Origin of the sequence: Stenotrophomonas sp. AN71 (assembly GCF_050435725.1) — a bacterium.
Taxonomy (GTDB): Bacteria; Pseudomonadota; Gammaproteobacteria; order Xanthomonadales; family Xanthomonadaceae; genus Stenotrophomonas.
In genome coordinates, this window is sequence record NZ_JBNDKU010000003.1 from 285379 (window position 1) to 343049 (window position 57671).

The window sequence follows — 57671 nt, forward strand, 5'->3', positions numbered from 1 at the left end:
CAACGAGAACGTGGAACTGCCGGCCGGCCGCATCGAGTCGACCGACCGCGATTTCACCCTGCGCGTGGAGCGCAACTACATCAAGCCCGAAGACTTCGCGACCATCCCGCTGGGCAAGGGCCGCGACGGCTACGTGGTACGCATGGGCGATGTGGCGAAGATCGAGCTGGCCTCGGCCGAACGCCGCGCCTACTACCGCAGCAACGGCGAGCCCGGCATCGGCCTGGGCATCGTCAAGACCTCCACCGCCAATTCGCTGGACGTGGCGCGCACCGCGCGTGCCGAGGCGGAGCGTGTTGCGCTGTCGTTGCCCAAGGGCACGCAGATCTTTGTTGCTTTCGACAACACCACCTTCATCGAAGCCGCCGTGGACCGCGTCTACGCCACGCTGGTGGAAGCGATGATCCTGGTGCTGGCAGTGATCTGGCTGTTCCTCGGCAGCTTCCGTGCCGCATTGATTCCGGCGGTGACCGTGCCGGTGTGCCTGGTGGCCGCGTTCATTGCACTGTATGCGTTCGACTTCTCGATCAACCTGCTGACCCTGCTTGCCCTGGTGCTGTGCATCGGGCTGGTGGTGGACGATGCGATCGTGGTGGTGGAAAACGTGCAGCGCCGCATCGATCTGGGCGAGCCGCCGCTGGTGGCGTCCAAACGCGGCACCGCACAGGTCGCCTTCGCGGTGATCGCCACCACCGCCGTGCTGGTGGCGGTATTCCTGCCGGTTGGTTTCCTGGAAGGCAACACCGGCCGCCTGTTCCGCGAACTGGCCGTGGCGCTGGCCGCAGCGGTGGCCTTGTCGGCGTTCGTGGCGCTGACGCTGACGCCGATGATGGCCTCCAAGCTGCTCAAGCCGCATACCGGGCAGGCGCCGCGTGGCCTGCATGGCTTCATCAACCGCAACCTGGAACGCCTCGCCTCGGGCTACGGCCGCGTGCTTGACCATCATGTCGACCGCACCTGGATCTACCTGCTGGTGATGGTGGCGGCGCTGGCGGCCAGCTGGGGCCTGCTCAAGCTGCTGCCGTCGGAGCTGGCGCCGGCCGAAGACCGTGGTTCGTTCCAGATCATGATCGACGGCCCGGAAGGCGCCGGCTACGACTACACCGTGCAGCAGGTGCAGCAGGTCGAGGCGCTGCTGGCGCCGCACGTGGGCGCGGACAAGACCATCGCCCGCGCCAACCCGCGCGTGCCCGGCGGCTTCGGTGCCAGCGAGGAAATGCATACCGGCCGCGTCAGCATCTTCCTGCAGCCGTGGCGGCAGCGCAGCGAGGCCACCCCGGATGTGGCCAACGCACTGCAGAAGGAACTGGACACCATCCGCGGCGTGCGCGTGCGTACCCAGGTCGGCGGCGGTCTGGTGCGCAGCGGCGGCCAGCCGTTCCAGATCGTGCTGGGTGGCCCGGAGTACGCGGAGATCGCCCAGTGGCGCGACCGCATCCTGCTGCGCATGGCCGATAACCCCGGCCTGGTCGGCCCGGATTCGGACTACAAGGAAACCCGGCCGCAGATGCGGGTGAACATCGACCGCCAGCGTGCGGCCGACCTTGGCGTGCCGGTCACCGCGATCGGTTCGGCGCTGGAAACCATGATGGGCTCGCGCCGCGTCACCACCTTCGTCGACAACGGTGAGGAGTACGACGTGCTGGTGCAGGCCGGCCGCGATGGACGCGCCAGCCCAACCGATCTGGCCGCGATCCGCGTGCGCGCGACCTCCGGTGAACTGGTGCCGCTGTCCAACCTGGTCACGTTGAGCGAAGTGGCCGAGGCCGGCACCCTGAACCGCTTCAACCGCCTGCGTTCGATCACCATCAGCGCCGGCCTGGCGCCGGGCTATCCGCTGGGCGAGGCCATCGCCTGGGCACAGAACGCGGCCCGCGAGGAGCTGCCGCAGTACGCGCAGGTGAACTGGAAGGGCGAATCGCGCGAGTACCAGAGTGCCGGCGGTGCGGTGCTGCTGACCTTCGCCATGGCCCTGCTGGTGGTGTATCTGGTGCTGGCCGCGCAGTTCGAGAGCTTCATCCACCCGCTCACCATCATGCTGACCGTGCCGCTGGGCGTGCTCGGTGCGCTGGTCGGTTTGTGGGTGAGTGGTGGCACGGTGAACCTGTTCAGCCAGATCGGCATCGTCATGCTGGTCGGCCTGGCAGCCAAGAACGGCATCCTCATCGTCGAATTCGCCAACCAGCTGCGCGATGATGGGCGTACGGTGCGCGAGGCCATCATCGAATCGGCGATGGTGCGCCTGCGCCCGATCCTGATGACCTCGATCGCCACCGTGGTCGGTGCGATCCCGCTGGTGGCGGCCGGTGGCCCCGGTTCGGCCAGCCGTGGCACCATCGGCATCGTGATCATCTTCGGCGTGACCCTCTCGACGTTCCTGTCGCTGTTCGTGGTGCCGGCGTTCTACGCGCGGCTGGCGCCGTACACGCGTTCGCCGGAAGCAGTGAAGCGCGAACTGGAGAAGCAGGAAGCGGAGTCGCCCTCGGTCGGTGGCCATGCCTGACCGGCATGCCGATGGGGTCGGATCGGGGGTCGGATCCCTTTCCCAACGGGAAAGGGCTCTGACCACAGTCCTCGACGGCCATGGCTTCCGACTGCGCCCATGGCACCCCGACGATCTCGAATCGCTGCTGCACCACGCCAACGACCCCGACGTGTCACGCGGCCTGCGCGACCGCTTCCCATACCCGTACACGCGTGCCGATGGCGAGGCCTTCCTGGCCGGTCGGGTGTTGACCCCGGGCACGCTGGCGCTGGCCATCGAGATCGACGGCCACGCCTGTGGCAGCGTCGGTGCCCAGCAGGGCAGCGCCGAGCGCGCGCATATGGCTGAACTGGGCTACTGGTTGGGCCAGGCTTACTGGGGCCAGGGCCTGATGACCCGCGTGGTCGGCCTGTTCGCACCGTGGGTGATGGACGAGCTGCGCCTGTTCAGGCTGCAGGCCGGGGTGGTCGACTTCAACTTCGGCTCGGCCCGGGTGCTGGAAAAGAACGGCTTCCAGGAAGAGGGCGTGGACCGCTGTGCGGTCTACAAGCGCGGGGTGCTGCACGACCTGCGCCGCTTCGCCCGGGTCCGTACCCAGCGGCCTTGAACGCCGCCGGGCATGACCCGGCGCCACCCGCGGCGGAGACGGTAGCGCTGGGCCACGCCCGGCGGATTCCTTCTGGCGCTATCGCAGCGACCTTCGATCAGGGAGAATCGGACAGGTCCCCTCCAGCCGACGGGACGTCCTCACAACCCGCCGACTGGAGAGAGCGCGCGTGGAAGCTACCGTACATTTCATCAACAGCATCATCTGGAGCAAGGCACTGATCTTCATGTGCCTGGCCGCCGGCCTGTTCTTCAGCCTGCGCACACGCTTCATGCAGATCCGTGGTTTCGTCGAGATGTGCCGCCTGACCGTGTCCGGTGAGAAATCCGACGCCGGCGTGTCCTCGTTCCAGGCCTTGGCCATGTCCATGGCCGGCCGCATGGGTATCGGCAACATCGCCGGCGTGGCCACCGCCATCGCCTTCGGCGGTCCCGGCGCGATCTTCTGGATGTGGGTGATGGGCTTCCTCGGCGCATCCACCTCGTATGTTGAATGCACCCTGGCGCAGATCTACAAGACCAAGGACGCCGAAGGCCGTTACCGTGGCGGCCCGGCGTACTACATCGAAAAGGCGATGGGCCTGAAGTGGTATGCCTTGGCTTTCGCCTTCGCCACGATCATCGCCGCCGGCTTCCTGATGCCGGGCGTGCAGGCTAATGCCATCGCCGACAGCGTCATCAACGCCTGCCGCGGTACCGCGCTGTGCGGCCCGCTGGATGGCCAGGCCTTCGGCATGGACCAGGTGCAGGCGCTGAAGCTGGGCATCGGCATCGTGGTGGCACTGCTGCTGGGCGTGGTGATCTTCGGCGGCGTCAAGCGCATCGCCAACTTCGCGGAAGTGGTGGTGCCGTTCATGGCGGCCGGTTTCATCCTGATGGCCATCGTCATCATGATCATCAACTACGACCGCGTGCCGGAGATGTTCGGCATCATCTTCAAGAGCGCCTTCGGTACCCACGCCGCGTTCGGCGCGATGATGGGCCTGGCGGTGGAGTGGGGCATCAAGCGCGGCATCTATGCCAACGAAGCCGGCCAGGGTTCGGGCCCGCACGCGGCGGCCGCCTCGGAAGTCTCGCATCCGGCCAAGCAGGGTTACGTGCAGGCCTTCGCCATCTACTTCGACACCATGATGGTGTGCACCGCCACCGCGTTCCTGATCCTGGCCAGCGGCACCTACAACGTGTATTCGCCGGTGCCGGGTGGCGCGCCGATCTTCCAGGGCCTGGCCGGTATTCCCGAAGGCGCCGGCTACGCCCAGGCCGGTGTGGAAGCCGTGCTGCCGGGCTGGGGTTCGGCGTTCGTGTCCATCGCCATCTTCTTCTTCGCCTTCACCACCATCATGGCGTACTACTACATGGCCGAGACCAACCTCAGCTATGTGAACCACAACAAGAAGCGCCCGCTGACCGTGCTGGTCCTGCGCCTGGGCATCATCGCCATGGTGGTGTTCGGCGCGTTCCACAATGCGACCCTGGCCTGGGCGCTGGGTGACATCGGCGTGGGCCTGATGGCCTGGCTGAACATCATCGCCATCCTCATCATCCAGAAGCCGGCGATGCTGGCCCTGCGTGATTACGAACGACAGAAGAAGCTCGGCCTCGATCCGATCTTCGACCCCGATGCCCTGGGCATCAAGAACGCCGATTTCTGGCGTCAACGCAAGCTGGAGTTGTCCCGTAGTGAATGATCCCTGGAAGAATGCCCGCCGCCCGTCGTCGCGACCGCCGCGGGCCACCCCGCTGCCACCGCGTGAGGGCGGCACCCCGCCGCCGCCGGGGCGTGGCAACGACGAGCTGCGCCTGTATGGCTGGAACGCCGTGCAGGCCCTGTTCGACAAGCGTCCGCAGGCGCTGCGCAAGCTGTACCTGGTGGATGCGCTGATTCCGCGCATGCAGCCGGTGCTGAAGTGGTGCGTGGCCAACCGCGTGGGCTATCGCGTGGTGGAGGAGGGCGACCTCAACAAGCTGGCCGCCACGACCCATCACGAAGGCCTGGTGGCCGACGTGCTGCGCGCGCCGGTCGTGCCGCTGGCGCAGTGGCTGGCGGATCTGGGAGAGGGGCCGGCACTGGCGTTGTGGCTGGACGGTGTCGGTAACCCGCACAACTTCGGCGCGATCCTGCGTTCGGCCGCGCACTTCGGTGTCAAGGCGCTGCTGCTGCCGGCCGGCAGCACGCTGGCGCTGTCCGGTGCTGCTGCCCGCGTGGCCGAAGGTGGGGCAGAGTCGGTGCCGCTGGTGCAGCTGCCGGACACCGCACAGGCGATGGCGCAGCTGCGCGAGGCCGGCTTCGGCCTTGCCGCGACCCTGGTCGAGGGCGGTGATGACGTATTCCGCGCGTCGCTGCCGGCACGTCTGGTCTATGTGATGGGCGCCGAAGGTGAGGGCATGGACCGCAGCCTGGCCGCGCAGTGCGACCTGCAGGTCTCCATTCCCGGCAGCGGCGCGGTGGAGAGCCTGAACGTGGCCTCGGCCACCGCCGTGCTGCTGGCGCAGTGGGCCAGCCGCCGCAGCTGATGCAGTGACCGGGATCGGATCCCTCGCCTCAGGCGAGGGCTCTGACCCCATTTTGGGCTGGCAAATGCGTCAAGCACGCATGATGTTTTGAAAGTTTCCTTATTGGTCAGCCGTTCCCGGCGACGCAGGGTGGAATTCCATCCCATGGTGTCCAGGAGTGGCTGTCATGCATCATCCTCGCCGTACCCCCGTCGCATTGCTGGTGCTGGCCAGCGTCCTTGCCAGCGCCCACGCAGCGGCTGACGAACGCAGCCTGGAAGGCGTCAACTTCACCGGCCCGCTGATCACCCCCAATCCGGCGGGGCTGCCGCAGGGCCACTGGTACATCGAACCGTATCTGGTGCGGGTCGACAGCCGCGATCACTTCGACAACGACGGCCATCGCCGCCGCAGCGGGCAGCGCAGCGGTGCGTGGGCAACGGTGGTGCCGATCATCTACGGTTTCAGCGACCGGGTGATGGGGCAGGTCAATCTCAGCGCATCGCGGGCAGAATCAGGTAGCGAGCGCAGCAGCGGCTTCCGCGCCGGCGACACCACGGCGCGCTTGCAGTACCTGCTGCAGGCGCCCAGTGCAGATGGCATCCGCCCGGCGATCTCGGTGGCACTGGTGCAGCGCTTCAGTACCGGCAGCCACGATCGCATCACGGGTAATGCGCTGGATGCCCAGGGCGACGGCGTGCAGCGCACCGCCGCCGCGCTGGGCGTGCAGCAGGTGGTGTGGCTGGGCAATGATCGGCCGCTGCGCTGGCGTGCCCAGCTCAGTGCCGGGCCGGCGCCTTCGCGCACGGCCATTTCCGGGGCCAGCGTGTATGGCACCGATGACAGCTTCCAGGGACACATCGCGCGCGGCTCGGTGCTGGGCCTGTCGGTGGGCGCCGAATACAGCTTCAATTCGCGCTGGGTCGGGGTGATGGAAGTCGCCGCCAGCCGCGAAACCGGCCAACGCCTGAGTGGATTCGCACGCAACGCCAGCGGTGCCATCGAGCGCATCGACGAACATCGCCCGGCCAGCCGCAGCGTGACCCTGGCGCCAGCGGTGGAGTACCACTTCAGCCCGTCACTGGGGCTGATCGCCGGCGTGGAATTCACCGTGGCCGGGCGCAACACCGGCCGCATCATCAGCCCCCAGGTCGCCCTGGGCATGTTCTTCTGAGGGGCGGCCGATGACTATCGAATCCATCGTCAATGCAATTCTCGGCGTTGTCTGGAGTCCGTACCTGGTGGTGTTGTGCCTGCTCACCGGCCTGTACTTCAGCGTGCGTACGCGTTTCATCCAGCTGCGCGCGCTGCCGGACATGCTGCGCCTGATGTTCCATCACGAGCGCTCCGATGCCGGTGTCTCGCCGTTCCAGGCGTTGTCGCTGTCGCTGTCCAGCCGGGTCGGTGTCGGCAACATCGCCGGTGTCGCCATGGCCATCGCCTTTGGCGGCCCGGGCGCGGTGTTCTGGATGTGGATCGTGGCTTTCCTGGGCGCGTCCAGTGCCTTCATCGAATCCACGCTGGCGCAGATCTACAAGGACCGCGATGCGAAGGGCCAGTATCGCGGCGGTCCGGCGTACTACATTGAAAAAGGCCTGGGCCAGCGCTGGTATGCGGTGCTGTTCGCGGTGGTCACGGTGATGGCGGGCGCAATGCTGGCCGGTACCCAGTCCAACGCGATCACCAGTGCGGTGAACGAAGCCTGGGACGTACCGGTGATGACCACCACGGCGGTGCTGCTGGTGGTGCTGGGCGCCATCCTGGTCGGTGGCGTGCGTCGCATCGCACGTGTTGCGGAATGGGTGGTGCCACTGATGGCCGTGGCCTACCTGCTGGTGGCCGCGTTGGTGATGGTACTCAATGCAGAAAAGGTGCCCGAGGTGATCATGCTGGTGCTGCGCAGCGCGTTTGGCGTTGACGCGGCATTTGGCGCGATGATCGGCACCGCCATCCAGTGGGGCGTGCGCCGCGGCGTGTTGTCCAACGAAGCCGGCATGGGCAGTGGTGCGCATCCGGCGGCCGCGGCCGAGGTCTCGCATCCGGTCAAGCAGGGCCTGGTGCAGTCGTTCTCGGTCTACATCGATACGCTGGTGGTGTGCAGTGCCACCGCGTTCCTGATCCTGTCCACCGGCTTGTACAACGTTTACGACCCGGCCGTGAACGGGATTCCGGACGAGGCGCGCCTGCTGCTGGGCAACCTGCCGGGTGTCGAAGCCGGGCCCCGGTTCGTGCAGCACGCGGTGGAATCCGCGCTCCCGGGCTTCGGCCGATCATTCGTGGCGCTGGCGATCCTGCCCTTCGCGTTTACCACCATCCTGGCGCTGTACTACATGGCCGAAACCAACGTCAGCTATCTGTGCCGTGATCGTCCGTCGTGGTGGGTGATGGGTGGGTTCCAGCTGCTGTTCCTGGCGGCGACCGGCTACTCGGCGCTGAACAGTGCGACGGTGGCGTGGTCACTGGGCGATATCGGGGTGGGCATGATGAGCTGGTTGAACATCATCGCCATCCTGCTGCTGCAGAAGCCTGCGTTGGTGGCACTGCGCGACTATGAAGCGCAGCGCAGGAAGCAGCGCGATCCGCTGTTCAATCCGCAGCAACTGGGGCTGCGCAACACCCGCACCTGGGAGGGATAGCTGGATCGGGGTCAGATCCCTCGCCAACGGCGAGGGCGCTGCCCCCACGTTCCTGCTTGGTGGGTGCGAACCTTGGTTCGCACCGCGCTTCCCGCTGCGCTCGCCGGGCATGGCCCGGCGCTACCGCATCATTCGTTCGGCGGCGTGGTCGCCTTGGCTTCGCTGCCGAAGCTGCCATCGGCCTCCGCCGCCAGATACGCGAACACGGTGTACGCCGCCACGTTCTGCGCCAGCGCCTTCGGGTCGATCTTGTCGAGCGTATCGTCGGCGGTGTGGTGCAGGTGGAAGTAGTCCGAGCCATCCTGCGCCAGCCACGCCCATGCGCCACCCTTGGCGGCCAGCGGGCCGACGTCCGGGCCCGGGCCACCCTTGTCGGCCTGGTACTCGATGCCCAGCGGCTTCATCACTTCGGCAATCTGCTTCGTCGCCTCGCGCGAACCTTCCGGGTTCGGCGAACCGGTGTTGAAGGCATAGATGCGGCCGGCGCCGAAATCGCTCTCGGCGGCCAGCTGGTGCAGGGCCACGTCCTTGCCATGTGCTTCGGCGTAGGCCTTGCCGCCGTACAGGCCCTGCTCCTCGTTGGCGAAGGCGATCACGCGGATGGTGCGCTTCGGTGCCTGCTTGAGCTGGCCGATCAGGTGGCCGGCGGCCATGGTGATGCCCACGCCCGCGCCGTCATCGACTGCGCCGGTGCCCAGGTCCCACGAATCCAGATGGCCACCGATCACCACCACTTCCTTCGGCAGGCTGCGGCCGGTGATCTCGCCGATCACATTGTACGAGGTCGCCGTGCCGTCCCAACCGCAATCCAGCGCCACCTTCACCGTGGTGCTGCCTCGCGCCAGCAGGCGGGCCAGCTGGTCGGCATCGGGCACCGACAATGCCGCCGACGGCACCGGGGTCAAGCCTTCGTCGAAGCGGGTGATGCCGGTGTGCGGCACGCGGTGCGAGTCGGTACCGGCCGAGCGCATCAGGAAGCCGACCGCGCCCTTGCGGATCGCCTCGGACGGGCCCTTGCTGCGGATCGCACCGCCACGGCCGTAGTCACGGCCATCGCGGAACGGCAGCATCTGGTAATCGACGAAGGCGATCTTGCCCTTCAGCGAGCCGGTCGGCGCGGCCTGCAGTGCGGCCAGGTCGGCGAAGCGCACCACTTCTGCTTCCACGGTGCCACCTGGGCTGCCGCCCAGTGCGGTGATCTGCAGCGGCTGCGGGTTCTTGCCGGTCACGGCGGCGTGTTCGCTGCGGCGCTCCCACTTCGGGAACGTGACCGGTTCCTTCCAGACCTTGTCGAAGCCGAGCGCCTTGAACTTGGCTTCGGCCCAGGCCACGGCACGGACGTCGGCTTCGCTGCCGGCGATGCGCGGGCCGATCTCGGTGGTCAGCGATTCAACCACCTTCCAGCCGGTGTCATCGGCCAGCGCCTGGTCGCGCAGCTGCGCGGCGGCGGCCAGCGAGGCGGGGGGCAGGGTGGTGGTGCGCGGCGCTGCGAAGGCCGGAGCGGCCAGCAGGGCGAGGGAGGATGCGATGGCAAGGACGCGGCGACGCATGGGCAACTCCGGAAGGGACCAAGCCTTGGAGCTTAACAGTCGTTCAGGCCCGCGCATGGGCGGGAGGTCATGGCTGGCGCGAACGCTGTTTTCCGCCATGTCCGGCAAAGCGAAAGCCCCGCCGGGGCGGGGCTTTCGTGCAATAGCGGTAGTGCCGGCCGCTGGCCGGCTCCCCGCAGGTTCCGATGTTGCCGGCCAGCGGCCGGCACTACCGGTCGACGGCCTTATTTCTTCAGGCTGTCGCGGATCTCGCGCAGCAGCACTACTTCTTCGGCCGGTGCGGCCGGTGCGGCTTCCTGCTTGCGCGACAGGCGGTTGATCGCCTTGACCACCAGGAAGATGGCAAAGGCCACGATCACGAACTGGATCAGCGTATTGATGAAGTCACCGTAGCCGATCACCACGGCCGGGATCTCCTTGCCATCGGCACCGATGCTGGCCGGAGACAGCGTCCAGGCCAACTGCGAGAAATCCACCTTGCCGATCAGCATGCCCAGCGGCGGCATGATGATCTTCTCCACCAGCGCAGTGACGATCTTGCCGAAGGCAGCGCCGATCACCACGCCGACGGCGAGGTCGATGACGTTGCCGCGCATCGCGAATTCCTTGAACTCGGTGAGCATTCCCATTGTTGTTTTTCTCCGGTGGGGGAAGTGGACAGCGCGCAGGGTAGCGCAGGTGATGTCAGCCGGCGATCACGCCGTGGCGCTCGGCCACGTTCTCCAGGCGGGCACTGAAGCGGTCGCCGGGCTTCAATGCGGCCACGCCGGACGGGGTGCCCATGAATACCAGGTCCCCGGCACGCAGCTGCCACAGCTTGGACAGCTCATGCAGGATCTCCGGTACGTTCCAGATCATCTGGTCCAGCAGCGCCTGCTGGCGCACCTCGCCGTTGACCTCCAGTGACAGATTCAACGCGGCCAGGTCGCCCACTTCGGCAGCGTGGACGATCTCGCTGATCGGCGCGGAGGCATCAAAGCCCTTGGCCGCATCCCACGGATGGCCCTTGTCCTTGGCAGCGGCCTGAAGGTCGCGGCGGGTCAGGTCCAGGCCGACGGCGTAGCCGTAGACCAGTGCATCGGCGTCGGCCACGGCAAGCTCACCGGCGGGCGCATCGCGGCCGATCGCCACCACCAGTTCCACCTCGTGGTGCAGGTTGGCAGTCGCCGGCGGGTAGGGGATGGCGTCGTCATGGCCGACCACGATCGCATCGGCCGGCTTGCTGAAGAACATCGGGCGGCCACGGTCATCGGCCGCCGGCACCGCCGCGCCCATTTCGCGGGCGTGGTCGGCGAAGTTGCGGCCGACGCAGTAGATGCGGTGCACAGGGAAACTGCCGCCGCCGACCACCGGCACACGCGGCAGGGCTACGGCAGGGATCACATCGGAGACATCGGACATGCGGGCATCCAGGAAGGGCGTGCCCGCAGTCTAGAACGCATGGCGCCCGCCGTCAGCGGGCGCGGAGGGCGTCGGTCAGCGCGAGGCCGGCAGCACCGGCTTGCGCACCACGCGGTACTCACCCTCCACCACGGTCGGGTCGACCGGGCGGGCCGTGCCCGGCTTGCGCGAGGCCAGCAGCTTCCACGCCAGGCCGACCAGGATCATCGCCGCGCCAACGAACACACCGATGAACACCATCGCGGCCAGGATTGCCAGGCCGAGCAGGCCCACGGCAACGCGCACCAGCGGATGACGCGGCTTGCGCGGCGCGAACAGGGTGCGGAACTGGGTGAAGGCGGATGCGCGATTGAACATGGCGGCTCGATAGGCTGGGATCAGCGAAACCAGAGTATCGGGACGTGCCACTGTCATTGAGTGAAAAACTCGTTAAATATAGCCTGTGCTTATTACGGATCAATGACTTGTGTTCATGTCGCAGCCAGTCACCTGAGCAGGCATGCGACAATTCCCGTTTGCCGTCCGAGCCTTCGCCATGACTACCGCTGCTGCCCTGATCGCCCTTGAAGCCATTGCCGATGGCGCGTTTGCCGAGGTCGAAGCGGTGGTCGATGGCGATGCCGAGTCGCTGGTGCTGTACCGCGATGGCGCGCAGGTGCGGGCGTTCCTGAACATCTGCCCGCACGCCGGCCGCCGCCTGGACTGGGCGCCGGGCCAGTTCCTCAAGAGCCGTGAAGGCCATCTGGTGTGCGCCGCGCATGGCGCCTCGTTCGCGTTGGACAGCGGCGACTGCATCGCCGGCCCGTGCAAGGGCGACCGCCTGCGCGTGGTGCCGGTGGATGTGCGTGATGGGCAGGTCTATCTGGCCTGAGGTAACCGGTGTGCGAACCAAGGTTCGCACCCACAGGATCAATGGATATCCAGAGATCCATCCACGCATGGCGTGGATCTACCGTGTCGACCAAGGTCGACACCCACCAGAGAAGGATGCCGTTCTGGCAGATCGCAGAAATCTGTCGAAGGCGGGGTGGGTCCGGTTGCGGGGGTGTGAGCGGCATGGATGCCGCGATCAAGCCCCCATGGATGGGTTCACGGTGTCCCCCGCAACCGGACCCACTCCGCCATCCCACGGAATGCACGCTGTTGCTGTTGCTTCGGCTTCTGCGGGTGCAGGGCGCAGCCCTGCCAACACCCCCCAACCTCAGAACATCAGGTTGATCATCAACACCACCACCAGCGTGTAGATCAGCGACAACGGGCCGCCGACCCGCCACATCTCGCGCGGGGTGTAATTGGCCGGGCCGGTGATCATCGAGATCACCGGGTTGGAGGCCGTCATCAGGTTGTTGGACGCCGACAGCGCCACGATCAGCGCGAATGCGGTCGGGTTGCCACCCGCCGCCAGCGCCAGGTTCACCGCAATCGGCACCATCACGATGGTCGCACCCACGTGGCTGATCACCAGCGAGAACGCGGTTGTCAGCAGCGCCAGCGCCACCTCCAGCACCCATAGCGGAATGCCGGTCGGCAGCTTGTCGATCGTGTGCCCGGCCACCCACGCCGCTGCGCCGCTGGAGTCCATCGCCCAACCGAGCGGAATCAGCCCGGCCATCATGAACACGGTCTTCCAGTTGATCGAGGCATAGGCCTCGTCCATGCGCAGCACGCCGGTCAACAGCATGCCGGCCACGCCGGTCATCAGGGTCAGCGCCACCGGCAGCTTGCTGGTCAGCGCGATCAGGATGGTCAGGGCGAAGATCGCCATGGCGATCTTGAACTTGTGCGGGCGCTGCTCGCCGGTCGGGTAGTCGGTGACCACCACGAAGTCGCGGCTGCGTGCGGCCTGCGCCAGGTCGGTCCAGATGCTGTGGAACACCAGCATGTCGCCGGCGCGCAGCTGCACGTCGCGTACATCCTCACGGATCACCTGCTTGTCGCGGTTGATCGCCAGCAGGCTGATGCCGCGTTCCTTGCGCAGGCGCAGGTCGGCCGCGCTCTTGCCGATCACGTTCGAGGTGGGCGGTACCACGGCCTCGGAAATGCCGGCGCGGCTGGGATTGAACAGGTCGCCCAGGTGCTTCAGGCGCGAGGACATGCGCAGGAACTGGTTCTGCGCGAAGTCGCTGATCTGCTCGCGCGGGCCCATCGCGCCGAGCACGCTGCCGACCCAGATGCGCATTTCCGCCGGCGGCGCCAGGCGGGTGTCGTTGCCGGTCTTCAGCGCCAGCAGCAGCGGCGCATCGTGCAGGTTCTCGGCCTCGCCCAGGGTCATGCCGACCAGCGGGCTTTCGGCGCTGACCACCAGCTCGAACACATCGCCCTCGATGCCGTAGGTCTTGGCGAAGTAGCTTTCGGTGCGCGCCGGGGTGACACCGTCGTTGACCAGGGTCTCTTCCTCGATCAGCTTGCGGTCGCCGTAGTAGCGGAAGTACAGCAGCGAGGCGACCAGCAGCGCCAGGCCGATCGGCAGCGGCGCGAACATGCGCAGCGGCTCGATGGTGGCCAGGCCGGAGGGCAGGTTGTTGTTGGCCGAGGCCAGCAGATCGTTCAGCAGGATCAGCGGCGAGTTGCCGACCATGGTCAGCGCGCCGCCCATCACGATCGCCGCCGAGATCGGCAGCAGCAGGCGCTGCATCGTCAGGCCCGTGCGCGCCGCCAGTCGCGAGGCGACCGGCAGGTACAACGCCATCACCGACGGGTTCTGCATGAAGGACGAATTCAGGCCGGCGATGGCCGTGGTCATCATCAGCAGCCGCTGTTCGACGCCATGCCCGCGCCGCAGCAGCCAGGCCGCCAGCCGGTTCAGCGCCCCGGTGCGGTCCAGGCCCGCGCCGAGGATGGTGGTGGCGATGATGCTCATCACCGCGTTACCGGAGAAGCCGCCGAAGATTTCTTCCGGCGCGATCAGGCCGGTGACGCCGAGTACCACCAGCACCACCAGCGCGACCACGTCGGCGCGGATGCGCTCGAACAGGAACATCGCCATCGTGAAGCCGACCAGCCCAAGCACGAGCTTCATGTCAGTGGTCAGCGTCAGCGCGGTATCCATGTGGGGCGCAGCGTCCTCAGGTGATGATCAGGTGCGGTCGTACAACAGGTCCCAGACGCCGTGGCCGAGCTTCTGGCCGCGGGTCTCGAAGTGGGTCTGCGGGCGCCAGTCAGGGCGTGGCACGCTGCCCCGCGGGCCGGCGCGATTGACCAGGCCGGCGGTGGCGTCGAGAACGTCCCACATCTGCTCGGCGTAGTCCTCCCAGTCGGTGGCACAGTGCAGGCGGCCACCCGGACGCAGCTTGCGCACCAGCAGCTCGGCGAAGGCCGGCTGCAGCAGGCGGCGCTTGTTGTGGCGCTTCTTGTGCCACGGGTCCGGGAAGTAGATGCGCACTTCATCGAGCGCGCCGTCGGCGATCTCGTTCTGCAGCACTTCCACCGCATCGTGGTGGTACAGGCGCACGTGATCGGCGTTGTCCTCGGCCAGTGCGTTCAGCAGGCGGCCCACGCCCGGGGCGTGCACCTCGATGCCGATGTAATCGCGCGACGGGTCGTGCTGGGCGGCGAAGCGCAGCGCAGTACCGTTGCCGAAGCCGATTTCCAGCACCTTGTGCGCCGGGCGGCCGAAGGTGGCGTCCAGGTCACGCGGCTGGCCGTTGTAGTCGATGCCGAAGCGCGGCCAGCGTTCGTCGAACGCGCGCTGCTGGGCGGGAGTGAAACGGCCCTGGCGCAGCACGAAGCTGCGTACTTCACGGCGGCCTTCGCTGACGGTGAAGGGCTTGGGCGGGGCCTTGGAACCGGCGCTGTCGAAAGGATTGGTCATCAGCCGATCAACCCATCCACCGGGGAGGAAGCGCTGGCGTAGCGCTTGCGCGGAATGCGTCCGGCCAGGAAGGCCTCGCGGCCGGCCTCGACCGCCTTGCGCATGGCGCTGGCCATCAGCACCGGGCTACGTGCACCGGCGATGGCGGTGTTCATCAGCACACCGTCGCAGCCCAGCTCCATCGCGATCGCCGCGTCCGACGCGGTGCCCACGCCGGCATCGACGATGATCGGCACCTTGGCGTCTTCGATGATCTGCAGCAGGTTGTACTTGTTCTGGATGCCCAGGCCCGAGCCGATCGGCGCGGCCAGCGGCATCACCGCAGCGCAGCCGATCTCTTCCAGGCGCTTGGCCAGGATCGGGTCGTCGGAGGTGTAGACCATCACCTCGAAGCCGTCCTTGACCAGCTGTTCGGCGGCCTTGAGGGTCTGCACCACGTCCGGGTACAGCGACTTCTGGTCGCCCAGCACTTCGAGCTTGGTCAGGTTGTGACCGTCCAGCAGTTCGCGGGCAAGGCGGCAGGTGCGCACCGCATCTTCGGCGGTATAGCAGCCGGCGGTGTTGGGCAGGATGGTGAAGCGCTCCGGCGGCAGCACGTCCAGCAGGTTCGGTTCGCCCGGGTTCTGCCCGATGTTGGTGCGGCGGATGGCCACGGTGACGATCTGGGCGCCAGCGGCCTCGGTGGCCAGGCGGGTTTCTTCCAGGTCCTTGAACTTGCCGGTGCCGGTGAGCAGCCGCGAGCCATAGGTCTTGCCGGCGATCACCAGCGAATCGGGGGAGACATGAACGTTCATGGCGCGATTATCGCTTATCCGCCTGAAGATGGGGTCATGCAAGGCGGCGCTGTCCGCAGTAGGGTGAGGGTAGTGCCGGCCGCTGGCGGGCAGATGCAAAGCGCCGGACAGCGGCGGACTGCCGGCCAGCGGCCGGCACTACCTGGGCAGGCCTCAACCGCCGCCCAGCGCGTGCACGATCTCCACCACATCGCCCTCGGCCAGGACATGTTCGCCATGGCGGCTGCGGCTGACGATCTCGCCGTTGACTTCCACCGCCACGCGGCGCTGCAGCAGCTGCTCGGCCTCCAGCAGGTCGTGGAGGGTCGCCGAAGCGGGCAGGGTGCGGGGTTCGCCGTTGAGCTGGATGTCCATCCAGGCATTGTCGCCGATCGTCGCAATTGCCGTAAGAACTGCTGCAATCCGTCCAGGACGCGACCGCCGGCACACTGCGGGGATCACCGCCGGGCGACAATTCATGCGGCGGCGCAGCGTGAGCAATTGGCGGTGCGGTGAAACCATTCACCGTGCGCCGGCGTACGTCCGCCGGGTCCTCAACGATTTCCCCACTGGAGTTTCTTACATGTTGCTCAGCAAACGCCCGATCCGCTCCCTGATGGCGGCCGCGATCGCGCTGGCCGCGCTTCCGGCCATGGCAGGCGAATCCCCGTATTCCAAGGCCGTTTTCTTCGGCGACAGCCTGACCGATGCCGGCTACTTCCGCCCGCTGCTGCCGGCCGGCGTGCAGCCGGTCACCGGCCAGTTCACCACCAACCCGGGCTGGGTGTGGTCGCAGCAGGTCGCCAACTACTACGGTGTCAACGGCGCTGCCAACGGCAACGGCCAGAACGGTGACAACTACGCCGCCGGCGGCGCCCGCGTGGGCGTCGATGTGGCCAGCGCGATGGGTACCATCCCGTCGCTGAAGACCCAGGCCGCACGCTACCTGGCCGCCAACGGCGGCAAGGCCGACGCCAATGTGCTGTACACGGTGTGGGGCGGCGCCAATGACCTGTTCGCCGCCGCCGCTGCACCAGCGCAGGCGCAGGCCATCATCGGCGCGGCGGTCACCGACCAGATCGCCCTGGTGGGTGCGCTGAAGCAGGCCGGTGCCGAATACGTGCTGGTGCCGAACCTGCCCAACGTCGGCCTGACCCCGTCCTTCCGCGGCCCGAACGCCGCCACCGCCACCGCGCTGTCGGCCGGCTACAACAAGGCGCTCTACGGCGGCCTGAAGCAGGCCGGCATCGAGTTCATTCCGCTCGATACCTTCACCGTGCTGGGCGAAGTGGCCGCCAACCCGGGCATGTACGGCTTCACCAACGTCACCAGCACCGGCTGCAAGATCGATCCGGCCAATTCGACGCAGAGCATCCTGACCTGCAACCCGACCAGCTATGTCAGCCCGGATGCGGCCAATACCTACCTGTTCGCCGATGGCGTGCACCCGACCACCGCCGGCCATCTGCTGCTGGGCCAGTACGCGGTGTCGGTGCTCGAAGCGCCGCGCCTGCAGCAGGTACTGAGCCACTCGGCACAGACCATCGGCCGTTCGCGCGCCGACCAGGTCAGCATGCACCTGGGCGGTCGCCCGGCTGACGGCCTGTCGTGGTGGGGCGGCGTGCGCGGTGATATGCAGCGCTACGACCATGCCGACCTTTACGACGGCCTGGCACCGGCCGGCCTGTTCGGTATCGACTGGGCGCGCGACGGCATGGTGTTCGGCGGCTTCGCCGGCTTCGGTCGCCTCAACGCCGACTTCGGCAACAGCCGTGGCGACTTCACCCAGAAGGACACCACCGCCGGTCTGTTCGCCGGCTGGTACAGCGATCGCATCTGGGTGAACGGCCAGGTCAGCTACACCTGGTTGTCGTACGACGTGAACCGCAAGGTCCAGCTGGGCCCGGCCACCCGCGAGCACGGTGGTTCGCCGGACGGCAGCAACCTGACCGCCGCGCTGAACGCCGGTTACGAGTTCGGCACCGAAGGCGGCTTCCGCCACGGTCCGATCGCTTCGGTGATCTGGCAGAAGGTGAAGATCGACGGCTACACCGAAAGCGCCGCCGCCGGCACCCTGGCCACCGCGCTGGGCTATGACCGCCAGAACGTCGATTCCACCGTCGGCCGCCTCGGCTGGCAGGCGCGCTTCGATGGCGGCACCGTCAAGCCGTATGCCCAGGTGACCTACGATCACGAGTTCGAGGACACCAAGCAGGCCAGCGCCTGGCTGCAGACCCTGCCGGAACTGGGCAGCTACCGCGTGCCGGGCCTGAAGTTCGACAAGAACTACGCCACCGTCGTGCTGGGCGCCCGTACCGAACTGTTCGGCCTGCAGAGCAACGTCGGCGTGAGCGCGTCGACGGGCCAGAAGCGTGCGCAGGACGCGACGCTGTTCGCCAACTTCAGCGGTACGTTCTAAGCGGCAACTCCAGACGGGGTCGGATCCCTTTCCGCATGGAAAGGGCTCTGACCCCGCTCTGATGCAGCGGCCACCATTGCGCAACACCGGCCCCACCGCATAGACTTTCATCCGCAATGCGGGTGTAGCTCAATGGTAGAGCTGTAGCTTCCCAAGCTACTGACGAGGGTTCGATTCCCTTCACCCGCTCCACTCACGCCCCGGGCGTGGATCGAAGGCCGCCCTGGAGCGGCCTTCTTCGTTTCCAACTTTTTTCATATCCCTGGTTGCCCGGGCTTGGCTACCGTGGCGGAATTTTCCAGACAGGGAGTAGTACGTGGAAACGAAGGACGACGTCGTCGGCAGCATCCATGAAATCTACAAACACTCCGGCGCCGGAACGTCCCGGCAGCTGGAAGCACTGCGTGCATTGGGCCGCGCCGGCGGGCCGAAGGCAGCGCAGTTGCTGTGGCAGATCTACGAGACCACCTCGGCCGGCTCGGCCACGCAGATGACCTGCATCGCGGCGCTCGGCGAGTCTGCGCGCGGGTTCTGACCCCGCGCCAGACCGCAGGCGGATGGGGACGTGTGGCGTCTCTGCTGGCGCCGGCCAGGGCATCATCCACCCGCCACACGCTCGCGCTATGCTGCGCGCCTGCCGACCGACCCTGCCGCGATGAAGCTCGCCATCCTGTCCCGCAACAGCTCCTTGTATTCCACCCGTCGGCTGGTCGAGGCGGCGCGCGCGCGCGGCCATACCGTACGCATCCTCGACCCGCTGCGCTGCTACATGCGCATCGCCGCCGATGGCTTTTCGATGCACTACAAGGGCCGGCCGATGACCGGCGTGGACATGGTCATCCCGCGCATCGGTGCCTCGATCACCCGTTATGGCACGGCCGTGCTGCGCCAGTTCGAACTGATGGGCGCGCGCACCCCCAATCCGTCCGACGCGATCCTGCGCTCGCGGGACAAGCTACGCGCGCACCAGCTGCTGGCGGCCAAGGGCATCGACATGCCGGTCACCGTGTTCGGCGACAACCCCGATGACACCGTTGACCTGCTGTCCATGCTTGGCCCGCCGCCGCACGTGGTGAAGCTCAACGAAGGCACCCAGGGGCGCGGCGTGATCCTGACCGAGAAAGCCAGTGCCTCGCGTGGCATTGTCGAGGCCCTGCGCGGCCTGTACGCCAATTTCCTGATGCAGGAATTCATTGGCGAGGCCAAGGGCGCGGACCTGCGCTGCTTCGTGGTGGGCGACCAGGTGGTGGCCTCGATGCAGCGGCAGGCGCCGGAAGGTGACTTCCGCTCCAACCTGCACGCTGGCGGCACCGCGGTGGCGGCCAAGGCCAGCCGCGCCGAGCAACAGGTGGCGGTGCGCTCGGCCAAAGCACTGGGCCTGTCGGTCTGTGGCGTGGACCTGATCCGCTCCGCGCGCGGCCCGCTGGTGCTGGAGGTCAACTCCACCCCCGGGCTGGAAGGCATCGAGGCGGCCTGCGGGGTTGATGTCGCCACGCGCATCATCGAGCACGTCGAGAAGCTCAAAAAATCCAGATAATTCAGTTAGTTGAGATTCTCATGGGTGGCTGATCCAATGCTTTAACGAGCCTTTAATCGGCCCCGGCGTAGGCTTCAGCGAACCGCAGCTCTGCCTCTCAGCAGGATCGGTATCGGGATACGACTTCAGGCCCAGGCGGGTGCACCGTCTGGGCCTTTTTTATGCCTGTCGGCCCTGTGCCCAAGGTCTCTTGTGGACGCCGCGTGACGGTAATAGAGTTGGTCCTTCGTTCCGGGATGGATCGGGAGGTTGGCGATGTACCGCATCATGATGATCGCGTTGCTGCTGGGCCTGTCTGGCGGTGTTGCCGCCAAGCCGGAGAAGGTCGCTGTACAGATGGACCGGCAGGCGCCGGTAGCCGATCAGATGCGCCAGGTGGAGTCCGCCCTGGGTACGCCGGAATACGCTGAACTTTCTGCCGAAGATCGCGGCCAGGTGCAGCGGTCGCTGTCACGCATCCGCCAGCACATGGGCGAACGCCAGACCGTGCAGGAGCTGCCGCCGCAGCTGCAGGCCGAGGTCTTCAACGAGCAGGAGCGCATCAACACCCTGTTGGCGCGCGGCCACGAAGACAGCCGGCAGATCTGCAAGTACGAACGCACCACCGGCAGCAACATGCCCAAGAGCCGCTGCCTGACCGTGGCCGAGCGGCGCCGGATCGAAGAGAAGGGCAAGGCGCTGATCAACGACCAGCGCAGTTACAACACGCTCAGCCCACCGCCCGCCGGGCGTTGACCGCAACGCTGCCGGTCACCCTTCCGATTGCTCCTTGAAGGGGCATCGGAGGAACCGGGAGTCGATGTTTCACTCATGGAAGAACACGGAGGTAATGATGCAGCGCATGACCACCCTCACCCTGATGCTGGGCCTGGCACTGGCCGCCACCGTTCAGGCCAAGTCCGAGAAGAGCGATGTGCGATTCGACGCCAATGCACCGGTGGCCGACCAGATCCGCAGCGTTGAATCGGCGATCAACGCCGACGATTACAGCGAGATCGGGCTGGAGGACAAGAGCCGCGTGCAGCAGGCGCTGGGTCGCATCAAGATCAAGATGGGCGACCACGAGCGGGTGGAGCAGCTGAGCCCGCACGATCGCACCGAGATCTTCAACGACCAGGAAGTGATCAACACGATCATGACCCGGGCCCGCGCTGACAGCCGCATGGTCTGCCGTCGCGAGCGCTCCACCGGCAGCAACATGCCGCAGAGCGTGTGCCTGACCGTGGCCCAGCGCCGCAGGGCGCAGGAGGACAGCCGCAAGGCACTCAACGACAGCCAGCGCTTCAACAACTTCAAGCCTTGATTCTGGGCCCGGCGCGGGCACCCGCGTCCATCGGTCACCCTGCCGTGCGTCCCTTGTGGACGCATCGGCGGAATCGTAAAGTCGAGGCCCTATTCATGGACGAACACGGAGCTCGTCATGTACCGCAAGACCACCCTGGCCCTGATGCTTTCCCTGGGCCTGGTTGCCACCGTGCAGGCCAAAGTGCAGAAGGACACCGTACGGATGGATTCCATCACGCCGGTGTCCGAACAGATCCGCCGCGTTGAAATGGCCATCGGCAGTGAGGACTACAGCGAGATCGGGCTGGAGGACAAGAGCCGCGTGCAGCAGGCGCTGAGCCGGATCAAGGTCAAGATGAATGGCCGTGAGAAGGTGGACGAGCTGGCACCGCAGGAGCGCAACGACCTGTTCAACGAGCAGGAGATCGTCAATACGATCATGAGCCGCGCCCAGGCTGACAGCCGCATGATCTGCCGCCGCGAGCGCCTCACCGGCAGCAACATGCCGACCAGCGTCTGCCTGACCGTAGCCCAGCGTCGCAAGGCCCAGGAAGACAGCCGCCAGGCGTTGACCGACCAGCAGCGCCTCAGCCGCTGAATGGCGGCCCCCGGGGGCTTTTGATGACGTCGCGCCTTCGGTACGAAATGTTAAGAATGGAACCTGTATCGTTCAGCAGGTAGACGTCGCGTCCACCCGTACAGGGGCATCCTGAGCGGGTGGGCCTGGCCCCCCGACGACCCTTCAAGAACCAGAGGTTCCAGTGCGCATTCTCGTAATCGAAGACAACAGCGACATCGCCGCCAACCTTGGCGACTACCTTGAGGATCGTGGCCACACCGTGGACTTCGCCGCTGATGGCGTGACCGGCCTGCACCTGGCCGTGGTCCACGAGTTCGACGCGATCGTGCTGGACCTCAACCTGCCGGGCATGGACGGCATCGAAGTCTGTCGCAAGCTGCGCAACGAAGCGCGCAAGCAGACCCCGGTGCTGATGCTGACCGCGCGCGATTCGCTGGACAACAAGCTGGCCGGGTTCGATTCCGGTGCCGATGACTACCTGATCAAGCCGTTCGCGCTGCAGGAAGTGGAAGTGCGCTTGAACGCACTGTCGCGCCGCGGCAAGGGCGTGCAGACCCGCGTGCTGGAAACCGGCGACCTGGAATACAACCTGGATACGCTGGAAGTGCGCCGCCAGGGCAAGCTGCTGCAGCTCAACCCGACTGCGCTGAAGATCCTGCAGGCGCTGATGGAAGCCGCCCCGGCGGTGGTGACCCGCCAGGAACTGGAAACCCGCGTCTGGGGCGAAGAGCTGCCGGATTCGGATTCGCTGCGCGTCCACATCCACGGCCTGCGTGCCGTGGTGGACAAGCCGTTTGAAGTGCCGCTGATCCAGACCCGCCATGGCATCGGATACCGCATCGCCACCCCGGAAGTCTGATTCCGTGGCAGCCAAGCCGGAGCGCCGGCGTACGCCCTATCGGCGTCGTCTGCGCAGCCGCATCATCGTCTCGTTCGTGTTGTTGGGCTTCTGCCTGACGACACTGTTCGCGTTCGCCACCAACTGGGCCCGCATGCGCGTGGAAAACCAGCTGGTGGAAGACGTGATGAACCGCAACATCAATGAGTATGTGCGGCGGTTCTATGAGAGCCCGGACCGCAACCCGGACCTGCCGGTGCAGCAGATGCGCGCGCGCCTGGTCAAGCCCGACAAGTTCGATGCGCTGCGCGAGGAAGAGCCGGACTGGGCGGCGCTGCCCGACGGCAACCACAACATCTCCGGTACCGACGAGCGTGGGCAGCCGTACGCCTACAAGCTGGCCGTGCGCAAGACGCCCGATGCCTGGGCGTTCCTGGCCTATGACATGACCGACAGCGTGCGCGGCGGGCAGCAGCTCAACCGCGCGCTGGTGCTGTCGGTGCTGGTGTTCAGCCTGTTGTCGCTGGTGCTGGGCTGGTGGTCGGCCTCGAAGGTGATGAAGCCGGTCTCGGACCTGGCCGCGCGCCTGCGCGCCTATCGCGGCGGCACCAGTGACCCCGAGCCGTTGGCGCCGCGCTTCCCCGACGACGAAGTGGGGCAGCTGGCGCAGGCGCTGGACGACTATTCCTCGCGGCTGACCGAAGTGGTGCAGCGCGACCGTGAGTTCAATGCCGACGTCAGCCACGAGCTGCGCACTCCGCTGGCGGTGATTCGTGGCGCCACCGAACTGCTGCTGACCCGGCCTGGCCTGGATGAGAAGGTGCTGCAGCGTCTGCAGCGCATCCAGCGCGCGGAACAGCAGTGCAGCGACCTGATCGGCGCACTGCTGCTGCTGTCGCGCAACGAGCGCGGGCAGGGCATCAGCAACGTCGCCCGCGTGGCCGAACAGCTGCTGGATGCGCACCGCGCGCAGCTGGGTGGCAAACCGCTGGAGCTGGCGCTGGAAGGCGAGCGTGACCTGGTCATCGATGCGCCGGAAGCGGCGTTGTCAGTGGCGCTGGGCAACCTGATCGGCAACGCGGTGAAGTATTCGCAGGATGGCGAAGTGCGCGTGCACGTCGGTGCCAATGCAGTTTCGGTGACCGACAGCGGCCCGGGCCTGAGCGAAGAAGACGCCGCCAAGCTGTTCCAGCGCGGTTACCGCGGCACGCACGCCGGCCACTCGCAGGGCGGCGGTATCGGCCTGTCGATCGTCAGCCGCCTGTGCGATCTGTACGGCTGGCAGGTGAGCGTGCGCCCCGGTGGCGAGCGCGGCGTGATCGCCACCCTGACGTTCTCGCCGAAGCCGTTGTAAGGGTCCCTGCTTTGGTGGGTGCCGACCTTGGTCGGCACAAATCCTGCCGACCTCGCATCGCGCCCTGTGTCGCTTGTGCCACCGAATCTACCGCGCAGGGTTGATCGGCCAGAAGCCCAACACGACATCACCGTGATCGCCGCCACGCCGCGTGCGTGTCCGCATGCACGCATTCGTACTCTCAGCTGCGGCTTGAGAATTTCCTTACAGATCACGGCGCTGGGTGATGGCCTGATGGGTCGGCCGGGGCAGGTGCCCTGGCCGGGATTGGCGTCCTGAAAAAAACCTTCAACTCAAGCGCTCCGGATGAGCCGTGGCCCATCATGGAAACTGCATCGCCTGCCTTCGGCGGACGGTGCGTGGGGATTCATCAGAATCCGCTGGAGTCTTTTTCCTCGCGCTTGAGTTGTTGGGTCTCCGGTACGCCAACCCGCACCGTCCGCCACCTCGCATCCGCAGGTGGCCCGCCGTCTGCGAGGAGCCTCACCATGTCCGCACGCCCGCTGTTTCCCCATCTGCACGCCTTGATCGGCGAATCCATCGACCTGTTGCCCGTTGATATCGCCGAGCGCGTCGAAGCCCTGCTCGATGATCCCAAGGATCTATTGCCCGCCTTGTTGGCACGCATGGATGGGCGCGATGCAGCCGACGGCCGGCGGCTGGAAGCGCAGGGCCTCAGTCCTGCCCAGGCGGCCACCATGGCCGGCCTCAGCCGTACCCTGGCCGGCTTGAATGCACTCATGCAGGTGCTGCACGCCGCCGAAGCCGCCCGCGAGCAGGGCGGTGCGCACCAGCAGCTCAGCCCGGATGTCGTCGACGGGCTGCTGCTTGGCGCACGTGAACTGGCCCGTTATGCGCGCCAACAGCTGGAGTAGGTCCACGCCACGCGTGGATGGGGGAAGGTGAGCCGAGCACTGGCTCGGCTCTACAGTAGATCCACGCCGCGCGTGGATACCCGGATCAGTAGATCCACGCCATGCGTGGATGCAGGCAGCCTCAACGCGAGCGTATCAACCCCCAGCCAACCCCAGATAGCGCACATGCAGCGCTTCCACCTGCGTCTGCAGGTCCTCCGGGTGGCCATCATTGACCACCACATCATCGGCCAGTGCCAAGCGCTGTCCGCGGCTGGCCTGGGCGGCGATCATCTGGTCGGCCAGCGCGGCGTCAATGCCGTCGCGCTGCATCAGCCGGGCGTGCTGCACGGCTTCCGGGGCATCCACCAGCAGTACCCGGTCCAGCCACGGGTAGGCCTGCCGGCCGCCGACCTCGGTCAGCAGCGGAATGGCGGCAATCGCATAGGGGCTGGCGGCCTGCCCGCACTGCTGTTGCATCAGCAGGCGGATGGCCGGATGGGTGATGGCTTCCAGCGCGGACCGCTCGGCCGGGTCGGCGAACACGTGGGCACGCAGGCGCGCCCGGTCCAGGCTGCCGTCCGCCTGCAGCATGTCGGCGCCAAAGCGCTCGGCGATGCGGTCCAGGGCAGGGCTGCCGGCGGCGACCACCGCGCGGGCGGCCAGATCGGCGTCGGCCACCACGATGCCCAGCGCCTCGAAGCGCCGGGTCACCTCGCTCTTGCCAGCGGCAATGCCGCCGGTCAGGCCAACCACATACCGGCTCATGGGGATTCCCCTCAGCGCAGCCCGCTCATCACCAGATACTGCTCCACCACGGGAGCGCCCCACATGAAGTACAGCCAGCCCGCGATGGCCAGGTAGGGGCCGAACGGGATCGGCGTGGCGCGGTCACGGCCTCGGGTATACAGCCAGATGGAGCCGATGATGGCGCCCAGCACCGACGACAGCAGGATGATCGGCAGGATGCCCTTCAGCCCGCACCAGGCGCCGAGGGCCGCCAACAGCTTGAAATCGCCGTGGCCCATGCCTTCCTTGCCGGTCAGCTGCTTGAACAGCCACCAGACCATCCACAGCGACAGATAGCCAACCGCCGCGCCGACCAATGCAGGCTTGGCCGGCATGTACAGGTTGTCGATGTTGCCTATCAGGCCCAGCCACATCAGTGGCAGGGTCAATTGGTCGGGCAGCAGCTGGGTGCGCAGGTCGATGCCGGACAGGGCGATCAGGAAGCAGGTCAGCACGATGGCGCCGAAGCCCTGCCAGCCGAAGCCGAACTGCCAGACGCAGGCCAGCACCAGCACCGAGGTCAGGGCCTCCACCAGCGGGTACTGCAGCGAGATCGGCGCCTTGCAGTGGCGGCACTTGCCGCCCTGGATGATCCAGCTGAACAGCGGGATGTTCTCGTACCAGCTCAGCTTGTGCTTGCAGTGCGGGCAGTGCGAGGGCTCGACCACGATCCCCGGCGGTGGGGGCTCGTAGAAGTCCGGTTCCTCCAGAACCTCGCGCGCATCGCGCTTCCACTGCCACTCCAGCCGCTTGGGCAGGCGCAGGATGACAACGTTGAGGAAACTGCCCAGCAGCAGTCCCAGGGCGGCCGCGGCGGGGTAGCCGAGGCCGGGATGCTGGTCGAGAAATGCCATTCAGTGATTATCCGACAACGGCGGCAAGTTTGAAGATGGGCAGGTACATGCCGATGACCATGCCGCCCACGATGGTACCAATGATCACCATGATGATCGGTTCCAGCAGGCTGCTCAGGGCGTCAACGGCATTGTTGACCTCCTGCTCATAGTACTCGGCCACCTTGAACAGCATGGCGTCCAGGGCGCCCGCCTCTTCACCGATGCCGGTCATCTGGATGACCATGTGCGGGAACAGGGCGGTCTGTTTCATGGCCACGTTGACCGGGTAGCCGACCGAAACGTCGTCGCGCATGCGCAATACGGCTTGCTCGTAAACCGAATTGCCGGTGGCGCCGGCCACGATGCCCAGGGCTTCCACCAGCGGCACGCCGGCCTTGAAGGTCACGGCAGTGGTGCGGGCAAAGCGGGCGATCGAGCTGTTGTGCATGATCTGCCCGATGACCGGCACCTTCAATATGAAGCGATCCAAGCTGTGCTGTAGTTTCGGTGAGCGCTTGTAAGCGGCAATGAACCCGACGACCGCACCGACGATGACCAGCAGGATCAACAACCACCAGGAAACCATGAATCGGGACATGTTGACGATCATCTGCGTGAACGCAGGAAGGTCTGCACCGAAGCCCTTGAACACGTCCTCGAACTGAGGCACCACCTTGACCAGGAGGATGCCGCTGACCAGCAGGGCGACCGCGAGCACCATGATGGGGTAGAACATCGCCTTCTTGATCTTGCCCTTCAGGGCTTCGATGTTCTCTTTATAGGTGGCAACGGTGTCCAGCACCGTTTCGAGTACACCGGCGCCTTCGCCGGCCTTGACCAGGTTGCGGTAGAGCTCGTCGAATTGCACCGGATACTTGCTGACGGCCTCATAGAGCGACGAGCCGCCCTCAATGTCGGTACGCAGGCCAGTAACCATATTCTTCATGCGAGGGTTCTTGTGCCCGCTCGCGATGATCTCCAGCGAACTGACGATCGGCACGCCGGACTTCATCATGGTGGCCATCTGCCTGCTGAAGAACGCGATGTCCTTCGCCGAGATCCGGCTGCCAGAGGCGCCGAACAGTGGTTTGGGCTTGAGCTTGACCGTGCCTGGCGTGATGCCCTGGCGACGCAGCTCAGCCCGCAGCAGGTTCGCGTTCTTTGCGGCCTGCTCCCCTTTCATCTTTACGCCCCGCTTGTCGGTCCCCACCCAGACAAACGGCTGCAGCTCCGTGGTGCTGCGCGCCACGGGCTCCTTCTTGATCGCACTGCGACTGACAGACATATCGGCTCCCCAAGACCCGCCATCCCCAGACGGGCGTCTAGTCGTCGATGGTAGCGGGTTCACGCCCGTCTGGGCAGTTGTTGGGGTCCCCATCTTGCAAATTCGTGCCGGGTGCCGGCCAAAGGTGACGCACTGCGTCACATTGCCGCGTCCATCGCAGATTCGCACCCGGGGGGTTCCCATCCTTGAAATAGCTGCCATCATGGGCCTGGGGAAATCCAGGGGGAGGCGTGCCGGGGTTGGCACGCAACCTGCGTTGATCCACCCGCAGGGGACAGGAGCCCGCTCAACCGGCCACTGCCGGATCGATCCTGTGCCTTGAACATCAACCACCACTATCTTGGGGACGTAAAAAATGAAGAACCAGAAGGGCTTCACCCTTATCGAACTGATGATCGTCGTTGCGATCATCGCCATCCTCGCTGCTATCGCTCTGCCGATGTACCAGGACTATGTGGCCAAGTCGCAGGTCACTGCTGGCCTGGCAGAAATCACCCCGGGCAAGACCCAGTACGAAGTCGCCTTGAACGAAGGCAAGACCACCGTCGCCGACATCGCCGAACTGGGCCTGAAGAACTCTGACCGTTGCACCATCTCGCCGATCACCACCCTGAGCGCGACGGGCTCGATCGAGTGCACCCTTGCGGGCAACACCAAGATCGTCGGCAAGAAGATCCGCGTGGAGCGTGCTGCTGATGGCACCTGGGCTTGCAAGACCGATATCACCGCAGCGGACAAGAAGTACATCCCGAGCGGCTGCGTCACCGGCTAATGTGACCCGCATCGGTTGATCAGAGGCCCCGCTCGTCGGGGCCTCTTTTTTGGGGGCTGCTTGCCTGTGCAGCCAGATTTGCTGGACCAGGTCTGGAACCATTGGGGAGTGTTCCATATGAGCCGGGAGCGTGGGTTCTCTTTGATTGAGTTGATGATCGTCGTGGCGATCATTGCGATCCTTGCGGCAATTGCATTGCCGATCTATCAGGACTATGTCGCGAGGGCGCAGTTGTCGGCAGCTTTCGCCGATATCCGTCCGGGCAAGACGACAATTGAAACGACAGTGCAGGACAACCGCGATAGTTCGTTGATCGACGCGACCTATGTGGGCTTGAGGCCTACTGTGCGCTGTTCGGATGTATCGGCAGAGCTGGCGGCCAGTGGCGTGGCCAGCATAGGCTGTACCGTCATTGGTGGTCCGGCGGTCAATGGCAAAGACCTCATCCTCCGCCGCGCAGCCGACGGCACCTGGACCTGCGACGGCAGCGCCTTCGAGGCACGCTATCGCCCCACCGGCTGTTGATCACACTTCGACCTTCCAATGGGATGTCAGCTGACCGTTGACAGGGCTATCATCCCCGGGGGAGTCAGGATCGTGTCTGCCGGGCTGGGAGTGCCGGGCAAGGCAGTCATGCTGAAGGATTGGCGTCGTCGCCGGCCATCGGGTCGCGGCAGGTTCTACTGCCCTGTGCAGTGCCTTCGGGAGTGAAGGCGCCGCACTGCCTGACCCATGAGCCAAGGATCCATATGAATGCCGTAACCACCGCCAATCTCGTCGGCATCACCGGCCTGGCCCGTCGCCTGGTCCAGGATGGTGCGCTGGACGAGGCTTCCGCCCGCGATGCGATGGCCAAGGCCGCCGCGGCCCGGCAGCCGCTGCCGACCTGGTTCGCGCAGAACAAGGTGGTGGGGGCCGCCCAGCTGGCAGCCGCCAATGCGGTCGAGTTCGGCATGCCGCTGTACGACGTGTCCACGTTCGACGCCAGCCAGAACGCGATGAGCCTGGTCAGCGAGGACCTGCTGCGCAAGCACAACGTGCTGCCGCTGTTCAAGCGCGGCGGCAAGCTGTTTGTCGGCACCAGCAACCCGACCCATTCGCTGGACGAGATCAAGTTCCATACCAATCTGGTGGTGGAGCCGATCCTGGTGGATGAGGACCAGATCCGCCGCACGCTGGAGCAGTGGCACGCCAGCCACGACACGCTGGGCGATGCGCTCGGCGGTGACGACGAAGGAATGGGCAACCTCGACGTGTCTGGCGGCGACGAGGATCTTTCCGGCGGCGGCGATACCGGCATCGACGCCAAGGGCGACGACACCCCGGTGGTGAAGTTCGTCAACAAGGTGCTGGTCGATGCGATCCGCAAGGGCGCCTCGGACATCCACTTCGAACCCTACGAAGACGATTACCGCGTGCGCCTGCGCATCGACGGTCTGCTGAAGATGGTGGCGCGCGCGCCGGTGAAGCTGAACCAGCGCATCGCCGCGCGCCTGAAGGTGATGGCGCAGCTGGACATCGCCGAGAAGCGCGTGCCGCAGGACGGACGCATCAAGCTCAACCTGTCCAAGAGCAAGCAGATCGACTTCCGCGTGAGCACATTGCCGACCCTGTTCGGCGAGAAGGTGGTGCTGCGTATCCTGGATGGCAGCGCGGCCAAGCTGGGCATCGACAAGCTGGGTTACGAGCCGGACCAGCAGAAGCTGTTCCTGGATGCCATCCACAAGCCGTACGGCATGGTGCTGGTGACCGGCCCGACGGGTTCGGGCAAGACCGTGTCGTTGTATACGGCGCTGGGCATCCTCAACGACGAGACGCGCAACATCTCCACTGCCGAAGACCCGGTGGAAATCCGTCTGCCCGGCGTCAACCAGGTGCAGCAGAACAACAAGCGCGGCATGACGTTTGCTGCGGCGCTGCGCTCGTTCCTGCGACAGGATCCGGACATCATCATGGTCGGCGAAATCCGCGACCTGGAGACGGCCGAGATCGCGATCAAGGCGGCGCAGACCGGCCACATGGTGCTGTCCACGCTGCATACCAACGATGCGCCGCAGACCATCGCGCGCCTGATGAACATGGGTATCGCGCCGTACAACATCACCAGCTCGGTGACGTTGGTGATCGCCCAGCGCCTGGCGCGCCGGTTGTGCAGCAACTGCAAGCGCCCGGCCAACCTGCCCGAGCATGCACTGCTGGCCGAGGGCTTCACTCAGGCGCAGCTGGATGCCGGCATCGAGTTGTACGAGGCGGTGGGCTGCGACGAGTGCACCGAAGGCTACAAGGGCCGTACCGGTATCTACCAGGTGATGCCGATGACCGACGAGATCGCCACCATCGTGCTGGCTGGTGGCAACGCGCTGCAGATTGCCGAGGCGGCCCAGCAGATCGGCGTGAACGACCTGCGCCAGTCGGCGCTGAAGAAAGCGGCGGCCGGCATCACCAGCCTGGCCGAGATCAACCGCGTCACCAAGGATTGAGGTAGAGCCACGCCGTGCGTGGATGCACGATGCATGAGATTGCCGGCCAGCGGCCGGCACTACCAGGTTGGTGGGCCCGCCGTCGGGTCAGAGCCCTTTCCTGCGGAAAGGGATCCGACCCTGTCCTTACTCCATCCCCAGCTTCTTCAGCTTGTAGCGCAGCGCGCGGAAGGTGATCCCCAGCTGCGCAGCGGTACGCGTCTTGTTCCAGCGGTTCTCTTCCAGCGCGCGCTGGATGGCGCTGCGTTCGAGCTGCTCGATGTACGAGGGCAGGGCGGCGCTGCCGGGCTGCAGGTCCACCACGGCTTCGGCGGGAGCTGCGCTGCCGGGCGTGCGCGGGGCGTGCTGTGGCAGGCGCAGGTCATCGGCGCCGATGCGGTCTTCCTCGGCCAGTGCCAGCGCGCGTTCCAGGATGTTCTCCAGTTCGCGCACGTTGCCGGGGAAGGCGTACTGGGCCAGTGCATCCAGCGCCGACGGTGCCAGCAAAGGTGTGGCGCGGCCGTGGCTGCGGGCCAGCCGCGCCAGGATCGAACCGGCCAGGTCGGGCAGGTCCTGGCGGCGCTCGCGCAGCGGCGGCACCCTCAGTTCGATCACGTTGATGCGGTAATACAGGTCGTGGCGGAAGCGGCCATCTTCGACCAGCTCGGCCAGGTCCTTGTGGGTGGCCGAGAGGATGCGCACATCCACCGGTTCCTCATTCGCGGCGCCGACCGCGCGAATCGATTTTTCCTGGATCGCGCGCAGCAGCTTCACCTGCATCTGCAGCGGCAGCTCGGCCACTTCATCGAGGAACAGGGTGCCGCCGTGCGCGGCCTGGAACAGCCCGGGCTTGTCGGCGTGGGCACCGCTGAAGCTGCCCTTGCGATGGCCGAAGAACTCGCTCTCCATCAGTTCGCCGGGAATGGCGCCGCAGTTGACCGGCACGAACGGGCCGGCCGCACGTGCGCCCTGGGCATGGATGGTGCGCGCGACCAGCTCCTTGCCGACCCCGGACTCACCGAGGATGTAGACCGGTGCCTGGCTGCGCGCGACCTTGCCGATGGTGGTGCGCAGCACGTCCATGGCCGGCGAGGCGCCCAGCAGGCGCGCGCCCTGTTCGGCGCCGGGGCCGGGCTGGGGGCGTTCGGCGTTGTTGAGTTCCAGCGCGTGCTTGACCAGGCCGCGCAGCACGGCGATGTCCACCGGCTTGCTGACGAAGTCGAAGGCACCGGCCTTCAGGGCTTCCACGGCCAGGTCCATGCTGCCGAAGGCGGTGATCATCGCCACCGGCGTACGCGGGTAGTGCTGGGCGATCTCGCTGACCAGTTCGATGCCGTTGCCGTCCGGCAGCCGCATGTCGGTGATGCACAGGTCATACGGATTGCTGGCCAGCAGCTCGCGTGCTTCGGCAAGGTTGGCTGCGGTACTGATGCGCAGCCCCATGCGGCCAAGCGTCAGTACCAGCAGTTCGCGGATGTCGCGTTCATCGTCGACGACGAGGGCGCTGCGGGTTTCGTTCATGGGCGGAGAAGATAAACGAGGGGGCTGGAAGCGACAAATGTTTGACGCACAGAATGGGAATCAGGTGGGCAGCAGCGTGTGCGGGCCGGGCAGGACCAGGCGGAAGCAGGAACCGCCGGCCGGCACCGGAATGTAGTCCAGGCGTGCCTGGTTGGCGCGGCACAGTTCGCGGGCGATATACAGGCCCAACCCGGTGCCGTGCTCGGAGGTGGTGAAGAATGGTCGGAACAACTGCGCGGCCACGCTTTCGGGAATACCCGGACCACGATCCATCACGTCGATCACCGCGCTGCGTTCGTGCTGGGCCACGCGCAGCCGCACGCGCGCGGGCTGCTGGCCGATGCGGCCGTACTTGAGTGCGTTGTGTACCAGCACGGTCAGCACCTGGTAGAGATGCTTGGTATCGACCTGCGCCGGCACCGAGGTGTCGTTGATGATCGGCTCGATGCTGTCCGTTTCCAGCGTCTGCCCCTGCTTGTACTCCAGCACGAAGCGGCGCACGAAGGCGGCCAGGTCGACGTTCTCGGGCGTGGCGCGCTCGCGCCGGGCCAGGCCCAGCACGCTTTCGACGATGCCGTTGGTGCGCTGGCACTGCTGGCGGATGATCTGCAGCAGGCGGCGGTCGCTTTCGTTGAAGCCGGTGCCTTCCTCCAGCAGCTGTACCGCGTAGCTGATCGCCGCCAGCGGATTGCGGATTTCGTGGGCGAGGCTGGCCGAGAAGCGACCCATTGCTGACAGCGTGAGTGATTCGGCGCGGCGCGAGACCACGCTGGAGTCGTCCAGGAAGACCAGGGCCAGGTCGCTGCCGGCCAGCAGCCGCGCGAAGCGGGGCTGCACTTCCGGCTGGTCGGGGTTGAGCTGCAGCGGCAGTTCGTCCTGGGCCCAACCGTTGCGCCAGCGCTGCAGGCGACGGGCGAGTTCCGGTGCGGCGCTGACCAGATCCAGGCGGCCGCTTTCGCCGCTGCCATCGCTGTCGCCGAGCAGCACCGAGGCGGCCTCGTTGGCCAGTGTGATGCGGTTATCGGCGTCGACCACCAGCACGCCGGTGCGCATGCGGCGGATGATCAGCTCGTTGATCTGGAACAGGTTGGCCACTTCGTCGCCGCGCTGGTTGGCCAGCTGCTGGTTGCGGCGCGCGCGGTTGCCGACCTGGTAGCTGATGAAGGCCAACGCCAGGTAGCTGGTGGCGAACATCGCCAGTTCAGCCAGGGTGCGGGTGGGGTCGCCGCCTTCCAGCAGCTTCCAGGTGTATTCGACGCCGGTGGCCAGGCTGGCGGCCAGCGCCAGACCCAGCCCCAGGCTGAGCGGCAGCAGAGTGGCTGCAGCGGCGATGTTGAACAGCAGCGACATCGAGATGCCGGCGCTGGCCCCGGGCAGGGCATGCGACAACAGGGTGGCGGCGACGATGTCCACCAGCACGCCGCTGACCACGATCGGGCGCAGCCAGCGTTCGTTGCGGCCGATCACCAGCGCCAGCAGGGACAGCACCAGGTAGATGGCGGCGACGGTATCGGCCAGCCGTGGGTGGTGGGCTTCGCCGACCATGGCCGACAACGGGCTGTAGAGCAGGGCGGCGATGACCGAGGCGATCAGCACCCGGTACAGCGCGAAGAAATACAGCTCGCGCCGCGGAATCGATTCGATGCGGTCGATCAATGATGCACTGGGTGACACGCCGGAACTCCCCTTCTGGCTGCCTGGAACTGGGTTTTGACGGCGGTGGCCTACAGCGTAGCCGATGTTCCCCCGATCATCGGATGCTACCGGGCGAGTATAGGCCCCACGCTGCCCGGGGGGGGCCGTTCCCAGGCGCCGGGCAGGGGGATTTGCTGCGCAATCGGGCCGGGACCGGAGCGGGTCGGGAACCGGCAGGCGCCCGCAACTGCCTGAATGACGTTGGAAATCTGGCCGGGTCTGGCCATTTGTCCATACTTCTTTGCGCCCCGGCGCTGGCTCGGCCACAATAGTGGGCCCGCCGCGGTCCATGCCGGCGCCCCGCCGGGGCCCTGAGGAATTGCGTGCGGTCGTTCCTATTCCCACGGTGACGCATGAATTTCCACGAATACCAGTCAAAACAGCTGCTTGCCGAGTACGGCATCCCGGTCCCGGCCGGCAAGGTCGCGGCGACCCCGGATGAGGCGGTTGCCGCTGCCAACGCCCTGGGCCAGGGCCCCTGGATGGTCAAGGCGCAGATCCACGCTGGCGGCCGCGGCAAGGCTGGCGGCGTCAAGTTCTGCAAGACCACCGACGACGTGAAGGCCGCTGCGGCCAAGATGCTCGGCACCAAGATGGCCACCTACCAGACCGCAGGCGTTGAACTGCCGGTCAACCTGGTGCTGGTGACCACCGCCGGCGAGATCGTCAAGGAACTGTACCTGTCGGTGCTGGTTGACCGTGGCACCAAGACCATCACCTACATCGCTTCTTCGGAAGGCGGCGTGGAGATCGAGCAGGTCGCCGCTGAAACCCCGGAGCTGATCCACTCGCTGAACGTCGACTTCGTCGAAGGCGTGCAGGGTTACCACGGCCGTGATTTCGGCTTCAAGCTGGGCCTGACCGCCAAGCAGGCCGGCCAGTTCGCCAACATCATGGTGAACCTGTACCGCCTGTTCAACGAAAAGGACCTGGCGCTGGTTGAAATCAACCCGCTGGCGATCCTGGACGACGGCAACCTGTACGCACTGGACGGCAAGTTCGACAGCGACGACAACGCCGCGTTCCGCCAGAAGGCCCTGGTCGCCATGCGCGACAAGACCCAGGAAGATCCGACCGAAGTGATCGCTTCGGAGCTGGACATCAACTACGTCACCATGGACGGCAACATCGGCTGCATGGTGAACGGCGCCGGCCTGGCCATGGCCACCATGGACGTCATCAAGCTCAACGGCGGCGAGCCGGCGAACTTCCTGGACGTGGGCGGCGGTGCGAACAAGCAGCGCGTCATCGAAGCGTTCAAGCTGATCCTGTCCTCGGACAAGGTCGAAGGCATCTTCGTCAACATCTTCGGCGGCATCGTCCGCTGCGACATGATTGCCGAAGGCATCATCGCCGCCGTGAAGGAAGTGGGCGTCAAGGTTCCGGTCGTGGTGCGCCTGGAAGGCACCAACGTGGAAGAAGGCAAGCAGCTGCTGCGTGACAGCGGCATGGCCATCATCCCGGCTGACAACATCAACGACGGTGCCAAGAAGGTCGTCGAAGCTGTCAAGAACGCCGCCTGATCCGACACCGAAGGAAATCCAATGTCAGTTTTGATCAACAAGAACACCAAGGTGATCGTGCAGGGCTTCACCGGCCAGCAGGGCACCTTCCACGCCACTCAGATGATCGAGTACGGCACCCAGGTTGTCGGCGGCGTGACCCCGGGCAAGGGTGGCACCACCCATATCGACCTGCCGGTCTTCAACACCGTGGCCGACGCCGTGCAGAGCACCGGCGCCAACGCTTCGGTCATCTACGTGCCGCCGCCGTACGCGGCTGACGCGATCCTGGAAGCCGCTGCTGCTGGCATCAAGGTCATCGTCTGCATCACCGAAGGCATTCCGGTGCTGGACATGCTGCGCGTCAAGAACGTGCTGACCCGCTCGCATCCGGACACCGTGCTGATCGGGCCGAACTGCCCGGGCGTCATCACCCCGGGTGAGTGCAAGATCGGCATCATGCCGGGTCACATCCACAAGCCGGGCAAGATCGGCATCGTGTCGCGTTCGGGCACCCTGACCTATGAAGCGGTCAAGCAGACCACCGAAGTCGGCCTGGGCCAGTCCACCTGCATCGGCATCGGTGGTGACCCGATCAACGGCCTGAACTTCGTCGACTGCCTGAAGCTGTTCAACGAAGATCCGCAGACCGAAGGCATCATCATGGTCGGCGAAATCGGCGGTGACGCTGAAGAAGCCGGCGCCGAGTACATCAAGAACCACGTGAAGAAGCCGGTCGTCGGCTTCATCGCCGGTGCGTCGGCTCCGGCCGGCAAGCGCATGGGCCACGCCGGCGCGATCGCCTCGGGCGGCAAGGGCACCGCGGAAGGCAAGTTCGCCGCCATGGAAGCTGCTGGCGTCGTCACCGTGCGTTCGCCGGGCGACCTGGGTGCTGCCATCGCCAAGCTGGTCAAGTAAGACCGCTGGGCGGGGGACTGTAGAGTCGACTGTTGGTCGACGGCTCTTCCCACCGGCTGCTGCAAAAACAGAAAGGCCGCCTCCGGGCGGCCTTTCTGCGTCTGGCGCCCTGGGCCATCCCGGCAAGCCCATCCACGCATGGCGTGGATCTACTGAGTCCGGGCTGTCCACGCAGTGCGCGCGCCCGGCGCGCGCATGGCGCGGCGTTACAATGGCGGCATTGCAACCACAGGCTGGATTCCCATGGCTTCGATCCGCATCGCGATGGCGCAGTTCGACTTCCCGGTCGGCGATGTCGCCGGCAACACCGAGCGCATCATCGAGATGATCGGCCAGGCGCGCGACGAGTACGGCGCCGAACTGGTGATGTTTCCCGAGCTGGCGGTGAGTGGTTATCCGCCGGAGGACCTGCTGCTGCGCCCGGGCTTCCTGTACGAATGCGAGCAGGCCATGGCCCGCATTGCCGCGGCCTGCCGCGGTATCACCGCCGTGGTCGGCTGGCCGCAGGCGGCCGGTGCGGTGGTCTACAACGCTGCCAGCGTGCTGCGCGATGGCCTGGTGGAACAGACCTACCGCAAGCGCGAGCTGCCCAACTACGCGGTGTTCGACGAGCGCCGCTACTTCGATGTGGATCCGGACGGCGGCAGCTGCGTGTTCGAGGTCAATGGCATTCCGGTCGGCCTGCTGATCTGCGAGGACCTGTGGTTCGCCGAGCCGCTGGCCGACACGGTGCGCACCGGCGCGCAGCTGGTGGTCGTGCCCAATGCCTCGCCGTACGAGCGCGGCAAGCATGCCCAGCGCGATGCGGTGCTGGCCGCACGTACGCGCGAGAGCGGCGCAGCGATCGCCTACCTCAACGTGGTCGGGGGCCAGGACGCGCTGGTGTTCGACGGTGCCTCGGTGGTGGCCGATGGTGATGGCACGGTGCATCCGGCCGCGGCGGCTTTCGTCGACCAGTGGCTGGTGGTGGAGTACGACGGCGCCAGCCGCCGCTTCATGCCGCACGTGTGGATGGATGACGGCGACGAAAGCATGGATGCGCTGGCCTGGCGTGCGGTGACCCGCGGCATCCAGGATTACTGCCGCAAGAATGGCTTCAAGAAGGTGTGGCTGGGCCTGTCCGGCGGCATCGATTCGGCGCTGGTGCTGGCCATGGCCGTGGACGCGATGGGCGCCGAGAACGTGACCGCCGTGCGCCTGCCATCGCGTTACACCGCCGGCCTGTCCAACGACCTGGCCGCCGAGCAGTGCCAGGCGCTTGGCGTGAAGCTGGAGGCGGTGTCGATCGAGCCGGCGTTCAAGGGCCTGATGGAATCGCTGGCGCCGATGTTCGAGGGCACCGCGCCGGACGTGACCGAGGAAAACCTGCAGTCGCGCAGCCGCGGCGTGATCCTGATGGCGCTGGCCAACAAGTTCGGCGGCCTGCTGCTGACCACCGGCAACAAGAGCGAGTACGCGGTCGGCTACGCCACCATCTATGGCGACATGTGCGGTGGCTATGCGCCGCTGAAGGACCTGTACAAGACCGAGGTGTTCGGCCTGTCCAAATGGCGCAATACCGTGGGTGGTGCGCCGGTGATCCCGCCAGCGGTGATCAGCCGGCCGCCGTCGGCCGAGCTGCGCGAGAACCAGCTGGACCAGGATTCGTTGCCGGCCTACGACGTGCTGGACGGCATCCTGTACCGCTACATCGACCAGGAACAGTCGCGCGGGGAGATCGTCGCGGCCGGCTACGACGCGGCGGTGGTGGACCGCGTGCTGCGCCTGGTGCGCATCAGCGAATGGAAGCGGCACCAGGCCGCACCGGGCCCGAAGGTCTCGCGCCGTGCCTTTGGTCGCGAACGCCGTTACCCGATCAGCAACGGCTACAAGGGCTGACAGGGGCGCCGGGCATGGCCCGGCGCTGCGGGGGGCGCGTCTCCTCCACGCATGGCGTGGATCTATGGGGCGTCGTTGAGCAGTTTTTCCAGGCCAGCGGTTTCGGCGGCTTCATCGAAGGCGCCATCGGCCAGCCGCGCACGTACGAAGGCCAGGGCATCGGCGGCAGCCGCATCCAGCGTGCCCTGGTGGTTGACCGGGTACTGCCGGAAGGCCACCGGCTCGCCACGCAGGGCCAGCCCGGCGGCGTACAGCAGGGTGGTCAGGTAGGGCACATCGCGGTCGCCGGTGCCGTGGGCCAGCATCAGCGGCTGGCTGAATCCCCGCCGTGGCACGCCCAGGTAGTCGTGCAGCAGCGTCCAGATGCCGGGAACCGAGGTAAGCGGGGCAATGAACATCTCCCCGGTGCTGGCACCCTCCAGCTGCGCGGCCAGATCGGTCAGGCAGTGCTGGCGCGCCAACGCGATGCGCGCACGCCCCTGCGCGCTCAGCACGCGGTCGATCTGCGGCGCCACCTGCAGCAGGCCATCGAGCAGGTAGGCATGATAGGCATTGGGCCCGCCCGGATTGGCGGTGCGGCTGTCGGGCCGCATCACCAGTGCGGTCATCTCCACGGCGGTGGGTGTGCCGGCGGTGAAGCTGCCCTTGTACTGCAGGCCGGGGCCGGAATACGTCGGTGCCAGGTGGCCGGCGCTCAACGCCGCCGCGCCGCCCTGCGAGTAACCCACCGAAACCCAGCGCGGTGACAGGCGGGTCCCCAGGAACTGGTGACTGGCCTTGACCAGGTCGATGGCATTGCGGGCGGCAGTGCGGACATGCAGATAGGCGTGGTCGCCAGAGCTGCCCAGCCCTTGGTAATCGGCGGCGACGACGGCATAGCCCTGGGCCAGGAAGTGGTCCAGGAAGCGCCCGTCGCGCTCGGGATGGGTGGGACCGGAGACGGACGGGGCGCAATGATCGGCGACGCCCTGGGTGCCATGTGCCCAAGACACCACGGGCCAGCCGCCGGCCGGCGCCGTACCGGCAGGCAGGTACAGCAACCCGGTGCCCTCGGCCAGCCGGTCGTGGTGATCAGGAGTGCGGTAGCTCAGCAGGTACGCCTGGGCGGCCCGCGACGGTACCCAGTCGGCGCGGTAGGGGGCCGCGGTGAGCAGATCGCCGGGCTCGGCGGCCAGGCTGGCAACCGGCAGGGCCAGCAGGGTGGCGGCGAGGGGGGCCAGCAAGGGCCGGATGCGGAAAACGGTTGAGGTCATGCGGACTCCATGCAGGCGGGAATGGCCGTGCGCTGGAGTGTGGAGGGCCGTGCGGGTTCGGTTTGGGAGCGGCATCGCAACGGCTGCGGATTCGTAGAATTCCTAGTGCCCAGGTCCAGGGGGGCGCCCGCCATCCACGCACGGCGTGGATTCACCGGGCAAAAAAAAGGCCCCTTGCGGGGCCTCTTCTTACTTCTTTTCCAGTCGCGCGTTGCGCTGGCCGGTGCTGGCGGACTTCTCGCCGGCAAACGGGTTCAGCTTGCGGATCATCCACGGGTACTTCGGCCAGTTGCCTTCCAGCCACGGGTGGTCCGGCTGGTTCAGCTGCAGGACGCGACGGGCGTCATCGGCCAGGGTCTTGTTGCCCAGGTGGGTGTAGGAATCGGCCAGCACGGCGACGGCGTCGTACTGGAAGGCGCTCTGCGGGTAGGTTTCCAGCAGGTAGTTGGCGCGGCCCACGGCCGAGACCCAGGCGCCGCGGCGCATGTAGTACAGGGCGTTGTCCAGTTCGTGCTGGGCGAACACGTCACGCAGTTCCAGCATGCGCTTGCGCGCATCGGCGGCGTAACGGCTGTTCGGGTACCGGTCGACCACGATGTTGAAGTCCGAGTACGCCTGATGCGGCGTGGACAGGTCGCGGCGGCTGGCGTCCAGCGACCATACGCGGCGCAGGAAAACCGTACTGCGATTGGAGTTGGCCAGGCCACGCAGGTAGTACAGGTAGGCGATGTTGCGGTGCGTGGGGTAGGTCCGGATGAAGCGGTCGACGCTGGACACCGCGTCATCATGCTTGCCGGCCTTGTACTGGGCGTAGGCGGTTTCGATCATCGCCTGCTCGGTGTACGGGCCATAGGGGTACTGGGCCACCAGGCGGCGGAAGCTGCCTTCGGCGCCGCTCCAGTTGCCACCCTGCATCAGCTTGTGGCTCTTTTCGTACAGCTGTTCAACCGGCACGCCTTCGTCAGGGCGATCACCCTTCTTGGCGCCGCGGTGGCAACCAGTGGCGGCGATGACCAGCACCAGCAGCAGGGCGGTGAGGCGGACGGGCGCGGAGAGCATTGCGGAGCGTCGGATCATGAGGTCGAGGCGGGACGCGGCTGGAATACGAAGGGTCGATGATAGCCTAGTGTCCTGTCCAGCGACTGAAACCGGCCGCCGGGACCCCAAAATTTCAAAGAATGCCCCCTGCCATGTCTGAACAACCCTCTGAATCGGCCCGCCAGGCCATCGTCCCCGACACCGCCGCCGGCCGCCGTTTCGACGCCGTCGTGGCCGAACTGTTCCCCGAATACTCGCGTTCGCGCCTGACCGAGTGGATCAAGGCCGGCGAGGTCCTGCTCGACGGCGCCCAGGTCCGCCCACGCGATCCGCTGCGTGGCGGCGAGGTCGTAACCCTCAACGTGGTGCTGGAAACCCAGACCGACGCTCTGCCGGAGGACATCCCGCTGGACGTGCTGTTCGAGGACGAGTACCTGCTGGTGATCAACAAGCCGGTCGGCCTGGTGGTCCACCCCGGCGCCGGCAACCACAGCGGTACCCTGGTCAACGCGCTGCTGTTCCGCGACCCGTCGGTGGCGGTGCTGCCGCGTGCCGGCATCGTGCACCGCCTGGACAAGGACACCAGCGGCGTGATGGTGGTGGCCAAGACGCTGGAAGCGCAGACCGCGCTGGTCGAGCAGCTGGCCGCACGCGACGTGCACCGCCAGTACCTGGCCATCGTGATGGGCGCGCTGGTGGCCGGCGGTACCGCCGATGCCCCGATCGACCGCCACCCGCGCGACCGCCTGAAGATGGGCGTGCGCGAGGACGGCAAGGAAGCGGTGACCCATTACCGCCTGCGCGAGCGCTTCCGAGCGCACACCGCGCTGGAATGCCGCCTGGAAACCGGCCGTACCCATCAGATCCGCGTGCACATGGCGCACCTGCGTCACCCGATCGTGGGTGACCCGCTGTACGGCGGTGCGCTGAAGCTGCCCAAGGGCGCCAGCGACGAGCTGGTGGCCGCGCTGCGCGGCTTCAAGCGTCAGGCGCTGCACGCCGAGACGCTGGAGTTCGTGCACCCGATCACCGGTGAGACGGTGCGCAACACCGCGCCGGTGCCGGCCGACATGCTGCACCTGATGAAGGTGCTGCGCGAAGACAGCGACGCCTTCGCTGCGCGCGAGCGGGATCGCTGGTGATGACGGCCGCGCTGCCGTTGCTGCAGGCGGACTGGCCGGCGCCACCGGGCGTCCATGCACTGACCACGCGTCGGCATGGCGCAGGCATCTCGCCGGCGCCGTTCGCACAGTTCAACCTGGGCAACCGGCACGCGGCCGAAGGGGATACCCCGGCCAACGTCGAGCACAACCGCCAGGTGCTGCAGCAGGGGCTGGCATTGCCCTCGGCACCGCACTGGCTGCGCCAGGTGCACAGCAGCACCGTGCTGCGCTTCACTGCGCCGCCGGTGCCTGGCGTCAGCGAACCGGTGGCGGATGCGGCGGTGACCTCGGTACCGGGCGTGGTGCTGGCGATCCTGACCGCCGATTGCCTGCCGGTGGTGTTCGCCGCAGACGATGGCAGTGAAGTGGGTGCGGCGCATGCCGGTTGGCGTGGGCTGGCCGACGGCATGCTGGAGGCCACCGTGGCCGCCTTGCAGACGCCACCGGCGCGGCTGCGGGCCTGGCTGGGTCCGGCTGCGGGGCCGGCCGACTACGAGATCGGCGAAGAGGTCTACCACGCCTTCGTCGGCCATGATCCGGCTGCTGCAATGGCCTTCGTTGCCACCCGCACGGGCCACTGGAAGGTGGACCTGTTCGCGCTGGCGCGACAGCGGTTGCAGTCTGCGGGCATGGACCCGGCGCAGGTGTATGGCGGTACGGTGTCGACCATGGCCGATCCGGACCTGTATTCGCACCGGCGCGATCGCTGCACCGGCCGCATGGCTACGCTGGCCTGGATTGCCCCCTGACCGCGTCGTTGTTCGCGCGCGTGCTGGGGCCAGCCTTCGCCACCCTGGCGGCCCCGGTGCAGGCGCTGCATGCCGCGCCGTTGCCCTGCCGCTATGTGGGGCAGGCGCGGATCGAGCGTGGACGGCACTGGCTGGTGCCGTTGCTGGCTGCATTGGCGCGGTTGCCGAAGGACGGCGATGCCCTGCCGACCGAGGTGGTGTTCAGCGCGGACGGGCAGGGCGAACGCTGGGCGCGATGCTTCGGCCGCTGGCCGATGGTGTCGCGGCTGTGGGCGCACGAAGGCCGTCTGCGCGAGCAGTTGGGTGCCGTGCGCTTCGAGTTCGACCTGCAGGCGCGTGACGGCGGCATCGACTGGTCGGTACGGCGGGTCTGGGCATTCGGGCTGCTGCCGCTGCCGGCGCGCTGGTTCGGCGGCGTGCGCTGCCGTGAGGCCTGGCACGGCCAGCGCTACACTTTCCTGGTCGACGTGACCTTGCCCTGGGCAGGAGCCCTGATCCGCTATGAAGGCTGGCTTGAAGCGCAGTGAGGCCGCCGCCGGAACCGGCAGCGCGGTGATCGTGTTCGACGGGGTCTGCGCGCTGTGCAACCGCTGGGTAGGTTTCCTGCTGCGTTTCGACCGTACCGGGCGCTATCGCTTCGCGGCGATGCAGGGCACGCAGGGCAGTGCGCTGCTGCGCGCGCACGGGCTGGACCCGCAGGACCCGGCGTCGTTCCTGCTGATCGATGCGCACGGCGCCTGGACTGATACCGACGCGATCCTGCGTGTGCTGGCGGGGCTGGGCGGCGCCTGGCGCTTGAGCGGCGCGCTGCGTGTGCTGCCACGTCGCTGGCGCGATTCGGCGTATCGCATGCTGGCCCGCAACCGCTACCGCTGGTTCGGGCGCCACGACGCCTGCCACCTGCCGACACCCGAACAGGCCGCGCGATTCCTGGATTGACCCAAAAGGGGACGGAGGGGATCAAGTCGTTCATGCATGAACGACTTGATCCCCTACGTCCCCTTTTTCTCAGTCGAGCAGCTGGTAGCCGATGCGGCGGTTCTGTGCGCGACCGCTGTCGCTGCGATTGTCGGCCACCGGCTGATCCTGCCCGTAGCCGACCGCCACCAGCGTGGTGGGATCCACGCCCAGCGCCTGCAATGCCTGTGACACCGCCTCGGCGCGCTGCACCTTTGGTTTCCGCCGGCGTGTGGCCGGCAGCCGTAGTGACGGTCGGTCAGCCTTCCAGGGCGTCCAGGTAGCTGCGTCGCCAGTGGTTGATGTCGTAGGTGCGCAGGTGTTCCATCATCGCGTGCCAGCGCTCCTTGCGCCTGCGCAACGACATGGTGGCGGCGGTGGCGATGGCGTCGGCCACGCCATCCAGATCGTGCGGGTTGACCAGCAGGGCCTGCTTCAGCTCGTCGGCGGCGCCGGCCAGCAATGACAGCACCAGCACGCCGGGATCCTCCGGATCCTGTGAGGCCACGTACTCCTTGGCCACCAGGTTCATGCCATCGCGCAACGGCGTCACCAGCCCGACCGCCGCTGCCCGGTAGAAGCCGGTCAGCGTGGCGTGGGTGAAGTTCTGGTTGACGTAGCGCAACGGTGTCCAGTCGGGCTCGGCATGGCCACCGTTGATGTGGCCGGCGATCTGTTCCAGCTGGCTGCGCAGCTGCCGGTACTCGGTGACATCGCCGCGCGAGACCGGGGCGATCTGCAGATAGGTCAATGAGCCACGCTGGTCGGGGTGACGCTCCAGGTAGCGTTCGAAGCCGAGGAAGCGTTCGGGCAGGCCCTTGGAGTAATCCAGGCGATCCACGCCGATCGCCAGCTGGCGGTCGCGCAGGCTGGCGCGCAGCTTCTTCACCGTGGCCTTGGAAGCGGCAGTACCGGCCTGGCGCGCGATCAGCCCGGTGTCGATGCCGATCGGGAAGGCCGCGGCACGGAAGCGGCGCCCACCGGGTGCTTCCAGCGCGCCGTTGTCCAGCACGCGGCCGCCACCGAACAGGCGCAGGTAGGTCTGGAAGCGATCGGCATCACGCTGGGTCTGGAAGCCGACCAGGTCGTAGGCATACAGCGCCGAGAACAGGCGCAGGTGATCGGGCATCGCCTGCAGCAGGTCGGCCGAGGGCATCGGAATGTGCAGGAAGAAGCCGATGCGGCAGCCGATGCCGCGCTCTCGCAGCAGCGCGCCGAGCGGGATCAGGTGGTAATCGTGGATCCAGACGATGTCGTCCTCGCGCAGCAGCGGCGCGAGTTTGTCGGCAAACAGTGCATTGACCTTGTGGTAGGTCTCGCGGGTGCCGCGATCATAGTCGACCAGATCCAGACGGAAGTGCAGCAACGGCCACAGCGTGCGATTGGCGAAGCCGTTGTAGTAACCATCGACCTCGCGCTTGCTCAGGTCCAGGGTGACAAACTCGATGTCACCCTCGGTCTGCCGGTGCAGCGTGCCACTGCCGTCGCGCACGCTCTTGCCGCTCCAGCCAAACCACATGCCGCCGCGCTCCTTCAGCGCTGCCAGCAGGCCCACCGCCAGGCCACCGGCACGGTTCTCGCCCGGTACCGCTACCCGGTTTGAAACCACTACCAGACGACTCACGATGCCTCCTGCCAGGACCGCGACAGGCGCATCGCGGCGGTGATCAGGCCGACGTGCGAATAGGTCTGCGGGAAATTGCCCCAGGCTTCGCCGCTGTCGAAGGCCAGATCCTCCGACAGCAGGCCCAGATGGTTGCGCTGCTGCAACAGCGTCTCGAACATTGCACGCGCCTCGTCCATGCGCCCGATCGCCGCCAGCGCGTCGATGTACCAGAAAGTGCAGATGGTGAAGCTGGTTTCGGGCTCGCCGAAGTCATCCGGCGCGACATAGCGATACAGCGAATTGCCATGCTTGAGGTCGCGGCCGATGGCCTCGACGGTGGCGATGAAGCGTGCGTCCATGGCATCGATGAAGCCGATGTCGGCCAGCAGCAGCAGCGAGGCATCCAGGCGATGGCCGCCGAAGGTATCGGTGAAGTGGCCCCGTTCTTCGCTCCACGACTCGCCCATGATACGTGCGTGGATGGTATCGGCACGCTCGCGCCAGTAGCGGGCGCGGTCGTCGCGCTTCAGGCGCACGGCGATCTTGCACAGACGGTCGCAGGCGGCCCAGCACATCGCACTGGTATAGGTGTGCACTTCAGTGCGGCCCCGGAATTCCCACAGACCGGCGTCGGGTACATCGTGCAGGGCGAACGCCTGTTCGCCGAGCGGTTCCAGGCGGGCGAACGTGTGCGCGTCTCCCGGATCCTGCAGGCGCCGATCGAAGAACAACTGTGTGGACGCCAGCACCACGCTGCCGTAGACATCGTGCTGGCGCTGCACCCAGGCCAGGTTGCCGCGACGCACCGGGCCCATACCGCGGTAGCCGGACAGGCTGGGCACTTCGTCTTCGTCCAGCTTGGCTTCAAAACCAATGCCGTACAGTGGTTGCAGGGTGCCGTCAGTGGTAGCCAGATTGAAGATGTAGCCGAGGAACTGTTCCATCGTGCGCGTGGCACCGAGGCGGTTCAGCGCGCGCACCACGAAGGCAGCGTCGCGCAGCCAGCAGTAGCGGTAGTCCCAGTTGCGCACGCTGCCAGGCGCTTCCGGAATGGAGGTGGTCATTGCAGCGATGATCGCGCCGCTGTCCTCGTATTGGCACAGTTTGAGGGTGATCGCGCTGCGGATCACCGCATCCTGCCATTCCAGCGGGATGGACAGATAGCGCACCCACTCGCGCCAGTAATCGCGCGTTCGCTGGAAGGCTTCCTGCACGTAGCCGCTGATCGAGCGGTTGAGCGATTCATCCACGCCCAGGATCAGGTGGACAGGATGGTTGAGCACGAATGGCATGCCCTCGCGGACCATGCGTACCGGAACGTCGGTGGTCAGGCGCAGCACGTGCTCGGGGAGGATCCAGCGCACGTGGTTGCTGCCCCAGGTGGATTCGGGTACCCGGGCACCCCAGTCGGCCAAGGGCCGTGCGCGCACGGTAATGCGTGGGCTGCCGGCCAGCGGCCGCACCTGACGGATCAGGCTGACCGGGCGATAGAAGCGATCGTTCTGCCGCCAGCGTGGGGCGAAGTCGAGGATTTCCAGCGCACCGCCGTGCACATCGCGCAGCACGGTACGCAGGATCGCGGTGTTGGTGAGGTATTCCTGTTCGCTGTCGGCGAAATCCTCCAGCTCGATGGCGAAATCGCCGCCGGTCTGCTGGTTGGGGCCGAGCAGGGCACAGAAGGTGGGGTCGCCGTCGAAGGTGGGCAGGCAGCTCCAGACAACGCGGGCCTGTTTGTCGACCAGGGCGCCGAAGCTGCCGTTGCCGACCACGCCCAGATCAAGATCGGGTTGGGTCATCACGCGGTACATCTCGGTTGCGGCCGTGGGGTGGCCGGGGTCAATAGGCATTCTCACGCAGCCAGGCGTGCACGCTGCGTATGTCAGGCAGGGCGAACACTGCCGCGCTGGGCTCACGTTCGCCGACCAGCACGCTCCAGCCATGCTGGGTATTGGCGGCGTCGAAGCCGAACTCATCGGTCAGGTCGTCGCCGAGGAACACCGGCAAGCGGCCACGGAAGGGCAGGTACTGCATCATCCGGCGCACTGCACGGCCTTTGTCGGTGCCCACGGGCACGAACTCGACCACATGGTCGCCTGGTTGCAGGCGGTAGCTGGTACGGCCCCGCACGTGGCGATCGGCGAAGGCGCGGACATCGCTGGCTGCGTGCGGCGCCCCCCGCCAGTGCAGGGCCAGGCCAACACCCTTGTCCTCGATCAATACGCCGGGATGGCCGTGGGCGAAGCGCATCGCCTGTTGGTGCAGCGCGTGCAGCCATTCGGCGGTGTCGTCGTCGTGCTCGTCGCGCAGGACATGCCCGTCGTGGCCACGCAGTTCGTGGCCGTGCAGGCCGGCGGCAGGCAGTTGCAGGGGAGCGAACAGCTGGTCCAGCTGTTCGAGCGGGCGGCCACTGACCAGTGCCACGGCACCTTCCAGGCGGTCGCTGATGCGGCCGATGGCTTCACGCACATCCGGCAGCAGCTGCACGGCATCCGGGCGTGCAGCGAATTCGATCAACGTACCATCGACATCGAGGAACAACGCACAGGCGTCGTCCAGCAAAGGCGGTGGCGGACGCAGGGGGAGCGATTCAGCCATGACGCCCAGCTTGCCAGCGTGAGCGTGTACGTGGGGTCGAGGGCAGGCTACTGCCTTGCTTCGATGAGTGCCGACCGTTGGCCGGCACGATGGTCGGCCTGCATTGAATCCAGGCAGTGCGGACCAACGGTCCGCACCCACCCAATGCGAATCCGCGCCCAGAGCAATCAGAACGTGTAGCGGACGCGGCCGTAGTAGTACGCGCCGTTGCTGCCGATCGGCGACAGCACGTCGTAGGGCAGGTTGCCGAAGTAGTGGATATCGCTGTTGGATCGATCCGGGTAGTTGTCGGTGAGGTTCTGCCCGCCAATGGCCACGCTCCAGCGCGGGGTGATGCGGTATTCGACTTCCGCATCCAGCTGCCATTCGGCCTGGTAGGTCTGGCGCGGGATGTAGCCGTCGCCGAAGTTGAACACGCGGGTGACGCTGCCATAGCGGTTCACCCGGCTGCTCAGCGACCAGTGGTCGTTGCTCCAGGCCGCCGAGAAACTGCCACGCGTGCGCGGCGTGGCATCGGTGAGGGTGTTGGTCTCCTCGATGCCGAACAGCACGTAGCTGGGGTTCAGCGCCTGCAGCTGCGCCGGCGTGGCCAGCACGTTCTTCAGTGTGGTCTTGGTGTAGGCGTAGGTACTGGTCAGCAGCAGTTGACCATCGCCCAGCGACTGGCGCCAGTTGCTCACCAGCTCTGCGCCACGGGTGCGGGTATCGGCGGCGTTGACGAAGAAGCTGGCGCTCTGCAGGCCGCTGACGCCGTAGTTCGCGGCCACGTAGTTGGTCAGTGCGTCGCCGGTGATGCTCTCCGACAGCGCGATGCGGTCGTCGATGTCGATCTGGAAGAAGTCCAGCGACAGGTCGAAGTGCTCGCCGATGCGGCTGGTGAAGCCGAGCGAAGTGTTGAGCGATTTCTCCGGCTTCAGGTCACGCGCACCGAGCCCGCGTGCGATCGGATTGTTGACCGACAGCAGGCGGCCCTGTACCAGCTGGCCACCGGCGTTGTAACCGGTGGAGGTGGATTCGTAGCCGATCTGCGCCAGCGACGGCGCGCGGAAGTTGTTGGAGATGGCGCCACGCAGGGCGAACGCGGGGGTGAATTCGTAGCGCAGACCGAGCTTGCCAGTCAGTTCGCCACCGAAGTCATCGCTGTGCTCGTAGCGTGCAGCCAGATCGGTGGAGAACTTCTCGCCGAACTGGCTGGACAGGCTGGCATAGGCGCTGGCCACGTCGCGCGACAGCGTGGCCGCGTCCTGCGGGGTCAGACCGCCGCCGGCCTGCGAACCGGTCGGGCGATCGGTGTACGGGCCTGCGGCATAACTGGCCGGGTCACCCGGACGGGTCTGGTAGCGCTCGTGGCGTGCTTCCACGCCCAGGCCGAGCGTGTGGCTGATGCTCTCGCTCTGGGTGAATACACGGCTCAGGTCGAGGTTGCCGACGGTCTGCGCGTACTCGTAGTCGGCGGTCTTGAAGCGGGTCGGACTGGTCGGGCCCAGCGAGGCGTTGAGCGAATCACGCAGGCGGTAGGTGAAGTCGTTCTGGCCGTAATCCAGGCTGCCGTCATAGCTCCACTCGCCCCACTGGCCACGCACGCCGGCCACGGCCTGCACGTCGCGGTTCTCGCCTTCGGAGATCGGCCGGTAGCCGTTCGGATAGACCTGCTTCCAGTTGGCATCGCCGTCGGGGTAGCGGAAGTAGTTCGCGCCTTCGGTGTCACGCTGGTTGAAGGTGCCGAACGCGTAGAAGGTGGCGGTCTGGCCGACCGGGATCTCGGTGTTCAGCCACAGGTTGATGTCCTTGCTCTTGCCATCGCCCAGCACGTAGTTGCGCTTGCCCTGCAGCGCCAGGTTGTCCGGCGTCTGGTCCCACGGCGGAATCTGGTCGAAGCCGGCGCGGTTGGTGCCGTTGCGGTGCTTGTACTCCAGTCCGACGCGCAGGAAGCCGCCATCCTCGCCCAGCGAGGTGCCGACCTTGGCACTGATGTTGCCGGTCTGGCCGTCGGTGAGGGTGCGCCCGATCGGCTTGAGGTCGGTGTGGTTGGCACCGTAGCTGGCTTCGATCTCGCCACCGTCGCCGCCGTTGTCGAGGATCACGTTGATCACGCCAGCGACCGCGTCGGAGCCATACAGCGCACCGGCGCCATCGCGCAGTACTTCGATGCGCTTGATCGCGCTGACCGGGATCGAATTGAAGTCGACCGGGGTGGTGCCCTTGCCGATCTTGCTGTCGGTGTTGACCAGCGCGGTGTGATGACGGCGCTTGCCATTGACCAGCACCAGCAGCTGGTCCGGTGACAGGCCACGCAGCTGTGCGGCACGCACGTGGTCGGCGCCGCCGGAGTTGGACTGGCGCGGGAAGTTGAACGACGGCAGCAGCGCCTGCAGCGCACTGCCCAGTTCACCGTTGACCACGCCGGCCTTGCGGATGTCCTCGGCGGTGAGCACATCCACCGGGGAGGTGGATTCGAGCACGGTGCGGTCGGCGGCGCGGGTGCCGGTGACGATCACCGTGTCCAGGTTGGTGGCGTCCTGGGCCAGGGCCGGGACGGCGGCGGAGGAAAGCGCGAGGGCGATGGCGAGGCCGAGCGGCGACACGGAGGGACGGGCGGACATGGGGGCTCCAGCAACAACGACGGCGGGGAAGGGGAGATGTTTTCACTTACATCCATCCGGATGAAGCGATATATTATCTTCGCGTGATGACCGGTGCCGATGCAAGCCCCTGCCGGTCCGGCATGAGCTGATGCCCTGTCGGCATCAGCACGCCGGGCCGGTGGCGCTGTACGCTGCCGGCTCGCCCTGTCCCCCTTCCCCGGAGCTGTACCGATGAAACACCTTGGCCTCGTCTTCGCCGTGCTGCTGGCCACCAGTGGTTGCGCCAGCCTGTCCTCGCAGGCGCCCAGTGCTTATGCCACCGCCGCCACCGCCGAACTGAAGGGCGATGCCGCGCGTCCGTCCGCCGGCCACGGCTGGGTGCGCAGCGAGCTGTATTTCGGAGTGGGCGAGGAGCAGGGCGCGGGCAACCGTCCGCAGGCCGACACCATCAGCGAGGCGCAGTGGCGCACCTTCCTGGACAAGGAAGTGACCCCGCGCTTCCCGGATGGCCTGACCGTGTTCGATGCCTACGGCCAGTGGCTGTTCCGCGGCGATGCCGCGCCCAACCGCCTGCGCACCAAGGTGCTGGTGGTGCTGCATGAGGACACCCCGCAGCGTCGCGCCGATATCGAAGCGATCCGCCTGGCGTGGAAGCAGCAGACCAAGCATCAATCGGTGCTGTGGTCGCGGCAGCCGGTCGAGGTATCGTTCTGAGTTGAAGGTGCCGCTGCGGTGCCGCAGGGAGCGATGATGAAACACAGGGAATGCGTGCTGGGCCTGCTGCTGGCAGGACTGCTGGCACCGTCGGCGCAGGCGAGTGGCGACGATGGCGAAATGCTGCGGTTCCAGGTGGCCACTCACGTGCAGGCGCATGCCGATCCGCAGCAGGATGGCAGCATCGCGGTGCAGCTGTCGCCGTCGGGCAAGCGCCAGGTGCTGGCGGGCGCGGCGGATGCCGACGGCAATTCGCGGTGGTCTCTTGAAGACGTCGATTTCGATGGCTATCCGGAACTGGTCGTACGCGCATCGGTGGGCATGGTCAACGAGGCGGTGACGGTGTACCGGTTCGATCCGGCCAGTGCTTCGTATCGCGCACTGCAGGCTGAAACCCACGGCAAAGACAGCTGCGGTGACCTGATGGGGCTGAGCGTGGACGTTGCCACCCGCACCCTCACCAGCAGTTGCCGCAGCGGCCCGATGTGGTACGCCGACCAGTACCGGTTCGCGGGTGCGAAGCCTTACCTGTACCGCGCCGAGAACGTGTTGATGCTGGGCGATACATTGAACGCCGCGCTGCGGTGGGAACAGACCGAAGAACAGGGCCCGCTGGCGGTCTGGCGCACCTATGATCCTGCCGGCCGTGTGCTGGAGAGCGCGATTGCCGATGGCCTGGGTGCACCGCCCGATGGACCGCTGCAGGGTCAGCAGGCCTCTGTGGTGGCGGCTCGCCTGTTCCTGTTCGACCGGCCCGGCGCATCCAGCACCAAGCGCTACCTGGTGCAGGGCGACCGCGTGGAACTGTTGGATGAACAGGACGGCTGGGTGAAGCTGCGCTACCGCAACCCGAAGCAGGGCGCGGTGGTGGGTTGGATCAACGTCAACGACTAAAAAAAGGGGACGGAGGGGATTAAATCGTTTGTGGCACAAACGATTTAATCCCCTCCGTCCCCTTTTTTGCGGAGGCATCACTTCCTCGGGTCTAGCCTCGGACGTTTCCCTGTTCGAGGATGTATCCGATGAGCAAGCGCGTGGCCGAAATCGTGGTGGACGCCCTGCAGCAGGCCGGTGTCCGCCGTTGCTACGGCATCGTGGGCGATACGCTCAACCATGTGACCGATGCGATGCATGGCAGTGACATCGCCTGGGTGCACGTACGGCATGAGGAAGTAGCAGCCTTTGCCGCCGGCGCCGATTCGCTGGTCAGCGGCGAGCTGACTGCCTGCGCCGGTTCCTGCGGGCCCGGCAGCCTGCATTTCATCAACGGCGTGTTCGAGAGCAATCGCAACCGTGCGCCGATGGTGCTGATCGCCAGCCAGGTAGTGACCAGCGAGCTGGGCATGGAATTCCCGCAGGAAGTGGACTTCAAGGCGGTGTACGCCAGTTGTTCGGTGTTCTGCGAGCAGGTGCACAGCGCCGAGCAGGCACGGCGCGTGGTCACACTTGCCTGCCAGGCGGCCATCAGCCGCCGCGGTGTGGCCGTGGTGATCCTGCCGGCTGATATCAGCCAGGCCGAGGTGAAGCATGATGTGCCGTTCTCGGTGCACTACACCCAGCCGGTGCTGCGTCCTTCCGACGCCGAACTGCAGCGCATCGCTGAGCTGCTGGGGCAGGGCAAGCGCATCGGTGTCTATGCCGGCGCTGGTTGCCAGGGCGCGCACGCGCAGCTGCTGGAACTGGCCCGACGCCTGCAGGCGCCGGTCGCGCATACCTCGCGTGCCAAGGACTTCGTCGAGCCGGGCAACCCGTACAACATGGGCATGACCGGCATCTTCGGCATCGAATCCGGCTTCCACACACTGATGGCATGCGACACGCTGCTGCTGCTCGGGGCCGACTTCGCCTGGGGCCAGTTCTACCCGGACAAAGCGACGATCATCCAGGTTGATCGTGATGGCAGCCATCTTGGCCGCCGCCACCCGGTAGGCCTGGGCGTGGTCGGCGACATCGCGCCGACACTGGATGCGTTGCTGCCGATGCTGCCGCCGCGCGAGGACAGCGCGTTCCTTGAGGAGTGCATCGAGCGCCGCGACAAGGCATTGAAGAAGCGCGAGCAGGAAGAGCAACCAGGCGAAGGTGAGTTGATTCATCCGCAGCACCTGACTGCATTGCTGTCCAGGCACGCGACGGACGATGCGTTGTTCACTGCTGACGGTGGCTCGCCGATGGTGTGGGTGCTGCGGCATGTCCGGGTCAATGGCAGGCGTCGCACGCTGACCAGTCTGCTGCACGGCACGATGGCCAACGCGATGCCGCAGGCGCTGGGCCTGCAGAAGGCATTCCCGGGACGACAGGTGATCTCGCTGTCCGGCGATGGTGGCCTGTCTATGCTGCTGGGCGATCTGTTGACCGCCGTGCAGGAGAACCTGCCGATCAAGGTGGTGGTGTTCAACAACGGGTCGCTGAATTTCGTCGAGCTGGAGCAGAAGGTGGAAGGCCTGCTGGACAACTACACCGATCTGAAGAACCCCGACTTCGGCCGCCTGGCCGAGGTGATCGGCTTCCACGGCCGCACCGTCACGCGCAGCGAGGAGCTGGAGGAAGCGGTGCTGGACTTCCTGTCCCAGCGCGGTCCCGCACTGCTGGACGTGCACACCAGCCGCGCCGAGCTGGTGATGCCACCGCAGATCGAGGCCAAGCAGGTCGCGGGCACGGCGCTGTATGCGGCCAAGGCGGTGTTGAACGGCCGCTTCGACGATGTGAAGCACCTGCTGGTGGACAATTTCCTGAAGAAGTAGGGGGGCGATGCAGGGCTGCGCCCTGCACCCGCTACAAGCCAGAGCCAGAGCAGAAGCTGGTTTCCTGGGGGATGGCGGGGTGGGGGGGGGGGGGGGGGGGGGGGGGGGGGGGGGGCGGGGGGGGGCGGGGGGCGCGCCCCCCGCGCCCCCCCCCCCCCCCCCCCCCCCCCCCCCCCCCCCCCCCCCACCCCGCCTTCGACAGACTCCTGCGATCTGCAGTAGATCCACGCCATGCGTGGATGAACGAAAGAATGACCGGAATGATCTTCTGTAGAGCCGAGCCATGCTCGGCTCGGAGGCTTCGCGTACGGCAGCCGAGCGTGGGCTAGGAGCTACAACGAGAGCCAGCCTTTGCTTTTGATCTTTTGATTCTCTTCCGTGGCTGGTACGCGCAGGAAACTATCAGGGGCCGGGCGGGTTGGGTTGCGCAGGACCGTTGGCGCCATGGATGGCGCCATCGAGCCCCCAGGGATGGGTTTACGGCGTGTCCTGCGCAGCCCAACCCGCCCGGCCCATTCCGACAAACCCGCTTTCGGCGACCAACCCAGCCACGAGGGGCTCCGCCGTTGGCTGGAACCCATCATTCCACCGTGGAATTGGCGCGCCGGCCCCGCTGGGCCTACCATCGGCGGTCCCCACCCCCACCGCCCCTTCCATGTCCGCTCCCGCTTCCGCCGCACCGCGCCGCTGGTTCGTCGCTGGCGACTTCAATGGCTTCTTCGGCCTGGTCGTCGACAATCTCTCCATCCTCGGCTTCATCGCCATGGCCCTGGTCGGGATCTTCCAGTTCCCCGCCGACGTGGTATTCGGCCGCATGTTCCCCGGCACCGCCTTTGGCGTGCTGGTCGGCAACCTGCTGTACACGCTGATGGCGCGGAGGTTGGCGGCACGCACCGGTCGCGACGACGTCACCGCGATGCCACTGGGCCTGGATGCACCGACCAGCATCGGCATGGCGCTGCTGGTGCTCGGCCCGGCCTTCCTCGCCTTCAAGCAGCAGGGCATGGACCCGCACGCTGCGGGCATCGCCACCTGGCAGCTGGGCATGGCCGCGCTGGTCATCATGGGCGTGCTCAAGTTCGTGCTGTCGTTCTTCGGCGAAGCGGTCACCCGTGCACTGCCGCGTGCCGCGCTGCTGGGCTCCATTGCCGGCATCGCGCTGGTGCTGATGGGCCTGCTGCCTTTGCTGGAAACGCTGCGCTCGCCGCTGGTCGGCTTCACCACGCTGGGCCTGCTGCTGTACGTGCTGATCGCCAAGGGCAAGCTGCCGGTGCGAGGCCCGGGCGTGCTGCTGGCCTTCGTGTTCGGTACCGCGCTGTATTACGGGCTGGGCCTGGCCGGGCTGGGCGCACCGGGCTTCCATGTGCCGGCGTGGGTGCCGCCGCAGGTGGTGCTGCCGCTGCCGACGCTGGGCTTCCTCGACGGCCTGCCCACCGCGATGACCTACCTGCCGTTGCTGCTGCCGTTCGGCCTGCTGATGGTGGTCGGTGGCATCAATGTGTCCGAGAGTGCGCGCGCGGCCGGCGATGACTACCGCACCCGCGACATTCTGCTGGTGGAAGCGGTGGCCACGCTGGTGGCCGGTGTCTGCGGCGGCGTGGCGCAGACCACGCCGTATATCGGCCAACCAGCCTACAAGCACATGGGCGCACGCAGCGGTTATACGCTGCTGACCGGCCTGTTCGTCGGCATCGGCGGCATGCTCGGCATCATCTCCGGGCTGGTGCAATGGCTGCCGCTGGCGGTGCTGGCGCCGATCATCGTGTACGTGGCCATCGACATCACCACGCAGGCGTTCCAGGCCACGCCGCGCCACCACACCGGCGCGATGGTGTTCGGTTTCCTGCCGTCGGTGGCCTATCTGCTGGCGATCAAGGCGCCGGGCTGGATCGCACCGGACCAGCTGCCGCAGCTGCTGACCAAGCTCGACGGCCACGGATTGCCCGAACTGGCGGTGATCTTCACCCTCGGCAACGGCTTCATCATCACCTCGATGCTGTGGATCTCGGCGGTGGCGGCGATGGTGGATGGCCGCCTGCGTCGTGCCTGCGGGTTCCTGCTGGTGGCCGCCGGTCTGACCCTGTTCGGCCTGATCCATTCGGTGGACCCGCGCGGCGGCATCTACCTGCCCTGGGACCTGGAGGGCCTGGCGCGCATCATCAGCTGGCAGTTCGCGGGCGCCTATGTGGCGCTGGCGCTGCTGCTGGGCCTGCTGTCGCTGCAGAAGCAGCCGGTGAAGCCGCTGGGTGACAACCACTGATCCGCGGTAATGCCGGCCAGCGGCCTGCACTACCGGGCTGAATCCAGCTCCGGGTAGTGGCGGAAGATGCCGTTGGTATTGAACGGCAGCCGTCGCTCCGAAGCCAGATAGGCGGCGATGTTCGGCCGCTTCGCCACCCGCTCCTGCAGCGCGCGCAGCAGGGGCAGGGTGGGGCCGAGCGCCTGCATGCGGCGCGGGAACATGTAGTCCAGCCCACTCAGCAGCTGGAACAGCGACAGATCCACGTAGGAATGCTCGCGCAGCGCATGGCGGCCGCCATTGGCCGCCAGTACCTGCTCGAAGTAGCCGAGGTACTTCGGCAATCGCTCGCTGCGCAGCGCCGTCGCGCGCGCCTTGGCCTCGGTCTTCTGCTCCTCGTAATACTTCGACGCGGCGATCGGATGGTGGGTGTCGTGCACTTCCGCCACCAGATCGGCGATGGTCAGCTGCAACTGCAGCGCCTGCATCCGCCGCGAGGCCGCCTGCGGCACCAGGTCCAGCGTCGGGCCGAGAAAATCGAGGATGGCCGAGACCTGTGCAATCACGTGTCGTCTCGCCTTCAGGAACGGCGGCGCGAATGGTTGCGCGCCTTCGCTGCCACCGTCGAGAAACGGCTGCATCACGGCATCGCCATGCACCCGCGCCATGTCGATGTAGTCCGCCCCGGCGTCTTCCAGTGCCAGGCGCACGAATTCGCCACGGCCCTGGATGCCGGTCCAGTAGTACAGCGCGTACTGCATGGCAGCGTCCCCACACGATGAGACGCACAGCCTCGCGCAGGGTGTGCAAAGCAGGCGTGAGCGCGCCGTCCAACCCCAACGCCAGCGGAACGCGCGGGGAACCCGCTGGAATCGAGCGGGTCACACCCTTTCCATGCAGGTGAAAAACGAGGGACTGCATCATGCAGAGTGGAAAGGCGGTATGGCCCTGGGTGCTGGGCGTGGTGGTGATCGGTGGCGCGGGTGGATGGCTGTTCCGCGATCAGTTGAAGAGCCTGGCAGACGGCGTTTCGGTGCCGGTGCAAGCAACGCCTGCCAGCAGTGCAGCGCCGCCGCAACCCGATGCGGGCGCAGCGCCGGCACCAGCAGCGCCTCAGATCAGGCACCCACTGGCGGCCGAGGCGGCGGCTGACCCCGCGCTGCCGAAGCTGGCCGACAGCGATGCGGCTGCCTGGGGGGCGTTGAGCCAATTGTTCCAGGGCGAGGGCGCGCTGACCCTGCTGCTGCGCGATCATCTGATCCAGCGCCTGGTGACCCAGGTCGACAACCTCGACAAGCCCAGCGTACCGCCGACGGCGCTGGCTGCGCGGCCGTTGCCAGGCAGCCTCCAGGTGGAACCTGGCGAGGGCGGCGAGCGCATTGCCGCCGCCAACGCGGCACGCTATGCGCCGTACGTGCAGGCATTCAGCGCGCTCGACCCCGCAGCGACGGCAACGGCCTACAAGCGCTTCTACCCGCTGATCCAGCAGGCCTACGTCGATCTGGGCCGGCCCGAAGGCTATTTCAACGATCGCCTGGTGGCGGTGATCGACCATCTGCTGGATACCCCGGAACTGGCGCAGCCACCGGCGGTACAACGCGATGAACGCGGCCGCTACCGCTTCGTCGATCCCGCCCTGCAGTCGCGCTCGATCGGCCAGAAGGCCCTGCTGCGCATGGACGTGGCGCAGGCGCGGGCGGTGAAGCAGCAGCTGCGGGCCATCCGCAGCGCGATCACGCGTTGAGCCCCCCGCCA

General features: G+C 66.6%; 52 protein-coding genes and 1 tRNA gene (1 of these 53 running past the window's edge). 32 read left to right on the plus strand and 21 right to left on the minus strand.

Going from position 1 to position 57671, the window contains the following annotated elements:
* The 6 genes from ABH900_RS07230 to ABH900_RS07255 all read left to right on the plus strand — a co-directional run.
* Positions 1-2503, plus strand: partial view of an efflux RND transporter permease subunit gene (locus ABH900_RS07230; RefSeq protein ID WP_429622207.1) — the 3' portion only. Its footprint begins 623 nt before the window's first position; 2503 of the gene's 3126 nt are visible here — the last part of the coding sequence; the start codon falls outside the window, past its left edge; the stop codon is at positions 2501-2503.
* The gene (locus tag ABH900_RS07235) at positions 2496-3092 is read left to right on the plus strand and encodes a GNAT family N-acetyltransferase (protein WP_429622209.1); all 597 of its coding nucleotides are present in this window, start codon (positions 2496-2498) and stop codon (positions 3090-3092) included. Before ABH900_RS07230 ends, ABH900_RS07235 begins: the two co-directional genes overlap by 8 nt.
* 169 nt (positions 3093-3261) lie before the next feature.
* On the plus strand, positions 3262-4779 hold the full coding sequence (locus tag ABH900_RS07240) for an alanine/glycine:cation symporter family protein (RefSeq protein ID WP_429622210.1): 1518 nt from the start codon (positions 3262-3264) through the stop codon (positions 4777-4779).
* A complete protein-coding gene (locus ABH900_RS07245; RefSeq protein ID WP_429622211.1) occupies positions 4772-5605 on the plus strand; it encodes a TrmH family RNA methyltransferase in 834 nt (277 codons plus the stop codon). The genes ABH900_RS07240 and ABH900_RS07245 overlap by 8 nt, the downstream gene beginning before the upstream one ends.
* 166 nt (positions 5606-5771) lie before the next feature.
* Positions 5772-6758, plus strand: coding sequence for a hypothetical protein (locus ABH900_RS07250; protein ID WP_429622212.1), 987 nt, complete (start codon positions 5772-5774; stop codon positions 6756-6758).
* 10 nt (positions 6759-6768) lie between these two features.
* Complete coding sequence (locus ABH900_RS07255; protein WP_429622213.1) at positions 6769-8220, plus strand: alanine/glycine:cation symporter family protein; 1452 nt, start codon at positions 6769-6771, stop codon at positions 8218-8220.
* Between the two features lie 128 nt (positions 8221-8348).
* On the opposite strand, the gene ABH900_RS07260 is transcribed toward ABH900_RS07255, so the two are convergent.
* From ABH900_RS07260 to ABH900_RS07275, 4 genes are all read right to left on the minus strand, one after another.
* Positions 8349-9770 carry a M28 family peptidase gene (locus ABH900_RS07260; protein WP_429622214.1) on the minus strand — a complete coding sequence of 474 codons (1422 nt, stop codon included), beginning with the start codon at positions 9768-9770 and terminating at the stop codon, positions 8349-8351.
* 224 nt (positions 9771-9994) lie between these two features.
* Positions 9995-10399, minus strand: coding sequence for a large-conductance mechanosensitive channel protein MscL (gene mscL, locus ABH900_RS07265; protein WP_093999605.1), 405 nt, complete (start codon positions 10397-10399; stop codon positions 9995-9997).
* Between the two features lie 55 nt (positions 10400-10454).
* Positions 10455-11171: a fumarylacetoacetate hydrolase family protein gene (locus ABH900_RS07270; RefSeq protein WP_006387611.1), complete on the minus strand. Its 717-nt coding sequence runs from the start codon at positions 11169-11171 to the stop codon at positions 10455-10457.
* A gap of 75 nt (positions 11172-11246) precedes the next feature.
* Positions 11247-11528: a hypothetical protein gene (locus ABH900_RS07275; protein WP_049457686.1), complete on the minus strand. Its 282-nt coding sequence runs from the start codon at positions 11526-11528 to the stop codon at positions 11247-11249.
* A 178-nt stretch (positions 11529-11706) separates the two neighbouring features.
* Between ABH900_RS07275 and ABH900_RS07280 the strand changes: the two genes are divergently transcribed.
* Positions 11707-12042, plus strand: coding sequence for a Rieske (2Fe-2S) protein (locus ABH900_RS07280; RefSeq protein WP_429622215.1), 336 nt, complete (start codon positions 11707-11709; stop codon positions 12040-12042).
* A 330-nt stretch (positions 12043-12372) separates the two neighbouring features.
* Here the strand turns inward: ABH900_RS07280 and ABH900_RS07285 are convergent, their stop codons facing one another.
* The 4 genes from ABH900_RS07285 to thiS form a co-directional block, all read right to left on the minus strand.
* Complete coding sequence (locus tag ABH900_RS07285; RefSeq protein WP_429622217.1) at positions 12373-14220, minus strand: SLC13 family permease; 1848 nt, start codon at positions 14218-14220, stop codon at positions 12373-12375.
* A 27-nt stretch (positions 14221-14247) separates the two neighbouring features.
* A complete protein-coding gene (gene trmB / locus ABH900_RS07290; RefSeq protein WP_429622218.1) occupies positions 14248-14982 on the minus strand; it encodes a tRNA (guanosine(46)-N7)-methyltransferase TrmB in 735 nt (244 codons plus the stop codon).
* Positions 14982-15776, minus strand: a complete 795-nt coding sequence (locus tag ABH900_RS07295) for a thiazole synthase (protein ID WP_049447493.1) — start codon at positions 15774-15776, stop codon at positions 14982-14984. Before ABH900_RS07295 ends, trmB begins: the two co-directional genes overlap by 1 nt.
* Before the next feature lie 153 nt (positions 15777-15929).
* Positions 15930-16130 carry a sulfur carrier protein ThiS gene (thiS, locus tag ABH900_RS07300; protein ID WP_429622219.1) on the minus strand — a complete coding sequence of 67 codons (201 nt, stop codon included), beginning with the start codon at positions 16128-16130 and terminating at the stop codon, positions 15930-15932.
* A 208-nt stretch (positions 16131-16338) separates the two neighbouring features.
* Here thiS and ABH900_RS07305 point away from each other — a divergent pair, with 208 nt between their 5' ends.
* The 10 genes from ABH900_RS07305 (at position 16339) to ABH900_RS07350 (ending at position 24642) form a co-directional block, all read left to right on the plus strand.
* On the plus strand, positions 16339-18174 hold the full coding sequence (locus ABH900_RS07305; protein WP_429622220.1) for an autotransporter outer membrane beta-barrel domain-containing protein: 1836 nt from the start codon (positions 16339-16341) through the stop codon (positions 18172-18174).
* A 118-nt stretch (positions 18175-18292) separates the two neighbouring features.
* Positions 18293-18366, plus strand: a tRNA-Gly gene (locus tag ABH900_RS07310).
* A 124-nt stretch (positions 18367-18490) separates the two neighbouring features.
* Positions 18491-18709, plus strand: a complete 219-nt coding sequence (locus ABH900_RS07315; protein WP_429622221.1) for a hypothetical protein — start codon at positions 18491-18493, stop codon at positions 18707-18709.
* A gap of 120 nt (positions 18710-18829) precedes the next feature.
* On the plus strand, positions 18830-19711 hold the full coding sequence (gene rimK, locus ABH900_RS07320) for a 30S ribosomal protein S6--L-glutamate ligase (RefSeq protein WP_429622222.1): 882 nt from the start codon (positions 18830-18832) through the stop codon (positions 19709-19711).
* A gap of 255 nt (positions 19712-19966) precedes the next feature.
* Complete coding sequence (locus tag ABH900_RS07325; protein ID WP_429622223.1) at positions 19967-20446, plus strand: hypothetical protein; 480 nt, start codon at positions 19967-19969, stop codon at positions 20444-20446.
* A 97-nt stretch (positions 20447-20543) separates the two neighbouring features.
* Entirely contained in the window at positions 20544-21014 is a 471-nt protein-coding gene (locus tag ABH900_RS07330) for a hypothetical protein (RefSeq protein ID WP_429622224.1), read from the plus strand.
* Between the two features lie 117 nt (positions 21015-21131).
* On the plus strand, positions 21132-21593 hold the full coding sequence (locus tag ABH900_RS07335; RefSeq protein WP_429622225.1) for a hypothetical protein: 462 nt from the start codon (positions 21132-21134) through the stop codon (positions 21591-21593).
* 163 nt (positions 21594-21756) lie between these two features.
* Positions 21757-22434, plus strand: coding sequence for a response regulator transcription factor (locus tag ABH900_RS07340; RefSeq protein WP_308157172.1), 678 nt, complete (start codon positions 21757-21759; stop codon positions 22432-22434).
* Entirely contained in the window at positions 22397-23767 is a 1371-nt protein-coding gene (locus tag ABH900_RS07345) for a sensor histidine kinase (protein WP_429622226.1), read from the plus strand. The genes ABH900_RS07340 and ABH900_RS07345 overlap by 38 nt, the downstream gene beginning before the upstream one ends.
* Before the next feature lie 488 nt (positions 23768-24255).
* Positions 24256-24642, plus strand: a complete 387-nt coding sequence (locus ABH900_RS07350; RefSeq protein WP_429622227.1) for a hypothetical protein — start codon at positions 24256-24258, stop codon at positions 24640-24642.
* A 135-nt stretch (positions 24643-24777) separates the two neighbouring features.
* Here ABH900_RS07350 and coaE read toward each other — a convergent pair whose 3' ends face one another.
* Genes coaE through ABH900_RS07365 form a run of 3 tightly spaced genes read right to left on the minus strand, consistent with a single transcriptional unit; the run spans position 24778 to position 27531 of the window.
* Complete coding sequence (gene coaE / locus ABH900_RS07355; RefSeq protein WP_429622228.1) at positions 24778-25389, minus strand: dephospho-CoA kinase; 612 nt, start codon at positions 25387-25389, stop codon at positions 24778-24780.
* An 11-nt stretch (positions 25390-25400) separates the two neighbouring features.
* Positions 25401-26264 (minus strand): prepilin peptidase, encoded by an 864-nt coding sequence (locus ABH900_RS07360; protein ID WP_049416956.1) that lies wholly within the window; start codon positions 26262-26264, stop codon positions 25401-25403.
* 7 nt (positions 26265-26271) lie between these two features.
* Positions 26272-27531, minus strand: coding sequence for a type II secretion system F family protein (locus ABH900_RS07365; protein ID WP_429622229.1), 1260 nt, complete (start codon positions 27529-27531; stop codon positions 26272-26274).
* Between the two features lie 355 nt (positions 27532-27886).
* On the opposite strand from ABH900_RS07365, the gene ABH900_RS07370 reads away from it, so the two are divergent.
* From ABH900_RS07370 to pilB, 3 genes are all read left to right on the plus strand, one after another.
* Positions 27887-28303, plus strand: coding sequence for a pilin (locus ABH900_RS07370; protein WP_429622230.1), 417 nt, complete (start codon positions 27887-27889; stop codon positions 28301-28303).
* Positions 28304-28420: 117 nt separating this feature from the next.
* Positions 28421-28828, plus strand: a complete 408-nt coding sequence (locus ABH900_RS07375) for a pilin (RefSeq protein ID WP_429622231.1) — start codon at positions 28421-28423, stop codon at positions 28826-28828.
* Positions 28829-29052: 224 nt separating this feature from the next.
* Complete coding sequence (gene pilB, locus ABH900_RS07380; protein ID WP_429622232.1) at positions 29053-30783, plus strand: type IV-A pilus assembly ATPase PilB; 1731 nt, start codon at positions 29053-29055, stop codon at positions 30781-30783.
* Positions 30784-30909: 126 nt separating this feature from the next.
* Here pilB and ABH900_RS07385 read toward each other — a convergent pair whose 3' ends face one another.
* A complete protein-coding gene (locus tag ABH900_RS07385; RefSeq protein ID WP_429622233.1) occupies positions 30910-32283 on the minus strand; it encodes a sigma-54-dependent transcriptional regulator in 1374 nt (457 codons plus the stop codon).
* A 60-nt stretch (positions 32284-32343) separates the two neighbouring features.
* Entirely contained in the window at positions 32344-33957 is a 1614-nt protein-coding gene (locus ABH900_RS07390) for a sensor histidine kinase (RefSeq protein WP_429622234.1), read from the minus strand.
* Positions 33958-34331: 374 nt separating this feature from the next.
* Here ABH900_RS07390 and sucC point away from each other — a divergent pair, with 374 nt between their 5' ends.
* From sucC to ABH900_RS07405, 3 genes are all read left to right on the plus strand, one after another.
* A complete protein-coding gene (sucC, locus tag ABH900_RS07395) occupies positions 34332-35501 on the plus strand; it encodes an ADP-forming succinate--CoA ligase subunit beta (RefSeq protein WP_429622235.1) in 1170 nt (389 codons plus the stop codon).
* Positions 35502-35522: 21 nt separating this feature from the next.
* Complete coding sequence (gene sucD, locus ABH900_RS07400) at positions 35523-36398, plus strand: succinate--CoA ligase subunit alpha (RefSeq protein ID WP_017356169.1); 876 nt, start codon at positions 35523-35525, stop codon at positions 36396-36398.
* Positions 36399-36641: 243 nt separating this feature from the next.
* Entirely contained in the window at positions 36642-38276 is a 1635-nt protein-coding gene (locus tag ABH900_RS07405; RefSeq protein WP_429622236.1) for an NAD+ synthase, read from the plus strand.
* Positions 38277-38338: 62 nt separating this feature from the next.
* Here the strand turns inward: ABH900_RS07405 and ABH900_RS07410 are convergent, their stop codons facing one another.
* A complete protein-coding gene (locus ABH900_RS07410; RefSeq protein WP_429622237.1) occupies positions 38339-39529 on the minus strand; it encodes a lipase family protein in 1191 nt (396 codons plus the stop codon).
* A gap of 189 nt (positions 39530-39718) precedes the next feature.
* A complete protein-coding gene (locus ABH900_RS07415) occupies positions 39719-40606 on the minus strand; it encodes an outer membrane protein assembly factor BamD (RefSeq protein WP_429622238.1) in 888 nt (295 codons plus the stop codon).
* A 113-nt stretch (positions 40607-40719) separates the two neighbouring features.
* On the opposite strand from ABH900_RS07415, the gene rluD reads away from it, so the two are divergent.
* The 4 genes from rluD to ABH900_RS07435 are packed head-to-tail and all read left to right on the plus strand — an operon-like array spanning position 40720 to position 43418.
* On the plus strand, positions 40720-41709 hold the full coding sequence (gene rluD / locus ABH900_RS07420; protein WP_429622239.1) for a 23S rRNA pseudouridine(1911/1915/1917) synthase RluD: 990 nt from the start codon (positions 40720-40722) through the stop codon (positions 41707-41709).
* Complete coding sequence (pgeF, locus tag ABH900_RS07425) at positions 41709-42479, plus strand: peptidoglycan editing factor PgeF (RefSeq protein ID WP_429622240.1); 771 nt, start codon at positions 41709-41711, stop codon at positions 42477-42479. The genes rluD and pgeF overlap by 1 nt, the downstream gene beginning before the upstream one ends.
* A gap of 20 nt (positions 42480-42499) precedes the next feature.
* Positions 42500-43006 carry a DUF4166 domain-containing protein gene (locus ABH900_RS07430; RefSeq protein WP_429622347.1) on the plus strand — a complete coding sequence of 169 codons (507 nt, stop codon included), beginning with the start codon at positions 42500-42502 and terminating at the stop codon, positions 43004-43006.
* The gene (locus ABH900_RS07435) at positions 42981-43418 is read left to right on the plus strand and encodes a thiol-disulfide oxidoreductase DCC family protein (protein WP_429622241.1); all 438 of its coding nucleotides are present in this window, start codon (positions 42981-42983) and stop codon (positions 43416-43418) included. The genes ABH900_RS07430 and ABH900_RS07435 overlap by 26 nt, the downstream gene beginning before the upstream one ends.
* Positions 43419-43487: 69 nt before the next feature.
* On the opposite strand, the gene ABH900_RS07440 is transcribed toward ABH900_RS07435, so the two are convergent.
* From ABH900_RS07440 to ABH900_RS07460, 5 genes are all read right to left on the minus strand, one after another.
* Entirely contained in the window at positions 43488-43649 is a 162-nt protein-coding gene (locus ABH900_RS07440) for an OmpA family protein (protein WP_429622242.1), read from the minus strand.
* A gap of 46 nt (positions 43650-43695) precedes the next feature.
* Positions 43696-45060 (minus strand): alpha,alpha-trehalose-phosphate synthase (UDP-forming), encoded by a 1365-nt coding sequence (otsA, locus tag ABH900_RS07445; RefSeq protein WP_429622243.1) that lies wholly within the window; start codon positions 45058-45060, stop codon positions 43696-43698.
* Complete coding sequence (locus ABH900_RS07450) at positions 45057-46838, minus strand: glycoside hydrolase family 15 protein (RefSeq protein WP_429622244.1); 1782 nt, start codon at positions 46836-46838, stop codon at positions 45057-45059. The genes otsA and ABH900_RS07450 overlap by 4 nt, the downstream gene beginning before the upstream one ends.
* Before the next feature lie 40 nt (positions 46839-46878).
* Positions 46879-47637 (minus strand): trehalose-phosphatase, encoded by a 759-nt coding sequence (gene otsB / locus ABH900_RS07455; protein WP_429622246.1) that lies wholly within the window; start codon positions 47635-47637, stop codon positions 46879-46881.
* A gap of 167 nt (positions 47638-47804) precedes the next feature.
* Positions 47805-50240, minus strand: a complete 2436-nt coding sequence (locus ABH900_RS07460) for a TonB-dependent receptor plug domain-containing protein (RefSeq protein WP_429622247.1) — start codon at positions 50238-50240, stop codon at positions 47805-47807.
* Positions 50241-50453: 213 nt separating this feature from the next.
* On the opposite strand from ABH900_RS07460, the gene ABH900_RS07465 reads away from it, so the two are divergent.
* The 4 genes from ABH900_RS07465 to ABH900_RS07480 all read left to right on the plus strand — a co-directional run bounded on the left by ABH900_RS07465 (position 50454) and on the right by ABH900_RS07480 (position 55937).
* On the plus strand, positions 50454-50936 hold the full coding sequence (locus ABH900_RS07465; protein ID WP_429622248.1) for a DUF3574 domain-containing protein: 483 nt from the start codon (positions 50454-50456) through the stop codon (positions 50934-50936).
* A gap of 36 nt (positions 50937-50972) precedes the next feature.
* Positions 50973-51830 carry an XAC2610-related protein gene (locus ABH900_RS07470; RefSeq protein ID WP_429622249.1) on the plus strand — a complete coding sequence of 286 codons (858 nt, stop codon included), beginning with the start codon at positions 50973-50975 and terminating at the stop codon, positions 51828-51830.
* Between the two features lie 128 nt (positions 51831-51958).
* Positions 51959-53677, plus strand: coding sequence for a thiamine pyrophosphate-dependent enzyme (locus ABH900_RS07475; RefSeq protein WP_429622250.1), 1719 nt, complete (start codon positions 51959-51961; stop codon positions 53675-53677).
* Between the two features lie 655 nt (positions 53678-54332).
* Complete coding sequence (locus tag ABH900_RS07480; RefSeq protein WP_429622251.1) at positions 54333-55937, plus strand: hypothetical protein; 1605 nt, start codon at positions 54333-54335, stop codon at positions 55935-55937.
* Positions 55938-55966: 29 nt separating this feature from the next.
* On the opposite strand, the gene ABH900_RS07485 is transcribed toward ABH900_RS07480, so the two are convergent.
* A complete protein-coding gene (locus ABH900_RS07485) occupies positions 55967-56677 on the minus strand; it encodes a glutathione S-transferase (RefSeq protein ID WP_429622252.1) in 711 nt (236 codons plus the stop codon).
* A gap of 161 nt (positions 56678-56838) precedes the next feature.
* Here ABH900_RS07485 and ABH900_RS07490 point away from each other — a divergent pair, with 161 nt between their 5' ends.
* Entirely contained in the window at positions 56839-57660 is an 822-nt protein-coding gene (locus ABH900_RS07490) for a DUF3014 domain-containing protein (RefSeq protein WP_429622253.1), read from the plus strand.
* Positions 57661-57671: the final 11 nt, after the last annotated feature.

Coding starts and splice junctions, on each gene's coding strand:
- ABH900_RS07330 (WP_429622224.1), top strand. CDS start 20,544: ATGCAGCGCATGACCACCCTCACCCTGATGCTGGGCCTGGCACTGGCC.
- trmB (WP_429622218.1), bottom strand. CDS start 14,982: ATGACCAATCCTTTCGACAGCGCCGGTTCCAAGGCCCCGCCCAAGCCC.
- ABH900_RS07410 (WP_429622237.1), bottom strand. CDS start 39,529: ATGACCTCAACCGTTTTCCGCATCCGGCCCTTGCTGGCCCCCCTCGCC.
- thiS (WP_429622219.1), bottom strand. CDS start 16,130: ATGGACATCCAGCTCAACGGCGAACCCCGCACCCTGCCCGCTTCGGCG.
- ABH900_RS07255 (WP_429622213.1), top strand. CDS start 6,769: ATGACTATCGAATCCATCGTCAATGCAATTCTCGGCGTTGTCTGGAGT.
- pgeF (WP_429622240.1), top strand. CDS start 41,709: ATGACGGCCGCGCTGCCGTTGCTGCAGGCGGACTGGCCGGCGCCACCG.
- rluD (WP_429622239.1), top strand. CDS start 40,720: ATGTCTGAACAACCCTCTGAATCGGCCCGCCAGGCCATCGTCCCCGAC.
- rimK (WP_429622222.1), top strand. CDS start 18,830: ATGAAGCTCGCCATCCTGTCCCGCAACAGCTCCTTGTATTCCACCCGT.
- pilB (WP_429622232.1), top strand. CDS start 29,053: ATGAATGCCGTAACCACCGCCAATCTCGTCGGCATCACCGGCCTGGCC.
- ABH900_RS07365 (WP_429622229.1), bottom strand. CDS start 27,531: ATGTCTGTCAGTCGCAGTGCGATCAAGAAGGAGCCCGTGGCGCGCAGC.
- mscL (WP_093999605.1), bottom strand. CDS start 10,399: ATGGGAATGCTCACCGAGTTCAAGGAATTCGCGATGCGCGGCAACGTC.
- ABH900_RS07305 (WP_429622220.1), top strand. CDS start 16,339: ATGTTGCTCAGCAAACGCCCGATCCGCTCCCTGATGGCGGCCGCGATC.
- ABH900_RS07485 (WP_429622252.1), bottom strand. CDS start 56,677: ATGCAGTACGCGCTGTACTACTGGACCGGCATCCAGGGCCGTGGCGAA.
- ABH900_RS07460 (WP_429622247.1), bottom strand. CDS start 50,240: ATGTCCGCCCGTCCCTCCGTGTCGCCGCTCGGCCTCGCCATCGCCCTC.
- ABH900_RS07415 (WP_429622238.1), bottom strand. CDS start 40,606: ATGATCCGACGCTCCGCAATGCTCTCCGCGCCCGTCCGCCTCACCGCC.
- sucD (WP_017356169.1), top strand. CDS start 35,523: ATGTCAGTTTTGATCAACAAGAACACCAAGGTGATCGTGCAGGGCTTC.
- sucC (WP_429622235.1), top strand. CDS start 34,332: ATGAATTTCCACGAATACCAGTCAAAACAGCTGCTTGCCGAGTACGGC.
- ABH900_RS07385 (WP_429622233.1), bottom strand. CDS start 32,283: ATGAACGAAACCCGCAGCGCCCTCGTCGTCGACGATGAACGCGACATC.
- ABH900_RS07250 (WP_429622212.1), top strand. CDS start 5,772: ATGCATCATCCTCGCCGTACCCCCGTCGCATTGCTGGTGCTGGCCAGC.
- ABH900_RS07435 (WP_429622241.1), top strand. CDS start 42,981: ATGAAGGCTGGCTTGAAGCGCAGTGAGGCCGCCGCCGGAACCGGCAGC.
- otsB (WP_429622246.1), bottom strand. CDS start 47,637: ATGGCTGAATCGCTCCCCCTGCGTCCGCCACCGCCTTTGCTGGACGAC.
- ABH900_RS07490 (WP_429622253.1), top strand. CDS start 56,839: ATGCAGAGTGGAAAGGCGGTATGGCCCTGGGTGCTGGGCGTGGTGGTG.
- coaE (WP_429622228.1), bottom strand. CDS start 25,389: ATGAGCCGGTATGTGGTTGGCCTGACCGGCGGCATTGCCGCTGGCAAG.
- ABH900_RS07360 (WP_049416956.1), bottom strand. CDS start 26,264: ATGGCATTTCTCGACCAGCATCCCGGCCTCGGCTACCCCGCCGCGGCC.
- ABH900_RS07475 (WP_429622250.1), top strand. CDS start 51,959: ATGAGCAAGCGCGTGGCCGAAATCGTGGTGGACGCCCTGCAGCAGGCC.
- ABH900_RS07350 (WP_429622227.1), top strand. CDS start 24,256: ATGTCCGCACGCCCGCTGTTTCCCCATCTGCACGCCTTGATCGGCGAA.
- ABH900_RS07235 (WP_429622209.1), top strand. CDS start 2,496: ATGCCTGACCGGCATGCCGATGGGGTCGGATCGGGGGTCGGATCCCTT.
- ABH900_RS07375 (WP_429622231.1), top strand. CDS start 28,421: ATGAGCCGGGAGCGTGGGTTCTCTTTGATTGAGTTGATGATCGTCGTG.
- ABH900_RS07335 (WP_429622225.1), top strand. CDS start 21,132: ATGTACCGCAAGACCACCCTGGCCCTGATGCTTTCCCTGGGCCTGGTT.
- ABH900_RS07345 (WP_429622226.1), top strand. CDS start 22,397: ATGGCATCGGATACCGCATCGCCACCCCGGAAGTCTGATTCCGTGGCA.
- ABH900_RS07450 (WP_429622244.1), bottom strand. CDS start 46,838: ATGACCCAACCCGATCTTGATCTGGGCGTGGTCGGCAACGGCAGCTTC.
- ABH900_RS07470 (WP_429622249.1), top strand. CDS start 50,973: ATGAAACACAGGGAATGCGTGCTGGGCCTGCTGCTGGCAGGACTGCTG.
- ABH900_RS07275 (WP_049457686.1), bottom strand. CDS start 11,528: ATGTTCAATCGCGCATCCGCCTTCACCCAGTTCCGCACCCTGTTCGCG.
- ABH900_RS07465 (WP_429622248.1), top strand. CDS start 50,454: ATGAAACACCTTGGCCTCGTCTTCGCCGTGCTGCTGGCCACCAGTGGT.
- ABH900_RS07480 (WP_429622251.1), top strand. CDS start 54,333: ATGTCCGCTCCCGCTTCCGCCGCACCGCGCCGCTGGTTCGTCGCTGGC.
- ABH900_RS07285 (WP_429622217.1), bottom strand. CDS start 14,220: ATGGATACCGCGCTGACGCTGACCACTGACATGAAGCTCGTGCTTGGG.
- ABH900_RS07370 (WP_429622230.1), top strand. CDS start 27,887: ATGAAGAACCAGAAGGGCTTCACCCTTATCGAACTGATGATCGTCGTT.
- ABH900_RS07295 (WP_049447493.1), bottom strand. CDS start 15,776: ATGAACGTTCATGTCTCCCCCGATTCGCTGGTGATCGCCGGCAAGACC.
- ABH900_RS07260 (WP_429622214.1), bottom strand. CDS start 9,770: ATGCGTCGCCGCGTCCTTGCCATCGCATCCTCCCTCGCCCTGCTGGCC.
- ABH900_RS07405 (WP_429622236.1), top strand. CDS start 36,642: ATGGCTTCGATCCGCATCGCGATGGCGCAGTTCGACTTCCCGGTCGGC.
- ABH900_RS07325 (WP_429622223.1), top strand. CDS start 19,967: ATGTACCGCATCATGATGATCGCGTTGCTGCTGGGCCTGTCTGGCGGT.
- ABH900_RS07280 (WP_429622215.1), top strand. CDS start 11,707: ATGACTACCGCTGCTGCCCTGATCGCCCTTGAAGCCATTGCCGATGGC.
- ABH900_RS07270 (WP_006387611.1), bottom strand. CDS start 11,171: ATGTCCGATGTCTCCGATGTGATCCCTGCCGTAGCCCTGCCGCGTGTG.